Source organism: Knoellia terrae (assembly GCF_048606435.1).
In the GTDB taxonomy this organism is placed as follows: Bacteria; Actinomycetota; Actinomycetes; order Actinomycetales; family Dermatophilaceae; genus Knoellia; species Knoellia terrae.
Genome location: NZ_JBMBWH010000004.1, coordinates 113568 through 169982, shown reverse-complemented (window position 1 = coordinate 169982; position 56415 = coordinate 113568). Strand labels below are relative to the sequence as shown.

Annotated in this window: 50 protein-coding genes and 1 pseudogene (2 of these 51 running past the window's edge); 18 read left to right on the top strand and 33 right to left on the bottom strand. The window is 72.0% G+C overall.

What is annotated here, in order from left to right:
* The 3 genes from ACOJV9_RS07775 to hrcA form a co-directional block, all read right to left on the bottom strand.
* Window positions 1-335 carry the start of a 16S rRNA (uracil(1498)-N(3))-methyltransferase gene (locus ACOJV9_RS07775; protein ID WP_420184623.1) on the bottom strand. It extends 409 nt beyond the left edge of the window, so the window shows 335 of its 744 coding nt (coding positions 1-335); the start codon lies at window positions 333-335; its stop codon lies beyond the left edge, outside the window.
* A gap of 110 nt (window positions 336-445) precedes the next feature.
* Complete coding sequence (gene dnaJ / locus ACOJV9_RS07770; protein ID WP_420184622.1) at window positions 446-1579, bottom strand: molecular chaperone DnaJ; 1134 nt, start codon at window positions 1577-1579, stop codon at window positions 446-448.
* Window positions 1580-1657: 78 nt separating this feature from the next.
* Window positions 1658-2689 carry a heat-inducible transcriptional repressor HrcA gene (gene hrcA, locus ACOJV9_RS07765; RefSeq protein ID WP_420184621.1) on the bottom strand — a complete coding sequence of 344 codons (1032 nt, stop codon included), beginning with the start codon at window positions 2687-2689 and terminating at the stop codon, window positions 1658-1660.
* A 69-nt stretch (window positions 2690-2758) separates the two neighbouring features.
* On the opposite strand from hrcA, the gene ACOJV9_RS07760 reads away from it, so the two are divergent.
* Together ACOJV9_RS07760 and ACOJV9_RS07755 are read left to right on the top strand one after the other, a co-directional pair.
* A complete protein-coding gene (locus tag ACOJV9_RS07760) occupies window positions 2759-3631 on the top strand; it encodes a DUF3097 domain-containing protein (RefSeq protein WP_420184620.1) in 873 nt (290 codons plus the stop codon).
* 162 nt (window positions 3632-3793) lie between these two features.
* Window positions 3794-4306 (top strand): DUF4870 domain-containing protein, encoded by a 513-nt coding sequence (locus tag ACOJV9_RS07755; protein ID WP_420184619.1) that lies wholly within the window; start codon window positions 3794-3796, stop codon window positions 4304-4306.
* A 118-nt stretch (window positions 4307-4424) separates the two neighbouring features.
* On the opposite strand, the gene ACOJV9_RS07750 is transcribed toward ACOJV9_RS07755, so the two are convergent.
* A complete protein-coding gene (locus ACOJV9_RS07750; protein ID WP_420184618.1) occupies window positions 4425-5210 on the bottom strand; it encodes an SDR family oxidoreductase in 786 nt (261 codons plus the stop codon).
* A gap of 79 nt (window positions 5211-5289) precedes the next feature.
* Window positions 5290-6507: a radical SAM family heme chaperone HemW gene (gene hemW / locus ACOJV9_RS07745; protein ID WP_420184617.1), complete on the bottom strand. Its 1218-nt coding sequence runs from the start codon at window positions 6505-6507 to the stop codon at window positions 5290-5292.
* Between the two features lie 284 nt (window positions 6508-6791).
* Here hemW and ACOJV9_RS07740 point away from each other — a divergent pair, with 284 nt between their 5' ends.
* The 3 genes from ACOJV9_RS07740 to ACOJV9_RS07730 are packed head-to-tail and all read left to right on the top strand — an operon-like array spanning window position 6792 to window position 9088.
* Window positions 6792-7727 carry an ornithine cyclodeaminase family protein gene (locus ACOJV9_RS07740; RefSeq protein ID WP_420184616.1) on the top strand — a complete coding sequence of 312 codons (936 nt, stop codon included), beginning with the start codon at window positions 6792-6794 and terminating at the stop codon, window positions 7725-7727.
* 18 nt (window positions 7728-7745) lie between these two features.
* Window positions 7746-8546, top strand: a complete 801-nt coding sequence (locus tag ACOJV9_RS07735) for a tyrosine-protein phosphatase (RefSeq protein WP_420184615.1) — start codon at window positions 7746-7748, stop codon at window positions 8544-8546.
* Window positions 8543-9088 carry an NUDIX hydrolase gene (locus ACOJV9_RS07730; RefSeq protein WP_420184614.1) on the top strand — a complete coding sequence of 182 codons (546 nt, stop codon included), beginning with the start codon at window positions 8543-8545 and terminating at the stop codon, window positions 9086-9088. Before ACOJV9_RS07735 ends, ACOJV9_RS07730 begins: the two co-directional genes overlap by 4 nt.
* Window positions 9089-9110: 22 nt before the next feature.
* Here ACOJV9_RS07730 and ACOJV9_RS07725 read toward each other — a convergent pair whose 3' ends face one another.
* The 3 genes from ACOJV9_RS07725 to lepA are packed head-to-tail and all read right to left on the bottom strand — an operon-like array spanning window position 9111 to window position 11937.
* The gene (locus ACOJV9_RS07725; RefSeq protein WP_420184613.1) at window positions 9111-9560 is read right to left on the bottom strand and encodes a nitroreductase family deazaflavin-dependent oxidoreductase; all 450 of its coding nucleotides are present in this window, start codon (window positions 9558-9560) and stop codon (window positions 9111-9113) included.
* Window positions 9557-10021 (bottom strand): hotdog fold domain-containing protein, encoded by a 465-nt coding sequence (locus ACOJV9_RS07720; protein ID WP_420184612.1) that lies wholly within the window; start codon window positions 10019-10021, stop codon window positions 9557-9559. Before ACOJV9_RS07720 ends, ACOJV9_RS07725 begins: the two co-directional genes overlap by 4 nt.
* Before the next feature lie 47 nt (window positions 10022-10068).
* Complete coding sequence (gene lepA / locus ACOJV9_RS07715; RefSeq protein WP_420184611.1) at window positions 10069-11937, bottom strand: translation elongation factor 4; 1869 nt, start codon at window positions 11935-11937, stop codon at window positions 10069-10071.
* Between the two features lie 130 nt (window positions 11938-12067).
* Here lepA and ACOJV9_RS07710 point away from each other — a divergent pair, with 130 nt between their 5' ends.
* Window positions 12068-12490 (top strand): type II toxin-antitoxin system PemK/MazF family toxin, encoded by a 423-nt coding sequence (locus ACOJV9_RS07710; RefSeq protein WP_420184610.1) that lies wholly within the window; start codon window positions 12068-12070, stop codon window positions 12488-12490.
* A 132-nt stretch (window positions 12491-12622) separates the two neighbouring features.
* Window positions 12623-12814 (top strand): DUF2243 domain-containing protein, encoded by a 192-nt coding sequence (locus ACOJV9_RS07705; protein ID WP_420184738.1) that lies wholly within the window; start codon window positions 12623-12625, stop codon window positions 12812-12814.
* Between the two features lie 62 nt (window positions 12815-12876).
* On the opposite strand, the gene rpsT is transcribed toward ACOJV9_RS07705, so the two are convergent.
* From rpsT to ACOJV9_RS07680, 5 genes are all read right to left on the bottom strand, one after another.
* On the bottom strand, window positions 12877-13137 hold the full coding sequence (gene rpsT / locus ACOJV9_RS07700) for a 30S ribosomal protein S20 (RefSeq protein ID WP_420184609.1): 261 nt from the start codon (window positions 13135-13137) through the stop codon (window positions 12877-12879).
* Window positions 13138-13360: 223 nt separating this feature from the next.
* Window positions 13361-14356, bottom strand: coding sequence for a DNA polymerase III subunit delta (gene holA, locus ACOJV9_RS07695; protein WP_420184608.1), 996 nt, complete (start codon window positions 14354-14356; stop codon window positions 13361-13363).
* Between the two features lie 116 nt (window positions 14357-14472).
* Complete coding sequence (locus ACOJV9_RS07690; protein ID WP_420184607.1) at window positions 14473-16758, bottom strand: ATP-dependent DNA helicase; 2286 nt, start codon at window positions 16756-16758, stop codon at window positions 14473-14475.
* A gap of 157 nt (window positions 16759-16915) precedes the next feature.
* Window positions 16916-17710 (bottom strand): glucose 1-dehydrogenase, encoded by a 795-nt coding sequence (locus ACOJV9_RS07685; RefSeq protein WP_420184606.1) that lies wholly within the window; start codon window positions 17708-17710, stop codon window positions 16916-16918.
* A complete protein-coding gene (locus ACOJV9_RS07680; protein ID WP_420184605.1) occupies window positions 17707-20439 on the bottom strand; it encodes an MGH1-like glycoside hydrolase domain-containing protein in 2733 nt (910 codons plus the stop codon). The genes ACOJV9_RS07685 and ACOJV9_RS07680 overlap by 4 nt, the downstream gene beginning before the upstream one ends.
* Window positions 20440-20489: 50 nt before the next feature.
* On the opposite strand from ACOJV9_RS07680, the gene ACOJV9_RS07675 reads away from it, so the two are divergent.
* The gene (locus ACOJV9_RS07675; protein ID WP_420184604.1) at window positions 20490-23084 is read left to right on the top strand and encodes a DEAD/DEAH box helicase; all 2595 of its coding nucleotides are present in this window, start codon (window positions 20490-20492) and stop codon (window positions 23082-23084) included.
* 136 nt (window positions 23085-23220) lie between these two features.
* Here ACOJV9_RS07675 and ACOJV9_RS07670 read toward each other — a convergent pair whose 3' ends face one another.
* Entirely contained in the window at window positions 23221-24288 is a 1068-nt protein-coding gene (locus ACOJV9_RS07670) for a GNAT family N-acetyltransferase (protein ID WP_420184603.1), read from the bottom strand.
* Window positions 24289-24329: 41 nt separating this feature from the next.
* Complete coding sequence (gene hflX, locus ACOJV9_RS07665) at window positions 24330-25811, bottom strand: GTPase HflX (protein ID WP_420184602.1); 1482 nt, start codon at window positions 25809-25811, stop codon at window positions 24330-24332.
* Window positions 25812-25832: 21 nt separating this feature from the next.
* On the opposite strand from hflX, the gene ACOJV9_RS07660 reads away from it, so the two are divergent.
* Entirely contained in the window at window positions 25833-26462 is a 630-nt protein-coding gene (locus ACOJV9_RS07660; protein WP_420184601.1) for a class I SAM-dependent methyltransferase, read from the top strand.
* 124 nt (window positions 26463-26586) lie between these two features.
* On the opposite strand, the gene dapF is transcribed toward ACOJV9_RS07660, so the two are convergent.
* The 3 genes from dapF to def are packed head-to-tail and all read right to left on the bottom strand — an operon-like array spanning window position 26587 to window position 29030.
* A complete protein-coding gene (gene dapF / locus ACOJV9_RS07655) occupies window positions 26587-27468 on the bottom strand; it encodes a diaminopimelate epimerase (RefSeq protein ID WP_420184600.1) in 882 nt (293 codons plus the stop codon).
* Complete coding sequence (gene miaA, locus ACOJV9_RS07650) at window positions 27461-28390, bottom strand: tRNA (adenosine(37)-N6)-dimethylallyltransferase MiaA (RefSeq protein ID WP_420184599.1); 930 nt, start codon at window positions 28388-28390, stop codon at window positions 27461-27463. The genes dapF and miaA overlap by 8 nt, the downstream gene beginning before the upstream one ends.
* Window positions 28380-29030, bottom strand: coding sequence for a peptide deformylase (gene def, locus ACOJV9_RS07645; RefSeq protein WP_420184598.1), 651 nt, complete (start codon window positions 29028-29030; stop codon window positions 28380-28382). The genes miaA and def overlap by 11 nt, the downstream gene beginning before the upstream one ends.
* Window positions 29031-29156: 126 nt before the next feature.
* On the opposite strand from def, the gene ACOJV9_RS07640 reads away from it, so the two are divergent.
* Window positions 29157-29372 carry an antitoxin gene (locus ACOJV9_RS07640; protein ID WP_420184597.1) on the top strand — a complete coding sequence of 72 codons (216 nt, stop codon included), beginning with the start codon at window positions 29157-29159 and terminating at the stop codon, window positions 29370-29372.
* 136 nt (window positions 29373-29508) lie between these two features.
* Here the strand turns inward: ACOJV9_RS07640 and miaB are convergent, their stop codons facing one another.
* A complete protein-coding gene (miaB, locus tag ACOJV9_RS07635) occupies window positions 29509-31026 on the bottom strand; it encodes a tRNA (N6-isopentenyl adenosine(37)-C2)-methylthiotransferase MiaB (RefSeq protein WP_420184596.1) in 1518 nt (505 codons plus the stop codon).
* Window positions 31027-31050: 24 nt separating this feature from the next.
* Entirely contained in the window at window positions 31051-32049 is a 999-nt protein-coding gene (locus ACOJV9_RS07630) for a homocysteine S-methyltransferase family protein (protein WP_420184595.1), read from the bottom strand.
* Window positions 32050-32258: 209 nt separating this feature from the next.
* On the opposite strand from ACOJV9_RS07630, the gene ACOJV9_RS07625 reads away from it, so the two are divergent.
* Complete coding sequence (locus ACOJV9_RS07625; RefSeq protein ID WP_420184594.1) at window positions 32259-32891, top strand: YceI family protein; 633 nt, start codon at window positions 32259-32261, stop codon at window positions 32889-32891.
* Between the two features lie 121 nt (window positions 32892-33012).
* Here the strand turns inward: ACOJV9_RS07625 and ACOJV9_RS07620 are convergent, their stop codons facing one another.
* The 3 genes and pseudogenes from ACOJV9_RS07620 to ACOJV9_RS07610 form a co-directional block, all read right to left on the bottom strand.
* A complete protein-coding gene (locus tag ACOJV9_RS07620; RefSeq protein WP_420184593.1) occupies window positions 33013-33774 on the bottom strand; it encodes a regulatory protein RecX in 762 nt (253 codons plus the stop codon).
* Window positions 33775-33865: 91 nt separating this feature from the next.
* A pseudogene (recA, locus tag ACOJV9_RS07615) lies at window positions 33866-34864 on the bottom strand (recombinase RecA); the annotation flags it as partial.
* Between the two features lie 227 nt (window positions 34865-35091).
* Window positions 35092-35547: a GNAT family N-acetyltransferase gene (locus tag ACOJV9_RS07610; RefSeq protein WP_420184592.1), complete on the bottom strand. Its 456-nt coding sequence runs from the start codon at window positions 35545-35547 to the stop codon at window positions 35092-35094.
* A 35-nt stretch (window positions 35548-35582) separates the two neighbouring features.
* Here ACOJV9_RS07610 and ACOJV9_RS07605 point away from each other — a divergent pair, with 35 nt between their 5' ends.
* On the top strand, window positions 35583-36488 hold the full coding sequence (locus tag ACOJV9_RS07605; protein WP_420184591.1) for an RNase H family protein: 906 nt from the start codon (window positions 35583-35585) through the stop codon (window positions 36486-36488).
* Between the two features lie 55 nt (window positions 36489-36543).
* Here the strand turns inward: ACOJV9_RS07605 and ACOJV9_RS07600 are convergent, their stop codons facing one another.
* Together ACOJV9_RS07600 and ACOJV9_RS07595 are read right to left on the bottom strand one after the other, a co-directional pair.
* Complete coding sequence (locus ACOJV9_RS07600) at window positions 36544-37551, bottom strand: nitronate monooxygenase (protein ID WP_420184590.1); 1008 nt, start codon at window positions 37549-37551, stop codon at window positions 36544-36546.
* Between the two features lie 3 nt (window positions 37552-37554).
* Window positions 37555-37779 carry a DUF3046 domain-containing protein gene (locus tag ACOJV9_RS07595; protein WP_420184589.1) on the bottom strand — a complete coding sequence of 75 codons (225 nt, stop codon included), beginning with the start codon at window positions 37777-37779 and terminating at the stop codon, window positions 37555-37557.
* Window positions 37780-37875: 96 nt separating this feature from the next.
* Here ACOJV9_RS07595 and ACOJV9_RS07590 point away from each other — a divergent pair, with 96 nt between their 5' ends.
* Genes ACOJV9_RS07590 through ACOJV9_RS07575 form a run of 4 tightly spaced genes read left to right on the top strand, consistent with a single transcriptional unit; the run spans window position 37876 to window position 45389 of the window.
* Window positions 37876-38463 (top strand): helix-turn-helix domain-containing protein, encoded by a 588-nt coding sequence (locus ACOJV9_RS07590; protein ID WP_420184588.1) that lies wholly within the window; start codon window positions 37876-37878, stop codon window positions 38461-38463.
* Between the two features lie 41 nt (window positions 38464-38504).
* The gene (locus ACOJV9_RS07585) at window positions 38505-39722 is read left to right on the top strand and encodes an MFS transporter (protein ID WP_420184587.1); all 1218 of its coding nucleotides are present in this window, start codon (window positions 38505-38507) and stop codon (window positions 39720-39722) included.
* A 15-nt stretch (window positions 39723-39737) separates the two neighbouring features.
* Window positions 39738-44465, top strand: coding sequence for an ATP-dependent helicase (locus ACOJV9_RS07580; RefSeq protein ID WP_420184586.1), 4728 nt, complete (start codon window positions 39738-39740; stop codon window positions 44463-44465).
* 54 nt (window positions 44466-44519) lie between these two features.
* Window positions 44520-45389, top strand: a complete 870-nt coding sequence (locus tag ACOJV9_RS07575) for an Fpg/Nei family DNA glycosylase (protein ID WP_420184585.1) — start codon at window positions 44520-44522, stop codon at window positions 45387-45389.
* On the opposite strand, the gene ACOJV9_RS07570 is transcribed toward ACOJV9_RS07575, so the two are convergent.
* From ACOJV9_RS07570 to rimO, 5 genes are all read right to left on the bottom strand, one after another.
* Entirely contained in the window at window positions 45374-45940 is a 567-nt protein-coding gene (locus ACOJV9_RS07570; protein WP_420184584.1) for a GrpB family protein, read from the bottom strand. The two genes, ACOJV9_RS07575 and ACOJV9_RS07570, sit on opposite strands and share 16 nt — an antisense overlap.
* A 10-nt stretch (window positions 45941-45950) precedes the next feature.
* Entirely contained in the window at window positions 45951-46250 is a 300-nt protein-coding gene (locus ACOJV9_RS07565; RefSeq protein WP_420184583.1) for a helix-turn-helix domain-containing protein, read from the bottom strand.
* Window positions 46251-46342: 92 nt separating this feature from the next.
* Entirely contained in the window at window positions 46343-46900 is a 558-nt protein-coding gene (locus ACOJV9_RS07560) for a CinA family protein (RefSeq protein WP_420184582.1), read from the bottom strand.
* Window positions 46897-47553, bottom strand: a complete 657-nt coding sequence (pgsA, locus tag ACOJV9_RS07555; RefSeq protein ID WP_420184581.1) for a CDP-diacylglycerol--glycerol-3-phosphate 3-phosphatidyltransferase — start codon at window positions 47551-47553, stop codon at window positions 46897-46899. The genes ACOJV9_RS07560 and pgsA overlap by 4 nt, the downstream gene beginning before the upstream one ends.
* Complete coding sequence (gene rimO / locus ACOJV9_RS07550) at window positions 47550-48950, bottom strand: 30S ribosomal protein S12 methylthiotransferase RimO (protein ID WP_420184580.1); 1401 nt, start codon at window positions 48948-48950, stop codon at window positions 47550-47552. The genes pgsA and rimO overlap by 4 nt, the downstream gene beginning before the upstream one ends.
* A gap of 77 nt (window positions 48951-49027) precedes the next feature.
* On the opposite strand from rimO, the gene ACOJV9_RS07545 reads away from it, so the two are divergent.
* Complete coding sequence (locus ACOJV9_RS07545) at window positions 49028-50212, top strand: dipeptidase (protein WP_420184579.1); 1185 nt, start codon at window positions 49028-49030, stop codon at window positions 50210-50212.
* Window positions 50213-50216: 4 nt separating this feature from the next.
* Here ACOJV9_RS07545 and ACOJV9_RS07540 read toward each other — a convergent pair whose 3' ends face one another.
* Window positions 50217-50927, bottom strand: coding sequence for an ion channel (locus ACOJV9_RS07540; protein WP_420184578.1), 711 nt, complete (start codon window positions 50925-50927; stop codon window positions 50217-50219).
* Window positions 50928-50980: 53 nt separating this feature from the next.
* Here ACOJV9_RS07540 and ACOJV9_RS07535 point away from each other — a divergent pair, with 53 nt between their 5' ends.
* Window positions 50981-52066, top strand: coding sequence for a MauE/DoxX family redox-associated membrane protein (locus tag ACOJV9_RS07535; protein WP_420184577.1), 1086 nt, complete (start codon window positions 50981-50983; stop codon window positions 52064-52066).
* Here ACOJV9_RS07535 and ACOJV9_RS07530 read toward each other — a convergent pair.
* Both ACOJV9_RS07530 and ACOJV9_RS07525 read right to left on the bottom strand, forming a co-directional pair.
* Window positions 52050-54767: an FtsK/SpoIIIE family DNA translocase gene (locus ACOJV9_RS07530; RefSeq protein WP_420184576.1), complete on the bottom strand. Its 2718-nt coding sequence runs from the start codon at window positions 54765-54767 to the stop codon at window positions 52050-52052. The genes ACOJV9_RS07535 and ACOJV9_RS07530 overlap by 17 nt on opposite strands.
* A gap of 171 nt (window positions 54768-54938) precedes the next feature.
* Window positions 54939-56415 carry the 3' portion of a ribonuclease J gene (locus ACOJV9_RS07525; protein WP_420184575.1) on the bottom strand. The gene runs 209 nt beyond the window's last position, so only the last 1477 of its 1686 coding nucleotides appear in the window; the start codon falls outside the window, past its right edge; the stop codon is at window positions 54939-54941.

Below are 56415 nucleotides of genomic sequence, written 5' to 3'. Positions count from 1 at the left end.
GGTACGACCTCGTCGACGGCGAGCTCGGTGGCGGCCTCGATCGCCTGGTCGTCGCGGTCCCCCTTGGCGAGGGCCTGGACGAGGACGAACCTCGGGCTGGGCTCGGCGACCGTCTCGACCGAGTCGACGCGCAGGGAGAGCCGGTCCCGCTCGACGGCCTCGACGACCCCCGTCACGACCCGGCCGGCCCCGTCGGCGACGCGCAGCCGCTCTCCCACCTGCGTCCGTTTGACCGTCACCGCATGGCGTCCCTCGGGTCCCTCGAGGACCACGATGTCCCCCGGTGCGGTGGCGACGAGCGACCCGGGCGCGACGAGATAGAGGTGCAGACTCACGCGGCCACCTGCACCACCGACTGATGACAGGTGGCAAGGCGCGCGTTGGGGACGAAGTCCCCACTGAGCGTGGCTTGCCACCTGTCATTCGTCGGCGTCCGCGGCATGGATCAGCGGGCCTTGAAGGCGTCGCGGAGCTTGCCGAAGAGCGAACCCTCCGCGGGGTTGGCGAGGCGCCCGGTGGGCTCCTCCTCGTCCCGCATCCGGGCCAGCGTGCGCAGCAGGTCCTCCTGCTCGGAGCTGAGCTTCGTCGGGGTCGACACCATCGCGTGGATGACGATGTCGCCGCGGCCCGAGCCACGCAGGTGGGTGACGCCGAGGCCACGCAGGAGGATCTGCTCGCCGGACTGGATGCCGCGTCGGACCTCGAGCTCGCTGACGCCGTCGAAGGTCTCGAACGGCACGGTGGCCCCGAGGGCGGCCGCCGTCATCGGCAGCTCGAGCGTGGCGTGGAGGTCGTCACCCTGCCGCTGGAAGCGGGGGTCCCGACGCACGACGACCTCGACGTAGAGGTCACCGGCCGGACCGGCACCGGGACCGACCTCGCCCTCGCCGGCGAGCTGGATCCGGGTGCCGGTGTCGACGCCCGCCGGCACGCGGATCGTCATCGTGCGGCGCGTGCGGACCCGGCCGTCGCCGGAGCACTCGTAGCAGGGAGCCTCGATGACCTGGCCCGTCGCCTGGCAGTTGACGCACGGCCGGGAGGTCATGACCTGGCCCAGGAAGCTGCGCTGGACCTGCTGGACCTGGCCCTGGCCGCGGCAGACGTCGCAGGTGCGCGTCCCGGTGCCGGGCTGGGTTCCGGCACCGTGACAGGTGCCGCATCCCACCGCGGTGTCGATGGTGAGCTCCTGCTCGCCGCCGAAGACGGCGTCGGCGAGGTCGATGTCGAGCCGCACGAGGGCGTCCTGGCCGCGCGACTGGCGCGACCGGGGCCCGCGGCCCTGGGCCTGCCCGGCGGCCTGGCCGAAGAAGGCGTCCATGACGTCGCTGAACGAGAAGCCCTGGCCGAACCCGGCACCGGCGGCACCGGCATACGGGTCGGCGCCCATGTCGTAGCTGCGCCGCTTCTCCTCGTCGGAGAGCACGTCGTAGGCCTGGGAGACCTTCTTGAACTGCTCCTCGGCCTCCGGTCCGCTGTTGACGTCGGGGTGGAGCCGTCGGGCGGCCTTGCGGTAGGCCTTCTTGATCTCGTCGGCGCTCGCTTCACGGGCCACGCCGAGGTCGGCGTAGTAGTCGTTCACTTCGGTGGACGTCCTTCGCTGGGTGGGTGCTGCGGTCAGGGGTCGGTCAGGGGTCAGGCGGGGGCGGTCAGGCCGGGCTCATTCGGAGAGGATGCGGCTGACGTAGGTCGCGACGGCGCGCACGGCGGCCATCGTCGTGGGGTAGTCCATGCGCGTCGGACCGACCACCCCGAGGCCGGCGACGAGGTCGGACCCCAGGCCGTAGCCCGAGGTGACGAGCGAGGTGCTGCGCAGGCCGGCATACGGGTTCTCGGCACCGATGCGGACGGCCACCGGTGACTGCTGCTCGCTCACGCTGCCGAGCAGCTTGAGCAGCACGACGTGCTCCTCGAGGGCTTCGAGGACGGGGCCGATCGAGCTCGGGAAGTCCTCGCCGGCTCGCACGAGGTTGGAGGTGCCGGCCATGACGACCCGCTCCTCGCGCTGCTCGACGAGCACCTCGGTGAGCTCGGCCGCGATGGCCGCGAGGAGCCCGCGTGCCGCCGGGTCGGCCTGGGTCGGCAGCTCGCCGAGGCCCCCGGCGGCGTCGGCGAGCGTCTTGCCCACCGTCGCGCTGTTGACGTCGGACCGAAGCGTGGCCAGCATCCGTTCGGCGGAGGGCTCGGTGAGGTCGAGCCCGGTCTCGAGCACCCGCTGCTCCACGCGGCCCGTCGTCGTGATGAGCACGACGAGCAGCCGGGAGGCGCCGAGCGGGACGAGCTCGATGTGTCGCACCGAGGACCTCGTGAGCGAGGGGTACTGGACGACCGCCACCTGGCGGGTCAGGGAGGCGAGCAGGCGGACGGTGCGGTCGACGACGTCGTCGAGGTCGATGGCTCCGTCGAGCAGGCTGCTGATGGCCCGCCGCTCCGCCGGGCTGAGCGGCTTGAGCGTGCTGAGCCGGTCGACGAAGACCCGGTAGCCGGCGTCCGTGGGGATGCGGCCGGCACTCGTGTGCGGCGCGGCGATGAGGCCCTCCTCCTCGAGGACGGCCATGTCGTTGCGGACCGTGGCGGCGGAGACGCCCAGCTGGTGGCGCTCGAGCAGCGCCTTGGAACCCACCGGCTCCGAGGTCTCCACGTAGTCCTGGACGATCGCCCGCAGCACTGCGAGCCGTCGATCCTCACTCATGCGCGACACCTCCTCGATCGTTGGCACTCATGCTTGGTGAGTGCCAATTCTACGTCTACCCTCGCGCAGGTGACTGATCGCTACGGCCGCGACGTGCTCTCCGGCGACTGGAAGGCCCCGCCCAAGGGCCGGTCCACCCCCCTCGCCGCCGAGCGCGGGGTCGTCGTCGAGGACGTCGAGACGGGCTGGGTCGGGGCCGTCGTGCGGGTCGAGAAGGCCGGCGGCATCCACGTGGTCCACCTCGAGGACCGTCGTGGGCGGACCAAGGCCTTCCCCCTCGGACCCGGCTTCCACGTCGACGGCCGGCCGGTCACGCTCACCAGGCCGCAGGCTGCCGCCCACGCCCGGCTGTCCGCCGCGCGCACCGCCGCCTCACGCACGGCCAGTGGGTCACGGGCCGTGGCCGGCGCCCCGGCCAGGGTCGCGAGCGCGTCGCGCATCTTCGTCGAGGGCCGCCACGACGCCGAGCTCGTCGAGAAGGTCTGGGGTCACGACCTGCGGGTCGAGGGAGTCGTGGTCGAGATGCTCGACGGGGTCGACGACCTCGAGCAGGCGATCCGCGACTTCGCCCCCGGGGCGGGCCGGCGCATGGGCGTCCTCGTCGACCACCTCGTGCCCGGGACCAAGGAGACGCGGGTCGTCGAGGCGGCGTCGCGGCTGAAGCCCTTCGCGCCGCACGTGCTCATCGTCGGACATCCCTACGTCGACGTCTGGCAGTCGGTCCGTCCGCAGCGGCTGGGCATGGAGCAGTGGCCGGTCATCCCGCGCGGGACCTCGTGGAAGCACGGGATCTGCGCCCACCTCGGCTGGGCCCACGACGACCAGGCCGACATCGCCCGCGCGTGGAAGCAGATCCTCGGGACGGTCCGCACGTACGCCGACCTCGAGCCGTCCCTGCTCGGTCGGGTGGAGGAGCTCATCGACTTCGTCACAGCGCCCTGACGCCAATCCGCCCTCGTGCACCAGCCCCGGTATGCCGTTCCAGCCGGCTCCGCGGCAGGGTCAGCCCTGAGCGCACCCTGAACCTGCCCTGAAGGAGGGTCGAAAGGGGGTCCGCATGGGTTTCACTGGAGGCAAGCACCTCGTCCCTCGAAGGAGGACCCCATGACCACTCCGCACCCGGAGAACCCGCAGGGCCACATCCCCCCGCAGCCGCCCGAGGGCCAGCTGCCGCCTCCCTCGGCGCAGCTCCCGTACCCGCAGACCGCGTCGGGCCAGGGCTACCCGGCGCCCACCCAGGGCTACGGCCCGCAGGTCCTCGACCCCGCGCAGCAGCGGCAGTGGGGCATGTTCTCGCACCTGATCGGCGTCGCCGCCATGGTGTTCTCGGCCGGCCTGCTCGGCTTCGTCAGCACCCTGGCGGTGTTCCTGCTGTACCGGGAGCGCGGGGACTTCGTCCGGCGGCATGCGGCGAACTCGGTCAACGTCCAGATCACCATGGGCGTGCTCACCATCGTGGGCATCATCTTCTGCCTGACGGTCATCGGTCTCGTCGTCGGGATCCCGCTCATCATCGCGGCGTGGGGCTGGGCCTTCGTGGTGCACATCCTCGGCGCCATCAAGGCCAACAACGGCGAGATCTGGGATCCGCCGCTGACGCCGCGGTTCGTCAAGTGACGGCTGGAGTCCCGGTACCGAACGACGCGAGCTGAGCCCGTCACGAGGGGTGCGATCGGGACGACGTCCCGACTGAGCGCCTCTCGTGACGGGCTCGCGATGCGTCGGAGTCGTGCTCTCAGACGCCGCCCTTGAGCAGCAGGCCACCGTCCACGACGAGGAGCTGCCCGGTGATCCACGCCGCGTCGTCGGAGAGCAGGAACGCGACGACCCCGGCGATGTCCTCGGGCACACCCAGCCGACCGAGCGGGTAGCCCGCCGCAACCTGCTCCTCACGGCCCTCGTAGAGCGCCTCCGCGAACCGGGTCTTGACGACCGCAGGGGCGACGGCGTTGACCCGGACCGTCGGTCCGAGCTCGACGGCGAGCTCCTCCGTGAGGTGCGTGAGCATGGCCTTGCTGGCGCCGTAGAACCCGATCCCGGGTGCCGGCCGCACGCCCGCGACCGACGAGACGTTGACGATCGCCCCACCTCGTGACTCGAGGCCGTGCGCGACCGCCTTCTGAACCCATGACAGAGCCGCGATGCAGTTGACCTCCACGATCTTGCGGGCGACGTCGAGGTCGAGGTCGACCAGACGCCCGTATGCCGGGTTGATGCCGGTGTTGTTGACGAGCAGGTCGACGTCGCCGAACCGCTCCCCCACCGCGGCAAAGACCGCCTCCTGGTGCGCGGCGTCGTCGGCGCGGCCGGCGACGGCCATCGCCACCTCGGCGCCACCGAGGAACTGGACGGCCGCGTCGAGTGCGTCCTGCTTGCGGGCGGTGAGGCAGACCCGGGCCCCCTCGGCGACGAGGCGTTCGGCGATGCCGAGGCCGATGCCCCGGCTCGAGCCGGTGACGATGGCGGTGCGGCCCTCGAGCCGACGAGCGGGCGATGATGTCGGGGGAGGCGCAGCCGTCATGGCCGCCACCCTAGGACCCTCCCGCCTTGTGTGCCTGAGCGCGAGCCCTGGCTCGCGCTCAGGCACACAAGGCGGGGGTTCAGCCGAGGAGGCGCCGGACGACCGTGTCCGCCAGCAGCCGCCCGCGCAGCGTGAGCACAACGCGTCGGTCGCGGACGGCCGCGAACCCGTCGACGAGGCCGTCGGCGACCAGTCCTGCGACCGCTCGCCGACCGGTGTCGTCGAGGTCGTCGACGCCGAGCCCGTCCCGCACGCGCACCCGGAGGAGCACCTGCTCGTCGCGCAGCTGCTCGTCGGTCAGCGTCTCCCGGCCCGCGGCCGGAGAGGCGCGCTCGGCCAGCCGGCCGGCATACGCCCTGGGGTGCTTGACGTTCCACCAGCGCACACCGCCGACGTGGCTGTGCGCCCCCGGGCCGATGCCCCACCAGTCGCCGCCGGCCCAGTAGCCGTCGTTGTGACGGCAGCGGCCGGCCGCGGTGCGCGTCCAGTTGCTCACCTCGTACCAGTCGAACCCGGCGGAGGCGAGCACCTCGTCGGCGAGCTCGTACTTCGTCGCCTCGTCGTCGTCGTCCGGGCGCGGCACCTCGCCCCGGCGGACCTGGGCTGCCAGCTTGGTCCCCTCCTCGACGACGAGCGCGTAGGCGGACACGTGGTCGGGCTCGAGCGAGATCGCCTGGTCGAGGCTGCGGCGCCAGTCGTCCAGGCTCTCGCCGGGCGTGCCGTAGATGAGGTCGACGCTCGTGACCAGACCAGCGTTCCGGGCAGCGTGCACAGCGCGGCCCACCCCTTCGGGATCGTGGGTCCGGTCGAGGGTGGCCAGGACGTGGGGCACCGCGGACTGCATGCCGAGCGAGACCCGGGTGAAGCCCCCGTCGGCCAGCTCGCGCAACGACTCCGGCGTGACCGAGTCCGGATTGGCCTCCGTGGTCACCTCGACGTCGTCCGCGAGACCGAACCGCTGCCGTATGCCGTCCACGGCCCTGACGAGGTCGCTCGCCGGGAGCATGGTGGGCGTCCCCCCGCCCACGAAGATCGTGTCGACCCTCGGCGCCGAGTCGCCCAGCACGTCACGGGCCAGGGCGAGCTCGACCAGCGCCGTGTCGACGAAGCTCGACGTGCCGGCGCCGGGCCCCAGCTCGGTCAGGGTGTAGGTGTTGAAGTCGCAGTAGCCGCACCGGACCCGGCAGAAGGGGACGTGCAGGTAGATGCCGAAGGGCCGCTCCCCCAGGCCACGGGTCGCCTCGGTCGGCAGGTTCCCCGACGCCGGCGCGGGGTCACCGTCGGGAAGTCGGGGCATGACGACGATTCTCCCACTCCCGGCCCACGACCCCGACCCGGTGCAGCGCGCTCCCCGGTGGCGCCGTCGGCGGCGTGTCCGGCTCGACACGCCGCCCGACGGAGAAATCGTCGCTCGACTTCTCCCGAAGGCCTTGCGGGCCACGGGGCGCTCCACTAGAACTGTGCCTACGCACTCACCTCGGTGAGAGCGTCAGATCAGGAACTTCGGTTCGTGACCTGCGAGGGCCTCGGAAACTCATACTTTCCGAGGCCCTCACCTCTGTGCCCGCTAGGTTGGCGACCGTGCGCATCCTCACCGACGCCGACGTCCGGGCCTGCCTCCCTCCCCTGGTCGAGGTGGTCGACCTCGTCGCCGACGCGCTGAGCGCCCTCGCCGAGGGACGGGCCGACGTCCCGCCCAAACCCACGGTGCGCACCTCCCCCGGCATGTTCGCGAACGCCATGCCTGCCGCCTATCCCGAGCGAAACCTGTTGGGCTGCAAGTGGATCAGCCTCGTGCCGGACAACCCGGTGCGCGGGCTGCCCACGGCGAGCGGTGTCATGGTCGTCAACGACGGCACGACCGGGGCACCCCGCACCCTGCTGCCGGCGGCAGAGCTCACCGCAGTGCGGACGGCGGCGGTGAGCGGCGCCTGCGTCCGCGCGCTCGCCGGGGACGGACCCGTCGCGTTCCTCGGCGCCGGCGTCCAGGCCCGGTCGCACCTGCGGGTGCTGCACGCGCTCGGTCACACCGAGGTGCACGTCTGGGCGCGTCGCCGCCAGGCGGTGGAGGAGCTGGCGCGCGAGAGCGAGGCGACGGCGCCCGGCCTGCGGGTCGTCGCGTCGTCGTCGCGCGAGGCCGCCGTCCGCGACAAGGCCGCCGTCATCACCGCTTTGTCCATCGGGCTGACCGACATGACGATCTCGGCCACCTGGCCGCGAGAGGATGCGCTCCTCCTGCCCATCGACTACGCGAGCTCGGTCGGCGCGGACCTCGCCGACACCCCGGTCCTCGCCGCCGACGACCCGCACCAGTTCGCCGCCGTGCGGGCCGTGCGCGGCAAGCTGGACGGCTACCCCACCCCCACGACGTGGACCGGCCACCTGCTGCACGCAGTCCGCCCCGCAGGTCGGCTGGTGGTGCAGAACCTGGGGACCGGGATCACCGACCTCGTCGTCGCGGCGGCGGTCGCGGACCGCGCCGAGACGTCGGGGACGGGTCAGGTCGTGGACGTCTGAGCCACCTACGATGACACGGTGAGCGACAACCGCGGTCCCGACGAGGCTGTGCCTGACCGGTGGATCGACCTCGACGGCGTCGTCAACATGCGGGACGTCGGCGGTCTGCCCACCCGCGACGGTGCCACGATCCAGCCGCGGCGGCTGCTCCGCTCCGACAACCTCCAGGACCTCAGCGAGTCGGACGTGCGCCACGTCGTCGACGTCCTCGGCGTGAGCGACATCGTCGACCTGCGCAGCGACACCGAGGTGAGCACCGAGGGGCCCGGACCGCTCTGGCACGTCGAGTCGCTCACGCACCACCACCACTCCCTCTTCGGCGAGGGTCGGGGGGTGACGGGCGAGCAGGCGCTCGCGATGCCCGAGCACTCGAGCCGCCCGGTGCGCGACGCCCAGTTCTGGTCGGAGCACTACCTCGGCTACCTCGCCACGCGACCCGACTCCATCTCCGCGGCACTCGACATCGTGTCCCGCAGCACGGGCGCGACGGTGGTGCACTGCGCCGCGGGGAAGGACCGCACCGGCACGGTCGTCGCCCTGGCGCTCGACGCCGCGGGTGTTCCGCACGACGCGATCGTCGAGGACTACGCGCTCACGGCGGAGCGCATCGAGCGGATCATCGCTCGGCTCATGCCTCGCGAGCTCTACGGCAACGCCCTGAAGAAGCAGAGCGTCGCGGACCAGAGCCCACGGCCCGAGACGATGCAGACCATCCTCGACGCGGTGCAGAGTGAGTTCGGGGGTGCTGCCGGGTGGCTGCGCCGGCAGGGGTGGCGCGACTCCGACGTCGACCGGCTCCGGACGCGGCTCACCTCATGAGCCGTGTCGTCACGCTGTCCGCTCCCCTGCCGGATCGGCGGCCCCGCAACCGCCGCCGCGCCATGCGCGTCCTGCTCGTCGACGAGCAGGACCGGCTCCTGCTCTTCCGGGACAGCGACCCGGGCCTCACCCCGGTGCCGATCTTCTGGATCACCCCCGGCGGCGGGGTCGACCCGGGCGAGAGCGACCTCAGTGCCGCCATCCGCGAGGTCGCGGAGGAGACGGGGCTGGCCATCGACAGGGACGACCTCGTGGGACCCCTCGCCGAGCGCGTGGTCGTCCACGGCTACAGCGACGTCGTCACCACCCAGGACGAGCTGTTCTGGTTCGTCCGCTGCGACGCCTTCGAGGTGTCGACGGCCGGCCACACCGAGGTCGAGCTGGCCACCATGACCGCCCACCACTGGTGGACCAGGGCGGAGCTCGAGCAGACCGACGAGGAGATCTGGCCCCGTGACCTGCTCAGGATCTGGGACCACGTCGGACACGGCGACACGCTGCAGCTGGGCGACGTGGACGAGTCGACGGTGGCGCCGGGCTGACGGGAGCCGGTGGTCGGTCGCGTCAGGGAGCGTTGCCCGGTTCGACCGGCTCGAGGGCGAAGACGGGGATGAGCCGGTCGGTGTTGCGCTGGTACTCCGCGTAGTTGGGGAAGGCCTCGACGCACCGCACCCACCAGGCGTCGCGCTCGGCGCCCTCGAGCTCGCGCGCCCGGGCCACCCAGGTGCGGGTGCCGTCCTGGACCTCGAGCACGGGGTTCTTGCGCAGGTTGGCGTACCACTTCGGGTGCTCCGGTGCGCCGCCCTTGCTGGCCACGGCGGCATACACGCCGTCGTGCTCGACACGCATGAGCGGCACCTTGCGCACGGTGCCGGTGACGCCGTTCATCGTGAGCAGGACCACGGGCCTGCCCTGGATGTCGACGGACTCGGTGGTGCCGGTCGCCTCGATCGTCTCGACCTGCTGGCGCACCCAGGCACTGGGGCTCGGGACGTAGGTTCCGGGAATCGTCATGAGGTCTTCTTCTCGCTCACGTAGATGGTGATGACGCCCTCGACGACGGTCGTCCCGTCCTCGCGGACCGCACGCACGCGGACCGGCACGTCACCGGGCCGCTCCCAGTCTGCGGGATCCGTGTCGGCCGTGCAGAGCAGGTCGGTCGTCGACTTCGCCGTGTAGGCGACCTCCATGCCCTTGGGGATCCAGCGCCTCCCGGGCGGCGTCGTGGCCTCCGCGAGCAGCCCCATCGCGGCCTCCAGCCCGTTGCACACCGCGATGGCGTGGACGGTGCCGATGTGGTTCTGCACGGCCCGCCGCTTGCGGATCGTCAGCTCGGCGTGGTGCGGCCGGACCTCGCGCACCTGCGGCCGCACGGTCCAGAAGTACGGCGCCTTCTGGGCGAAGAGGAACGAGAACGCAGCCTTCCCGAGCGGCAGGGAGGTGAGCGAGCGGTACAGGCTGAAGGTGTCCGGCATACGGCGATGTTACTGCTCGGTATGCCGTCCGCCCCCGCCGACCGGACCTACTTCTTCTTGGTCTCGCCGCCGTCGTCGGACGAGAGCGCCGCGATGAAGGCTTCCGGCGGCACCTCGACGGTGCCGATGTTCTTCATCCGCTTCTTGCCGGCCTTCTGCTTCTCGAGCAGCTTGCGCTTGCGGCTGATGTCACCGCCGTAGCACTTGGCGAGGACGTCCTTGCGGATGGCGCGGATGTTCTCGCGGGCGATGACCCGGGCGCCGATGGCGGCCTGGATCGGCACCTCGAACTGCTGGCGAGGGATGAGGTCCTTGAGCTTGCCGGCCATCATGTTGCCGTAGGCGTAGGCCTTGTCCTTGTGGACCACGGAGCTGAACGCGTCGACGTTCTCGCCCTGGAGCAGGATGTCGACCTTGACGAGGTCCGCGACCTGGTCACCGGCCTCCTGGTAGTCGAGCGACGCGTAGCCGCGGGTGCGCGACTTGAGCTGATCGAAGAAGTCGAAGACGACCTCGGCGAGCGGCAGCGTGTAGCGCAGCTCCACGCGGTCCTCGGAGAGGTAGTCCATGCCGAGGAGCTGCCCACGCTTGCCCTGGCAGAGCTCCATGATCGCGCCGATGAACTCGCTCGGCGCGAGGATCGTGGCCTTGACGACCGGCTCACGGACCTCGGCGACCTTGCCGTAGGGGAACTCGCTCGGGTTCGTGACGACGATGACCGATCCGTCGTCCATCGTCACGTCGTAGACGACGTTGGGCTGGGTCGAGATGAGGTCGAGGTCGAACTCGCGCTCGAGGCGCTCCCGGACGATCTCGAGGTGGAGCAGCCCGAGGAAGCCGCACCGGAAGCCGAACCCCAGGGCGACCGACGTCTCGGGCTCGTAGACCAGCGCCGCGTCGTTGAGCTTGAGCTTGTCGAGCGCGTCGCGCAGCAGGGGGTAGTCGGAGCCGTCGATCGGGAAGAGGCCCGAGAAGACCATCGGCTTCGGGTCGCGGTAGCCCCCGAGGTCGGAGGCCGCGGGCTTGCGCTCGTTGGTCACGGTGTCACCGACGCGCGACTGCCGCACGTCCTTCACGCCGGTGATGAGGTAGCCGACCTCGCCGACCCCGAGGCCCTTGCCGGGCACGGGCTCCGGGCTGATGACGCCGATCTCGAGCAGCTCGTGCGTGGCCCGCGTGGACATCATGATGATCTTCTCGCGCGGGTTGAGGTTACCGTCGACCACGCGCACATAGGTGACGACACCACGGTAGGTGTCGTAGACCGAGTCGAAGATCATCGCGCGCGCCGGGGCGTCCGGGTCGCCGACCGGGTGCGGGATCTGGCGGACGATCGCGTCGAGCAGCGGCTCCACACCGACCCCGGTCTTGCCGGAGACCTGGAGGCAGTCCTCGGGCTCGCAGCCGATGAGCTTGGCGAGCTCCTCGGCGTACTTCTCGGGCTGGGCCGCGGGCAGGTCGATCTTGTTGAGGACCGGCACGATGGTGAGGTCGTTCTCCATCGCCAGGTAGAGGTTGGCCAGGGTCTGCGCCTCGATGCCCTGGGCGGCGTCGACGAGGAGGACGGCTCCCTCGGACGCGGCGAGCGAGCGCGAGACCTCGTAGGTGAAGTCGACGTGCCCGGGGGTGTCGATCATGTTGAGGATGTAGTCGCCGCTCGTGCCGTCCTCGCCCACGCTCTCCCACGGCATCCGGACGGCCTGGCTCTTGATGGTGATGCCGCGCTCGCGCTCGATGTCCATGCGGTCGAGGTACTGCGCACGCATGGCGCGGTCGTCGACGACGCCGGTGATGCCGAGCATGCGGTCGGCCAGGGTCGACTTGCCGTGGTCGATGTGGGCGATGATGCAGAAGTTGCGGATCGCCTCCGGCGGCGTGGCGTGCGGCTGCAGCACGGTGCGGGCGCGGGGAGACACAGTCGCTCAAGTCCTCGGGAAGGCGGAAACGGATCGCCGACAGTCTCCCACGCCACGGCCACGCGTCCGAACCGGCACACGGGCTCGCACCATCGTCTCCCGGTGCGGGTCGGGACGTAGCGTGACAGCCATGGACAGCCCACCCGGAGACTTCCACGGACCCCTCGACCCGGCATACGCCCCTGATCCCGATGGCGAGCCCGATGTGGGCGAGGTGGTCTGGGCCGAGGTGGCCTACGAGGACGACCCGGCCCGGGGCAAGGACCGCCCCGTGCTCGTCGTCGGCGCAGACCGCGGGTGGCTGCTCGGGATGTACCTCACGAGCAAGGACCACGACCGCGACCACGCCCAGGAGCGGCGTGCGGGACGGCTGTGGGTGGACGTGGGTCCGGGCGGCTGGGACAGCAAGGGCCGGCCGTCGGAGGTCAGGGTCAACCGCATCGTGCGGGTCGACCCGGCCACCGTGCGGCGAGAGGGCGCCGTGCTCGACCGGGCGCGTTGGGACGAGGTCATGGCGGCATGGGCGCCGTTGTCCGAGCAGCGCCGGGGCTGAGCGGGTGCTGTTGGTGACAGCCGGCGAGACGTGGGTCCTCGTCCTCGCGGGGTCACACCTCATGCTCCGTGAGTGGCGGCGGGGACGGGTGGCGCCGAGCTGGTCCTTCCACGTCGGGCTCCTGCTCGCCGGATGGGGTGCCTTCAACCTCGTCGAGGGGTGGTGGACCACCTGCTCCTCGGCGTGCACCACGTGCGCGACGACCTCGGCGGGCCGCTGGCGTGGGACCTCGGGTTCCTCGCCCTGGGTGCGGTGCAGCTCGCCGGCGGGTGGCTCCTCCACGAGCGGGGACGCCGGGCGATGGGCCGCTCGGTCCGCTCATGACGAAGCGCGCCCCGGTCGAGGACCGGTGGCGCGCTTCGGAGGTGGTGCGTGTCGCGGACGACTCAGAGGGCGGATGCCTTCTTGGCCATCGCGGACTTCTTGTTCGCCGCGCTGTTCTGGTGCAGCACACCCTTGCTGACGGCCTTGTCGAGCTTGGTGGAGGCCACCTTGAGAGCGTCCTTCGCCTCGTCGACCTTGCCGGCCTCGGCGAGCTCACGGAACTTGCGCACGGCGGTGCGGACGTCGGACTTGACGGCCTTGTTGCGCTCGGTCGCGACCTTGTTGGTCTTGATGCGCTTGAGCTGGGACTTGATGTTTGCCACGAAGAGATACTTTCTGAGAGGTCGGTGGTTGCCGTAGAGGGCGGCAGTCGCAGCTCGGGACCGGGAGTGGGGACGCCCTTGCGTGAACCGCGACTGGGTGGAGCAACGTGCGCGCACGACCTGAGCGCGCACGCAAGGACCAAAGTTACCAGCGGGCCGGTCCGACACGCAAAACGCCCGTATGCCGGCCCGCGCAGGGCGTGGACCCGCGATCCCGCGCGGTTCAGCCGTCTCCGGCCGCCTTCTCGCGGGTGATGGTGAGGACAGCCCGCTCCACGGCGTAGACCGGGTCGCGTCCGCCACCCTTGACCTCGAAGTCGGCGGCGGCGACCGCACGCAGCGAGCGGGCGAGCGCCTCGGCCGTCCAGCCGTTGAGCGCGCGACGGGCCTTGTCGACCTGCCAGGGCGCCATGCCGAGATCCCGGGCGAGGTCCGCCGAACGGCCGCGTCCAGCCGAGCCCACCTTGATGAGCTGGCGGAGCTGCTGGGCGAGGACCGCGACGATCGGCACCGGGTCGACGCCGACGGCGATGGCGTGCCGCAACAGGCGCAGGGCCTCGCCCGCGTCTCCCGCGACGGCGGCATCGGCGACCCTGAACCCCGTGGCCTCGACCTTGCCCCCGTGGTAGGTCAGCACGACCTGCTCGTCGATCGTCCCCGTGGTGTCGGCGACGAGCTGGTGGCAGGCGGAGGCGAGCTCTCGCACGTCCTTGCCGATCGCGTCCACGAGTGCCTGGACGGCCTCGCCAGTGGCGCGCCGCTTGGCCCGGCGGAACTCGTTCATCGCGAAGTCGGCCTTGTCGCGGTCGGACTTGATCGCCGGGGCGTCGATGACCCGGGCCCGAGCCTTCTTGAGGGTGTCGAGGACCTTCTTGCCGCGGTTGCCGCCCTTGTGGACGACGACGAGGGTGACGTCGTCGGGAGGGGCGGCGAGGTAGTCGAGCAGGTCCTGCTGGAGCTCGTCGGTCGCCTCGTCGAGGTCGTGCACGACGACGGCCTTGTCGCCACCGAACAGCGAGGGGCTGGCGTGGACCGTGAGCTCCCCGGGCTGGTAGGCGGCAGCATAGAGGCGGATGACCTCGATATCGGGGGTGCGCTCGCGGACGGCCTCGAGCACCTCGGACAGGCCGCGCTCGGCAAGCACCTGCTCGGGGCCGCTGATGAGCACCAGCGGCGGAACCCGGCGCTGCACCTCGACGAGATCACTCACGGCGGCCACTCTGCCACGCGCCTCAGACGGGCCGCGGTCGGCGTCGGCGGACGGCTCCCGCCGTCCGAACTGCCTCGATGCGTCCTCGTGCGGGCGCTGCGAGGCACCGTCGGCGAAGCGAGCGGTCAGGCGAGGTCGAGCGTCGAGCCGCTGCCGGGCTTCAGGCCGAGGCCCTCGAGGCGTGCGCCGATGACGTCGGCGGACAGCTCGAGCGACTCGCTCAGCTCGTCAAGGTCGAGGCCGAGCTCGACGCCGTCGCGCAGCTCCTCGTCCTCCTCCGGCGTCCAGGCGTGGCCCTGGGTGACGGCGGTGCGGGCCGCCGGCGCCGGTCGTGGGGCCGTGGCGACCGGGCGCGTGTCGGTCGCGTCGACCGCACCGGTCGCCTCGGCGTCGCCCATCGCCGTGCCCCTGACCGCGCCCGTGAGCCCGCGCAGGGCCGGCTCCTCCACGTCCTCCGGCGGCGGCGCGGTCTCGTCGAGCCGCTTGAGGGCGTTGAGCACCAGGTCGCGGTCGGAGGTCGGCCAGAAGGGCGGGAGCGAGCGCTGGAGGAACCCGGCATACCGGGCACTCATCATGCGGGAGTCGAGGAAGGCGACCACTCCACGGTCGTCGCCACGGCGGATGAGGCGACCGGCGCCCTGGGCGAGCCTCAGCGCCGCATGGGTGGCGGAGACCGCCATGAAGCCGTTGCCGCCCATGCGGGCGATGGCCTGCGAGCGCGCCGAGGCGAGCGGGTCGTCGGGTCGGGGGAAAGGAATCCGGTCGATGATGACGAGCTGGCACGAGGAGCCGGGCACGTCGACCCCCTGCCACAGGCTGAGGGTGCCGAAGAGGCAGGTCCGCGAGTCACGGGCGAACTGGCGCACGAGCGTGGAGATCTGGTCCTCGCCCTGGCACAGCACCGCGACCTCGCCGTCCGTGGAGTGATCGTCTGAGAGGCGTTGACGAAGTTCGTCGGTGGCGGCGCGGGCGGCGCGCATCGACGAGAAGAGCCCGAGCGTGCGCCCCCCGGCCGCGCGGACCAGCGCCTCGATCTCGTCGAACATCTCCGGTGACGCCCCGTCACGCCCCGGCGGGGGCAGGTGCTTGGCGACGTAGGCGATGCCCTGCTGGGGGTAGTCGAAGGGGCTGCCGACGTCGAGGCCGGTCCACTGGGGGGAGCCCTCACCGCGCAGGCCGATCGTGCCGGCGACGGCGTCGAACGTGCCGCCGAGCTCGAGCGTGGCGGAGGTGAGGACGACGGTGCGGTCCTCGAACACCTTGTCGCGCACGAGCATCGCGACGCTCATGGGCGCCACCCGCAGGACGCTCCCCCGGCGTGGGTCCTTGCTCACCCAGACGACGTCGAGCTCGCGCTCCTCGAGCACCCTGGAGGCGTTCTCGTGCAGCTCCTCGATCGCGGCGCGGGCGACCTGCCGGGCCCCGTCGACCTCCTGGCCGGGTGGCGGCTTGAGCTCCGTGGTCACCTGCCGGGTGGTGTCGCGGATGCGGGCGAGCGCCAGGCCGAGGTTGTCGGGGATGCCGGTCAGTCGACCCTCGGGCAGCTCGTCCAGGACGGACTCGAGGAACGTCCCCGCGTCGTCGACCGTCTCGCTGGAGTCGGCCTGCCGACCTGCGCGCTTGGCGGCGGCGCGGCACATGCCGGGGGTGACCTCGTCGGTGATCGTCGCGGTGACCCGGTCGACGAGCTCGTGCGCCTCGTCGACGACGAGCACGTCGTGCTCGGGCAGCATCTGGCGACCCTCGAAGGCGTCGATCGCCATGAAGGAGTGGTTGGTGACGATGACGTCGACGGCCTTGGCAGCCTCGCGGGAGCGCTCGACGAAGCACTCGGCCACGAGGGGGCACTTGCTGCCCAGGCACTCGTGGGCGCTGACCGACACCTGCCGCCAGGCGCGCTCGGAGACACCCGGGACGAGCTCGTCACGGTCGCCCGACTCGGTCTCGCCGGCCCACTCGCGCAGGCGCACGACCTCCTTGCCGAGGCGGCCGGCCTGCTGGTCGACGTCGCCGACCCCGAACAGGCCCTCCTCGTCGTCGGGGAAGCCGCCCTCGAGCTTGTGGGCGCAGAGGTAGTTGCGGCGGCCCTTGACGAGGGCATAGGTGGGGCGGCGTCCGAGCAGCGGCGCAAGGGCGTCGGCCACCCGGGGCATGTCCCGGTCGACGATCTGCGCCTGCAGGGCCAACGTCGCCGTGGCGACGACGGCGGGCTTGCCGACCTCCATGGCGTGCTGGACGGCGGGCACGAGGTAGGCGAGCGACTTGCCGGTGCCCGTGCCGGCCTGGACGAGCAGGTGCTCACCGGTGTCGACGGCATGGGCGACGGCCTTGGCCATGCTCACCTGACCGGGGCGCTCGCTCCCCCTGACACCGCTGACCGCGGCCGCGAGGAGGTCGTCTAGGGTCGGCACCGAGACAGCCTATGCCGCTGTCCCGACAGCTCCGACGCCCCATCCACAAGCGGGTGAGTGAGCCAGGGGGCGCAACCGGAGGAAACCTGTGGGGAGCGGAGGGAAGGAAACCCTCCGGACCCACAACGTTCCCGCATGGGGAGCAAAAGCAGGGGCGTCAGACGGCGCCGGGTTTCTGCATGAGTCCCCCGTCGGCCATGAGCGTGGTCGCCGTCACGTAGGCCGCCGCGTCGCTGGCGACGAAGCACACGAGCTCGCCCATCTCCTCCGGCGAGCCGATCCGGCCGAGCGGGATGGCGGCCTCCAGCGCCCGGGTCTCGGCCGGCGTGTCCTCGGCGTTGATCGCGGTCCGGATGGCGCCGGGCCCCACGCCGACCACCCGGATGCCGTCGGGTCCGAGCTCGACACCGGCGGTCCGGGTGAGCATCCGCATGCCGCCCTTGGAGATGCAGTAGGCGAGGTCGCTCGGCATCGGCCAGTCCTCGTGCGTCGACGTGATGTTGACGATGACGCCGCCACCGCCCTGACGGCGCATCTGCTCCGCGGCGAGCTTGGAGCCGAAGACCGCGCCCTTGAGGTTGATGCCCATGAGGAGGTCGTACTTCTCCTCCGTGAGCGTCGCCAGCGTCTCCTCGAACTCGACCCCGGCGTTGTTGACCATGACGTCGAGCCGGCCGAAGGACTCGACGGCGGTGTCGACGAGCCGCTGGAGGTCGGCCACGTTCGACACGTCGGCCTCGCACCCGACGGCCTCGCCGCCCGCAGCCTCGATGTCGGCGATGATCGCCTCGGTGTCCTCGGGGCGCGAGACGTAGTCGATGACGACCCTGGCGCCCTGCGCCGCGGCCGCCCGCACGATCCCCTCGCCGATGCCGCTGTTGCCGCCGGTGACGAGGACGACCTTGCCCTCCAGCGGCCTCGCCGACGCGCCTGTCTGCGTGGACGTGCTCATGAGTCGATCTCCTTGCGTAGGTCCGAGGGACTGGTGCAGATGAGGTGCGCGACGAGCGCCGTCCAGCCGCACTGGTGCGAGGCGCCGAGACCGGTGCCGTCGTCACCGTTGAAGTGCTCGCTGAAGGTCGGGTGCACGTCCCACAGCGGGCCCGCCGGGTGCTCCCGCGGGGTGCCGGGTCGGCGTCCGCCCTGGGTCGGGAGAAAGAGAGAGATGAGCCGGTCGCGCACGCCGATCGCCGCCTCCTCCAACGGGATCCGACGACCTGAGCCGGTGGGGAACTCCACGGTGAGGTCACCGTCGGCCCCCTCGGCGATGACGAGCAGCGCGTCGAGGATGAGCACGTTGGTGGGGAACCAGACGGGTCCGCGCCAGTTGGAGTTGCCGCCGAACATCCCGCTCGAGGACTCTCCCGGGTCGTACTGGATGCGGACCGACGTGTCGCCGACGGCGATCTCGGCGCCACCGCGGTAGGACGCGGACAGCGAGCGGATGCCGTGCGGCGCGAGGAACTCGTCCTCGTCGAAGAGCCGGCGCAGGATCGCCTCCAGCCGCGGCCGGACGACGGGCGTGAGGCTGTTGTGGACGACCTCGCCGTCCTGGCTGTGCAGCAGCGAGTCGGTGAGGTCGGGCCGGCGGTCCTGCAGCCACCGCAGCCGCGACGTGAAGTCGGTCAGCTCCTCGAAGGCCCACGCGGGCACGTTGCCCACGGCGATGAGCGGCAGCAGGCCGACGAGCGAGCGCACCCGCACCGGTGCGCCGTGCCCCTGCTCGTCGACGAGGACGTCGTAGAAGAACTCGTCGGCGTCGTCCCACAGCGACACCCCTTCGGTGCCGAACGTCTCCATGGCCTCGGCGATCGAGAAGAAGTGCTCGAGGAAGGTCGTGGCCAGTCCGTCCCAGTCCCGGTCGACCCGGCTCAGCTCCAGCGCGATGCGCAGCATCTGCAGGCAGGTGAACGCCATCCAGCTCGTCGCGTCCGACTGCTCCAGGCGCCATCCCTCCGGGACCTCGCGCGACCGGTCGAAGACGCTGATGTTGTCCATCCCGAGGAAGCCGCCCTCGAAGAGGTTCGAGCCGTCGGAGTCCTTGCGGTTGAGCCACCACGAGAAGTTGAAGAGCAGCTTGGTGAAGACGCGGATGAGGAAGCCCCGGTCATGTGCACCGTCGAGGACGTAGACGTGCCACGCGGCCCAGGCGTGGACGGGCGGGTTCACGTCGCCGAACGACCACTCGTATGCCGGGAGCTGCCCGTTGGGGTGCTGGCTCCACTCCCGGCACATGAGGAGCAGCTGGTTCTTGGCGAACTCGGGATCCATGTGCGCGATGGCCACGGTGTGAAAGGCGAGGTCCCACGCGGCGAACCAGGGGTACTCCCACTCGTCGGGCATGGAGATGACGTCCGCCAGGGCAAGGTGGGACCAGGAGGTGTTGCGCCCCAAGGGTTCCCGCGCCCGTCGCGAGTCCGGAGGAGGTGGTCCCGCCGGGTCGCCCTCGAGCCACTCGCGGACGTCGTAGCGGTAGAGCTGCTTGCACCAGTTGAGCCCGGCGAACGCGCGCCGGGCGACGTGCCGCTCCTCATCGCCGACGTGCTCGGGGATGGCGGCGGCATAGAAGCGGTCCGCCTCGGCACGCCGCAGGGTGAGCACCTCGTCGAAGCCTGCCCCGAAGGGGTCGGCCAGCGGGTCGGCCATCGGGCCGTCCTGCTGCACCCCCTCGGCCCAGGCGTCGTCGTGCAGCCGCAGCCGGACCCGCACCGTCTCGCCGGGCGCGACCGCGTCGAAGTGGTGGCGCAGCCCCACCTTGGTGCCGCGGCCGTCGGACGTCAGGAGGCTGGGGTCCCCGTGCACGACGGCGCGGTCGACCGCGTCCTTGGGGTGGGCGCTGCGGCTCTCGCCGTTGCCGAACACCGCCTCCACGTGGGTCTCGTTGTCGCAGACGAGCACCTCGGGTGCACCCTCCGCCAGCAGGTGGACGACGCCGATGTGGCCGTGCGTGGCGCGCAGGGTGACGCAGCCGGCCGCGCCCTCGTCGAGGACCTCGATGACCGGCTTGCGGTCGTCACGGCCCCACGCCCACGTGTTGCGGAACCAGAGCTGTGGCACGAGGTCGAGCGGCGCCGCCTCGGGTCCGTGGTTCGTCGCCTCGATGACGACGCAGAGGTCGCCGGGTGCGGCCTTGGCGTGGGTCGTCACGACGTCGAAGAACCGGTCCTCGTCGAGCACCCCCGTGTCGGCGAGCTGGAACTCGGGCACATCGTGACCGCGCGCGGCACCCTCGGCGCGCAGCACGGCATACGGGAAGGCGGCCTGGGGGTAGCGGTAGAGGTACTGCGCCCAGCTGTGCGTCGGGGTGGCGTCGAGGTGCCACCAGTACTCCTTGGCGTCCTCGCCGTGGTTGCCCTCCTCGTTGGTGAGCCCGAAGAGGCGCTCCTTGAGGCGGTCGTCCTGCCCGTTCCACATCCCTACCGCGAGGTTGAGGAAGCCGTAGCGGTCGCAGACGCCGGCGATGCCGTCCTCCCCCCACCGGTAGGCACGGGCGTGCGCGTGGTCGAACGGGAAGAAGTCCCAGGCGTTGCCGTCGGCGGAGTAGTCCTCGCGGACGGTGCCCCACTGCCGGCCCGCGACGTAGGGACCCCAGGCGCGCCACGGGCCGCCGTCGCCGGGCGAGTCGCGCAGCCGCTGGTGCTCCTCGGTCAGGGGGCGCCCCTCGGGCTCGACCGACGTCATGACCCCACCTTCGCACGGCGCCGCCCCGTCGCAGTGCAAGGATGCGGGCGATGACCTCTCACCCGTTGGCCGACCGCGCACTGGGTTCCGTGACCACCGATGCCGACGAGCTGTATGCCGTCTTCTCCGGTTGGGCGCAGGAGTCCGGCATCGCGCTGTACCCCCACCAGGACGAGGCCGTGATCGAGGTCGTCACCGGACGCCACGTCGTGCTCGCCACCCCCACCGGCTCGGGCAAGTCGCTCGTCGGCGTCGCGGCGCACTTCGCGGCCCTCGCGGGTGACCGGGTGAGCTTCTACACCGCGCCGATCAAGGCGCTCGTCAACGAGAAGTTCTTCTCCCTGTGCGAGGTCTTCGGCGCCGAGAACGTCGGCCTCTTGACGGGCGACGCCGCGGTCAACGCGGACGCTCCGATCATCTGCTGCACGGCTGAGGTCCTCGCCAACATCGCTCTGCGAGAGGGCTCCTCGGCCGATGTGGGAATGGTCGTCATGGACGAGTTCCACTACTACGCCGACGGCCAGCGCGGCTGGGCGTGGCAGGTACCGCTGCTCGAGCTGCCACAGGCGCAGTTCCTGCTCATGTCGGCGACGCTCGGCGACATGTCGCGGATCACCGAGGACCTGCAACGGCGGACCGGTCGTGACGTGGCGACGGTGACCACGGCCGAGCGTCCGGTGCCGCTCTCGTTCGCGTGGTCGCTGACCCCGCTTGCCGAGACGGTCGAGGAGATCGTCACCACGCATCAGGCACCGGTCTATGTCGTCCACCCCACGCAGCAGCTGGCTGCCGAGCACGCCGCGTCGCTGACCAATCTCCGGGTGCTCACGTCGGACGAGAAGGCCCAGATCGCCGAGCGGCTCGCGACCGTGCGGTTCGCAGCGGGCTTCGGCCGCACCCTCTCGGGCCTGCTGCGGCGCGGGATCGGGGTACACCACGCGGGGCTGCTGCCCCGCTACCGGCGCATCGTCGAGCAGCTCGCCCAGGCAGGGCTGCTCAAGGTCATCGCGGGCACCGACACCCTCGGAGTGGGCATCAACGTGCCGATCCGCACCGTCCTGTTCACCGGGCTCGCCAAGTTCGACGGGCAGCGCGACCGGATCTTCCGCTCGCGCGAGTTCCACCAGATCGCCGGGCGCGCCGGCCGGGCCGGGTTCGACACGAGCGGCTCGGTCGTGGTCCAGGCCCCTCCCCACGTCATCGAGAACGAGCGCAACATCGCCAAGGCCGGGGACGACCCCAAGAAGCTGCGCAAGGTCCAGCGGCGCAAGGCTCCCGAGGGGTCGATCGTGTGGACCGAGCAGACCTTCGACAAGCTCGTCGCCAGCGAGCCCGAGGCGCTCACGTCGCGCATGCGCATGGACAACTCCATGCTGCTCGCCCTCATGGCCCGGCCGGGCGATCCCGTGGCGGCGGTCAGCCGCCTCACCCGTGACAACCACGAGAGCCTCGCCGGCCAGGCGCGGCTGGCGCGACGGGCGATCCGCCTCGGCCGCTCCCTGCTCGACTCGGGTGTCATCGTCCGGCTGCCCGAGCCCGGCCCGGACGGGCGCACGGTGGACCTCACCGTCGACCTGCCCGCCGACTTCGCGCTCAACCAGCCCTTGGCGCACTTCGCGCTCGCGGCGTTCGACCTGCTCGACCCCGAGTCGCCCAGCCGAGCGCTCGACACCGTCTCCATCGTCGAGGCCGTGCTCGACTCCCCCCGTCCCGTGCTGCGCGCCCAGCAGTGGGCCGCCCGCGGCGAGCGCATCGCCGAGCTCAAGGCCGAGGGCGTCGAGTACGACGAGCGCACGGCGATCGTCGAGGAGATCACCTGGCCGCGCCCGCTCCTGGAGCTCCTGGAACCGGCCTACGAGACGTACCGGCAGACCCACCCGTGGCTGCCCGAGGACGCGCTCGACCCCAAGAGCATCGTCCGCGAGATGTGGGAGCAGGCGATGAGCTTCGGCGACCTCATCCGCCGCTACGGGCTCACCCGATCCGAGGGCGTGGTGCTGCGCTACCTCTCCGACGCCTACCGGACGCTGCGGCAGACCGTGCCCGACTCGCACCGCGGCGAGGAGCTCGACACCCTCATCGAGTGGCTCGGCGAGACGATCCGCCAGACCGACTCGTCCCTCATCGACGAGTGGGCGGCCCTCACGGACCCGGAGTCGGTGCGCAACGCTGTCGCCGCGCACGGCGAGGCGCCACCGCCGCCGCGGCCGGTCACCGCCAACGAGAGGGCGTTCCGCGCGATGGTGCGCCAGGCGATGTGGCGCCGCGTCGAGCTGGCGGAGCAGGACGACGTGAACGGTCTGGCGCTGCTGGAGGTCGCGGCTGCAGCGGTCCCGGAGGACGGTCGGACCGCCGTCATGAGCTACGGGGCGTGGGACGAGGCACTCGGGGCGTACTGGGACGAGCACGGCTCCATCGGCAAGGACGCGGACGCCCGTGGGCCCCAGCTCCTCCAGGTCGAACCCGACCGGGACCAGGTGCCCGGCCTCGACGACGACACCGAGCACCGGATCTGGCGGGTGCGTCAGGTGCTGGCCGACCCGGCGGACGACCGCGACTGGGTCCTCGAGGCCGTGGTCGACCTGGACGCCAGCGACCGCATGGGAGAGCTCGTCATCGGGGCCACGGCCCTCCGCCGCCTCTGACTGGCGCAGTCCTTGACCAATAGGTCACGAAGTGTCGCCTGCCGCCGCGCAGTTCTTGACCAATAGGTCACGAAGTGTCGCCTGCCGCCGCGCAGTTCGTGACCTATTGGTCAAAAAGTGTGGCGAGTAGGGCGGGTCAGCCGCGGGGGTCGGGGGTGAGGGTGCGGGTGTCGAGGCGGCGGGTCATCGTGATGTCGTCGCGCTCATCACCGTCGGTGACGCGGATGGCGCCGAGGACGCGGCCGGACTCGTGGTAGCCGCAGGTCTCGTAGAAGCGGGAGATGCCGGTGCCGCTGCGGACCGAGAGGGTGAGGATCTGCACGCCGGACTCTCGGGCGACGCGGTGGGTGGCGGCCATGAGGAGGCGACCGAGGTTCTGGCCGCGGCGGTCCGGGTCGGTCATGACGCGGTAGACGCTGCGGGTGTGGTCAAGCAGCGGGTTGCTGCCCTGCACGAGGAACGACACCCCGACGACGCGGGAGTCGGCCGCCGAGCGCAGGAGCACCGCCACGGCGTGACCGGACGCCATCGAGGCCTCGTGCGCGCGCAGCGCCTCGTCCACCCGGGAGCGCGCCGCCCCGGGCAGGAAACCCACCGCGCCGCCGGCGTCATTGGTGCGGACCCAGAGGTCGAGGACCTGGTCGCGGGTCGCCGTGTCGAACGCGGCCATCGACTCGGCCCGGGGCGCGGCGAAGACGGTGGACGGAGCCTCGTCCGGGAGGTCGTCACGCAGCACCCGCGTGCCCACGCGGTCGAACCCGCTCGCCAGCGCGGTCCTCACCGACGGGGTGTTGACCTCCTTGACGAGCGCCCAGACGGGAAGCGAGGGCAGGTGCTCCACCGCGACCGCCGAGCTGACCCGCGACATCTCCCTGCCGAGGCCGCGGCCTAGGTGGTCGAACCCCAGCCGGTAGTAGAGGTTGAGGAAGTGCGCGTCGCCGTGCAGCTCCTTGAGCCCGCACACGCCGACCACCTCCCCGGAGGTTCTGTCCTGCGCCACCCAGACCCCGAAACCGCGGTCGTCCCAGTGCTGCCGGGAGGCCTCGAAGACCTCCTCGGCGGCCGCGTCGCTCGTCGCCATCGCGTGCGGGGCGTGGGCGTAGGTGCGGGCGTCCCGGTGCAGCGCGACCCACGCATCCCGGTCACCCCCGGAGGGTGGCCGCAGGGTCAGGCGCGGTGTCTCGACGACGGGAGCAAACGGCATACGGCAATCTTATTGCAAGGAATTTGCAACAAGCCCACGCGTCAGGCGCGGAAGTCCGACAGCTCGGCCGCGAGGTCGGCGTTGACGCGGGCGGTCACGCGGGTGCCCTCCCCGACGTGCTCGCTGGCGAGGATCTCGCCCTCCTCGTGCAGGCGGCTGACGAGGTCACCCCGGTCGTACGGGACGAGGACGTCGACGTCGATGTCCGGCTGCGGCAGCTCGTCGCCGATGAGCTCGCGCAGCGCGTCGAAGCCCTGACCGGTGCGGGCCGAGACGGCGATGGCGTGCTTCTCGTTGCGCAGGATCCGGTCGACGACCTCGGGGTCGGCGATGTCGGCCTTGTTGACGACGATGACCTCCTTGACGTCGGTCGCCTCGACGTCGGCGAGCACCGCGCGCACGGCCGAGATCTGGCCCTCGGGGTCGGGGTGCGAGCCGTCGACGACGTGCAGCAGCAGGTCGGACTCGGCGACCTCCTCGAGCGTGGACCGGAACGCCTCGACGAGCTGGTGCGGCAGCTGACGGACGAACCCGACCGTGTCGGTGAAGGTGAACTCGCGACCGTCCGGCGTCTCGCCGCGCCGCACGGTCGGGTCGAGCGTGGCGAACAGCTGGTTCTGGACGAGGACGCCGGCACCGGTGAGCCGGTTGAGGATCGAGGACTTGCCGGCGTTGGTGTAGCCGGCGATCGCGACGCTGGGGATGCCGTTGGCGTGCCGGCTCCCCCGCTTGGTGTCGCGGTGCGTCTTCATGCCCGCGATGTCGCGCTTGAGCTTGGCGACGCGGGTGTTGATCCGTCGCCGGTCGAGCTCGATCTTGGTCTCACCCGGTCCGCGCGAGCCCATGCCCTGACCCCCGGCGGCCTGTCCGCCGGCCTGGCGCGACATGGACTCGCCCCAGCCGCGCAGTCGCGGCAGGAGGTACTGGAGCTGGGCGAGCTCGACCTGGGCCTTGCCCTCACGGCTCTTGGCGTGCTGGGCGAAGATGTCGAGGATCAGCGCGGTCCGGTCGATGACCTTGACCTTGACGACGTCCTCGAGCGCGCGGCGCTGGCTGGGGGCGAGCTCGGTGTCGCAGATGACGGTGTCCGCGCCCTCTGCGACGACGACGTCGCGCAGCTCCTCGGCCTTGCCCTTGCCGAGGTAGGTCGCGGTGTCCGGCTTCTGGCGGCGCTGCATGACGCCCTCGAGGACCTCGGCGCCCGCCGTCTCGGCGAGCGCGGCGAGCTCGCGCATCGAGTTCTCGGCGTCGGTGAGGGTGCCCTCGGACCAGACGCTGGCGAGGACGACGCGCTCGAGCCGCAGCTGGCGGTACTCGACCTCGGTGACGTCCTCGAGCTCGGTGGAGAGGCCGGCGACGCGGCGCAGGGCCGCGCGTTCCTCGCGCTCGAGCTGGTCCCCGTCATAGAGGGCGGGACGGTCGGAGTCGTCGCCGTCGCCGTCCACGAGGAACCCGTCGGCGTCGAAGTCGGGGTCGGAGAGGGCGTCGGCCTGGCCGGAGAGGATGTGGTGTCGCTCAGTCATGTTCCAACTAGGGTCTCATCTATGACCGACTCGGTGCGAACGGATTCGGGGGACCACTACTTCACCGCGAGTCCGGCGAGCCGGGACGAGCGCCGCCCGCTCGACGTCACCCTGGCGGGGCGGGCCGTCACGGTCGAGGTGGCCCCCGGCATCTTCAGTCCCGGTGGGGTGGACAAGGGCACCGCCGTCCTCTTCGACGAGGTCCCCGACCCACCGCAGTCCGGCCGGTTCCTCGACCTCGGCTGCGGCTGGGGTCCCATCGCCCTGACGATGGGGCTGCTCTCGGAGCACGCCGACGTGCTGGGTGTCGACGTCAACGAGCGCAGCGTCGACCTTCTCGCCCGCAACGCGCAGGCCCTGGGCCTCGACCACGTGCGCGCGGCGACGCCCGACACGGTCCCGGACGACGCGGCATACGACCTCATCTGGTCGAACCCGCCGATCCGCATCGGCAAGTCAGCGCTCCACGACCTCCTGCGCAGGTGGCTCCCCCGTCTCGCCGGGGGCGGCCGTGCCTACCTCGTCGTGCAGCGCAACCTGGGCTCCGACAGCCTGCAGCGCTGGATCGAGGCGGACCTGGGTATGCCGTGTGCGCGCCATGCGTCCGCCAAGGGCTTCCGCGTCCTGCGGGTCGACGCGGAGCCGCTGTAGCCACGGGCCACCACCCCGACTTCTTGCCAGTTCGGGTCGGGCGAGCGCCAGCGAGCCTGACCCGAACTGGCAAGAAGTCGGCCTCGTTGCCGGGCGGACGTGCGGGACGCGGGTGGGCCGGACCTCAGAGGGCGGAGAGGTCGATCGTGCCGTCGGCGACGAGGGCTGCGGGGCCGGCGAGCTCCACCTCGTGGTCGGGCAGGGCGCGCACGCGCAGGCGCCCCCCGGGCACGTCGACGGTCCAGTCGTCCGTCGGCTCGGCGTCCCCGGCCCAGAAGCTCGTCGCGAGGGCGGCGGCGCAGACGCCGGTGCCGCACGAGCGGGTCTCGCCGACGCCACGCTCGTGCACGCGCATGGCGATGTGCCGTTCGCCGACCACGCGGACGAGCTCGACGTTGGTGCCGTTCGGCGGGGTCGGGCGGACCTCTGGCGCGTGCAGGAGGTCGAGCGAGTCGAGCTCCACGCCCTCGGGCAGGGCGACGACGGTGTGGGGGTTGCCCATGTCGACGGACAGGGCCGACCACGGCTCGGCCCAGCCCTGCAGGTGCACGAGGGAGTCGAAGCCGTCCGCCTCGGCACGGGCCGGGTCGTCGAGGCGCCACGGGCCCATGTTGGTCGCGATCACCTCGCCCTCGATGCGGATCCCCTTGATGCCGGCGCGTGTGGCGATCTCGAACTCGTCCGTCGCCTCGAGACCCTCCCGACGGAGGTAGGCCGCGAAGACCCGGGTGCCGTTGCCGCACATCTCGGCGACCGAGCCGTCCGCGTTGCGGTAGTCCATGAACCACGGTGCCCGGCCGGCCATCGCGCGGACGGCGTCGTCGGCCGCGGCTGCGGTGGGCACGACGCGGATGACGCCGTCGCCGCCGACCCCCGCGTGCCGGTCCGCGAGGCGACGAGCGAGGTCCGCGTCGAGGTCGAGGCGTGCGTCGACGTCGGGCAGGAGGACGAAGTCGTTCTCGGTGCCGTGCCCCTTGGTGAAGCGCCAGGTCGTCATGTCAGCCATTCTCGGCGACGGCCCGCCGGAGCTCGTGCACCGCGTCGTCGAGGGCGCCGTCGACCGTCGGGTCGACCCAGGAGATCCGGGGGTCGGGCCGGAACCACGACTCCTGTCGCCGGGCATAGCGACGGGTGGCCTGCGCCGTGTCGGCGACCGCCCGCTCCCTGGTCATGGTGCCGTCGACCTGGGCCAGCGCCTGCGCGTAGCCGAGGGCGCGCGAGGCCGTGCGCCCTCGCCGGATGCCGTGAGGCACGAGCGAGCGCACCTCGTCGACGAGGCCGTCGCGCCACATCTGCTCCACCCGGCTGTCGATGCGCACGTCGAGCAGGTCGCGAGGTGGCCGCAGGCCGACCATCACGGTCGGTAGGAGGTTCCGGCGCTCCGGCATGGACGCGCTGAACGGTCGGCCGGTGATCTCGACGACCTCGAGCGCACGGATGACGCGTCGCACGTTGTGGCGCCCGATCGACTGCGCTGCAACGGGATCGCGCTCGGACAGGGCGGCGAACAACGGCTCGGGACCGCGCTCCTCCGCCTCGGCCTCGAGCCGTCCGCGGACCTCGGGGTCGGTCGGCGGAATCTCGAGGTGGTCGAGGGCGGCCCGGACGTAGAGCCCGGACCCACCGGCCACGACCGGGTGCAGCCCGCGGCTGCGGATGTCGTCGATCGAGCGACGGGCGTCGACCTGGTACGCGGCGATCGTCGCCTCGTCGGTGACGTCGAGGACGTCGATCTGGTGGTGCGGGATGCCCCGGCGCTCGGCGAAGGGCAGCTTCGCGGTGCCGATGTCCATGCCGCGGTAGAGCTGCATCGCGTCGGCGCTGACGACCTCTCCCCCGACGGTCTCGGCGACGCGCAGCGCGAGCTCCGACTTGCCGCTGGCCGTCGGACCGACCACCGCGATGACGAGCGGGCCCTCAGCGGGCAAGTTCGTCCTCGGAGTGGGCGTGCCCGCCCTCGGCGATCACGTCGTCCTCGTCGTACTCGTCCTCGTCGTCGTGGCCGAAGGGGTCCCGGTCGACCCCGGGCATCCAGGTCAGACCGGGCTTGCCCCAGGAGTTCGCCTTGACGGCCTTCTTGGCCTTGCGCGCCCACTTGCCCTGCAGACGGTCGACGTAGAGGAAGCCGTTGAGGTGGTCGTACTCGTGCTGGAACATGCGCGCGAACCAGCCCGTCGCGGCATACGCGATCTCGTTGCCGTCGAGGTCGATACCGGTGAGCGTGGCCGTCTCGCCGCGGCGCAGCGGGAATGACTCGCCGGGGACCGACAGGCAGCCCTCGGACTCGTCCTGCGGGCTGGCGTCGCCGACGACGGGCTTGCTGGCCGACACGAAGGGGTTGATGACGACGCCGCGCGGCGGGATCCCGTCGTGGTTGTCCATCTGCCAGGTGAAGATGCGCAGCCCCACCCCGACCTGCGGCGCGGCCAGCCCGACACCACGGGCGGCGTCCATCGTCTCGAACATGTCGGCGACGAGCTCGCGGATGCCGTCGTCGATGACCTCGACCGGCTCGGCACGGCGGTGCAGCACCGGTTCGCCGGTGATGGTGATGGGGCGGATCGTCATGGGTCCAGTGTCGCAAACCGGCGGGCCCCGCCACGACTCCCCTCTTGCGCCGATCGGTGGCGGGGTCCATGGTGGGGAGACCGCTCCCCCGGGTGCGGCCCCTGTTTCCCAGAGAGAGGAGCCACCTTGAGTTTCTTTGACAGTGCCAAGGAGAAGGCGGAAGGTCTCGCCGCGGACAACCCTGACAAGCTCGAGGAATTCAGTGACCAAGGCCTGGAGCGTGGCGGCGACGCCGCCGACAGCGCCTCAGGCGGTCGTTTCGGCGAGCACATCGACCAGGGACAGGTCGCGGCCGACGAGCGCATCGGCTCCGGTGACGGTGAGAACCCCCCGACCGAGTAGCTCCGCCTGATCTTCTCGACACGCGCGAGGCCCCGAACCCACCGGTTCGGGGCCTCGTGACGTCACCCCGCCGTATGCCGTCCGCCCACCTCTCGACCCTCGTCCTGGGTGACGCGAAGCAGCGAGAAGCAGCCGGTCAGATACCGCAGGCGGGGGCGGTGGTCGGCGCCGTCGACGGCCGACCGACGGAGGGCATCCCCAGGCTGACGGCGGGCTTGCCGGGCACCGGCGCGTCCTGGAGCGCCGCCCAGGCGTCTCCGCCCGGGGTCCGGCGCACGGCGTACGTGCCGCCCTGCAGACCGCTGTCCGCGACGAGGTGGTGGGGCGCTCCGTAGGTGACGTCGACGCTGACCGCGTCGCCCGGGCGAGCCACCTCGGCGCCGTCGGGCACCGCGAAGTGGACGAGCCGGTTGTCACGGGCCCGCCCGCTCATCCGCCGGGTCTCGAGATCCTTGCGGCCCTCGGACGGCGCGACGAGCACCTCGACGGTGCGGCCCTCGATGGCGCGGTTCTCGGCCCAGGACACCTCGTCCTGGAGGGCGACGAGGCGCTCGAAGCGCTCCTGCACCACGGCCTTGGGGACCTGGTCGGCCATCGTGGCGGCGGGGGTCCCGGCGCGGATGGAGTACTGGAAGGTGAAGGCGCTCGAGAAGCGGGACTGCTCGACGACCCGCAGCGTCTGCGCGAAGTCCTCCTCGGTCTCCCCCGGGAACCCGACGATGATGTCGGTCGTGATCGCCGCGTCGGGGATCTGGTCGCGGACGCGGTCGATGATGCCGAGGAACCTGTCGCTGCGGTAGGAGCGGCGCATCGCCCGGAGCACCCGGTCGGACCCGGACTGCAGTGGCATGTGCAGGCTCGGGGCGACGTTGTGCGTCTCGGCCATGGCGGTGATGACGTCGTCGGTGAACGCCGCCGGGTGCGGGCTGGTGAAGCGCACGCGCTCGAGCCCCTCGATCTCGCCGCAGGCGCGCAGGAGCTTCCCGAACGCCAGCCGGTCGCCGAACTCGACGCCGTAGGTGTTGACGTTCTGGCCGAGGAGGGTCACCTCGACCACGCCCTGGGCCACGAGGGCCTGGATCTCGGCGAGGACGTCGCCCGGGCGGCGGTCGGTCTCCTTGCCGCGCAGGCTGGGCACGATGCAGAACGTGCAGGTGTTGTTGCAGCCCACCGAGATGGAGACCCACGCGGCATACGCGGAGTCACGGCGGGTGGGCAGGGTCGAGGGGAAGGTCTCGAGCGACTCGAGGATCTCGACCTCGGCGCGCTTGTTGTGGCGGGCCCGGTCGAGCAGGGCCGGCAGGCTGCCGATGTTGTGGGTGCCGAAGACGACGTCGACCCAGGGCGCCTTCTGGACGATGGTGGCGCGGTCCTTCTGGGCCAGGCACCCACCGACGGCGATCTGCATGTCGGGGTTGCTCGTCTTGGCCGGCCGCAGCTGACCGAGGTTGCCGTAGAGCTTGTTGTCGGCGTTCTCACGCACCGCGCAGGTGTTGAAGACGACGACGTCGGCCGTCGCGGGGCGCTCTGTCACGGGAACGCTGGCCAGGTCGACGTAGCCCGCCGTCTCGAGCAGGCCGGCGAGGCGCTCGGAGTCGTGGACGTTCATCTGGCAGCCGTGCGTGCGCACGTCGTAGGTCAGCAGGTCAGTCATGGCACCCACAAGGGTACGTGCTGGTCAGGATGCGTCGGACGGGTCGTCGACGCCCCACAGGGCGGCGACGTGGCGCACGTCGGTCCCGCAGCACCCACCCACGACCTCGAGACGTGGCAGCCGGGCCTCGAGCCGGCGGTGCTCGGCCACCAGGTCGGCGAGGTTGCCCTCGTCGAGCACCTCGGCCCCGTCGAGCTCAGCGTGCGACTGGCGGGACGCGTTGACGCGCAGGCCGGTGACCCGCTCCGTCCACGAGTCCCCGTCGTCGAGAGCGGCGGCCACGTGGCTCGGATGTGCACAGTTGACGACGAGACCGTCGGGACGGGCCTGCCGCCACAGCTGTTCGACCGCGGCGTCGAGCGACGTGCCGTCGGGGAGCCGGCCGTCGGTCTCGACCGTGAACGAGACGGTGACCTCCACTGCGTGGTCGCGCGCCGTCTGCACGATCCCCACGGCCTCGGCGACCGTCGTCAGCGTGTACGCCGTGACGCGTTCGGCCCCGGCCTCGGCGAACGCGCCGACCTGGACCGCGTGGTAGGCGCCGAGCTCGTCGGCGGACGCGCTCGCCCCTGGCACGTAGCCATCGCCCCGGGGACCGATCACGCCGACCACCCTGGTCCGGGACAGGTCGGCCCGTCCGGACGCTCCCAGGTTCTCCGCGAGCCCCGCGAGGAAGACGATGCTCTCGAAGTTGACCTGGAGCACGTCGGCGAGGGAGCCGCCCAGTGCCGCCACCCACTCGGGGCTCGCCCGCCACGTCGGCGTCTCGAGAAGGAGGCCGGCGTCGGCCGCCCGCGCGACGTCGGCGAAGCCCGAGTAGTAGGCCGTGAGCAGGCTGCGGCCGTGCGGGTCGGACAGCAGGGGGTAGGCGGCGAACATCGGCAGGTCCACCCCGTGGTGGTGGATCAGGTCCGTCTCGAGCCCGGCGTCGGTGACCCACTGCGCTCGCGGGCGTGCCGGCTCGGACGGCGCCGTCGCCGCCCCGAGGGCAAGGTCGGGACCGGAAGCCGTGCCACCACGCATCGCGACCCTGCCTTCCGTCCCGTCGGCTGCTCGTCGCCCAGCGTCCCGCGGGACGCAGAGCAGCACCAGTGCCTGTCCGGATGGCAGTCGACGTGACGCCTGGGCTGGCCCTTTCGATCCGTCATCGAGCAATAGTTGACATGACAACCAAAATAAGGCAGAGTACTCATTGAAGGATCAACCACTTACCTCTCTCCGAAGGACTGATCATGGGACTGTTCAACCGCTCCAAGACCACCAGCACCCCCGTCGCGACCGCCGCACCGGTGGCCACCGAGCCGACGTCGAGCTTCGTCTCCGACATCGCCGGCGACTACGTGCTGGACCCGAGCCACTCGCGTCTCGGCTTCTCCGCCCGCCACGCGATGGTCACCAAGGTCCGCGGCAACTTCGAGGAGTTCGAGGGAACCGCCCACGTCGACACCGTCACCCCGGCGAACTCCAAGGTCGAGGTCACCATCCAGGCCGCGTCCGTCACCACGGGCAGCGAGCAGCGTGACGGTCACCTCAAGACCCCCGACTTCTTCGACATCGAGAACCACCCGACGATCACCTTCGCCTCCACCGAGGTGGTTCGCGACGGCTCCGAGTGGGCGATCACCGGGAACCTGACCATCAACGGTGTCACCAAGCCCGTCACCATCGACTTCGAGGAGACCGGCTCCGCGAAGGACCCGTACGGCAACACGCGCCTCGGCTTCGAGGGCGCGACGACCATCGACCGCACCGAGTGGGACCTCAACTTCAACGCGGCCCTCGAGACCGGCGGCGTCCTGGTCAGCGAGAAGGTCAAGCTCGAGTTCGACATCTCGGCCATCGCTCAGGTCCCGTCCCAGGTCTGACCGACCCGAGAACGCCCGGAGGGGCCAGGACCACAGGGTCCTGGCCCCTTCGTGGCGTCCCCTGGCCACTTCGTGGCGCCCCGGGCGAGCAGACACGCCGTGCCGGAGGAACCGAGGCGGCTCAGTCGCGCTGGTGCTCCGAGGCGCTGACGATCGCCTCACGGATGAGCCGCAAGGACAGGTCCGAGGGATACCCCTTGCGGGCGAGCATGCCGGCGAGGCGTCGGGTCTGCACGGTGGCCTCGAGCCCGTGCAGGCGGCGCAGACGCTTCTCGACGAGGGCGCGGGCGCGTTCCTCCTCGTCGGCCGGGTCCACCTCGTCGAGGGCAGCCTCGGCGACCTCGTCGGACACCCCCTTCTGACGCAGCGTCTGGGCCAACGCCCGACGCGCGAGTCCCCGACCGGCCTGTTGGGAGCGCACGAGCATGCCGGCGTAGGCCTCGTCGTCGACGAGACCGACGTCCTCCATGCGGTCGAGCACCGCCTGCGCGACGTCGGGGTCGCAGTCGCGCCGGGCGAGGGCCTGCGCCAGCTGGGCGCGGGACTTGGGTGAGTTCGTCAGCTGCCGCAGGACGATCTGTCGCGCCACATCGTGCGCGTCCGGCTCGCTGCCGGCCGTCGCGGGGTCCTCGGGCGGGGGCGTCGAGCCCCTGCCTCGCCGGGACCCACCGTCGCGCGACGCACGCCTGGCGTCCCGGCTCCGTCCGCGCCGCTGCTCCTCGGCGGCAGGCGACGAGGACGACGGCGGCCACTGCGGCCGCGCTGCCGCGCCGTCGGACCCGGGCTCGACCGCGCCCACCGCCGCTGGCGACGCGCCGGCACGAGGTCCGGCGGACGCCGCCGCCCACGGGGGCGGCGGCGTCTGCGCGTCGGCGAAGGTCATCGCGTCGGCACCGAGGAGAGGTCGGAGGTCACCGTCAGAAGTCGACCGGGACCTCGGGGACGGCCTCCAGCGGCTTGTCGACCTGCGGGCCGATGCCGAGCTTCTCCTTGATCTTCTTCTCGATCTCGTCGGAGAGGTCGGGGTTGTCCTTGAGGAAGTTCCGGGCGTTCTCCTTGCCCTGCCCCAGCTGGTCGCCCTCGTACGTGTACCAGGCGCCCGCCTTGCGGACGAAGCCCTGCTCGACCCCCATGTCGATGAGGCCGCCCTCACGGGAGATGCCCTGGCCGTAGAGGATGTCGAACTCGGCCTGCTTGAACGGCGGCGAGACCTTGTTCTTGACGACCTTGACGCGGGTGCGGTTGCCGACCGGGTCGGTACCGTCCTTGAGCGTCTCGATGCGGCGGACGTCGAGGCGCACGGAGGCGTAGAACTTCAGCGCCTTGCCACCGGTCGTCGTCTCGGGCGAGCCGAACATCACGCCGATCTTCTCGCGAAGCTGGTTGATGAAGATGGCCGTCGTGCCGGTGTTGTTGAGCGCGCCGGTGATCTTGCGCAGGGCCTGGCTCATGAGGCGGGCCTGGAGGCCGACGTGGCTGTCCCCCATCTCGCCCTCGATCTCGGCGCGCGGCACGAGGGCGGCGACGGAGTCGATGACGATGATGTCGAGGGCACCGGAGCGGATGAGCATGTCGGCGATCTCGAGGGCCTGCTCACCGGTGTCCGGCTGCGACACGAGCAGGTTGTCGGTGTCGACACCGAGCTTCGCGGCGTACTCCGGGTCGAGGGCGTGCTCGGCGTCGATGAACGCGGCGATGCCGCCCGCGCGCTGGGCGCTGGCGACGGCGTGCAGGGCGACGGTCGTCTTGCCCGAGCTCTCCGGACCGTAGATCTCGACCACACGACCGCGGGGCAGCCCACCGATGCCGAGCGCGATGTCGAGCGCGATCGAACCGGTGGGGATGACCTCGATGGGGGGACGCACGTCGTCGCCGAGGCGCATGATGGCGCCCTTGCCGTGCTGCTTCTCGATCTGCCCGAGGACCAGCCCCAGGGACTTCGTGCGGTCGTTGGTGACGGCTGCTGCAGCCATGTCGCACCTGCTCTTCCTGTGTCGTTCGATGTGCGCGTCCGCCGGCGACCCTGGTCCGCGGTCGGTCTCGTCGCGATCTCGGGTCAGACGCTAGGTCGTCGCACCGACAGCCGTCTGCAGCTGCCGTGGAGGCTGTGGACAGGTGCTGCGGGTCCGGCGACCTGTGGACAAGACTAGACGAACACGTGTTCGACGGACCGCAGCGACGCGGCGACACGCCGCAGCCGTCACCGGACTGCCGGCCGCCGCATCGGCACGTGCAGGATCCCGTCCTCGTCCGCGTACGGGTCCCCCGTCACGGTGAAGCCGAACCCGGCATACCAGTGCTCCAGATGGGACTGCGCGTCGAGGACGATCTCGCGGTCGCCGTGCCGCTCGAGCACCTCACGCACCATCGCGGTGGCGACCCCCCTGCCCCGGTGCTGCTCCGCCGTCGCGACCCGGCCGACGCGCCAGGAGGCGCCGTCGTCGAGCACGCGCAGGGTCGCGACCGGGAGTCCCGCCCCGTCGGCGCACCACACGTGCCACGTGCCCGCCTCGGTGTCGCGCCCGTCGAGGTCGAGGTAGGCCGCCGCCTGCTCGACGACGAACACCTGTGAGCGCAGTGCCCACAGGGCGTACGCCACGTCGGGCGCGAGGTCGGCGAACTGCTGGACGCGGAGGTCGGTCGTCGGCTGGTCCACGGGGCCAGCGTAGGCAACTGGCAGACTCCTGCGCCGTGACGATCCTTGCGGCAGCAGACGGCTCGGCCCTCGGCAACCCCGGCCCCGCGGGGTGGGCCTGGTACGTCGACGGCGCCCACTGGGCGGCGGGCGGCTGGCCGCACGGCACCAACAACCAGGGCGAGCTCACCGCGGTGCTCGACCTCCTCGAGCAGACCGCGGGCGTCGACGACGAGCTCGTCGTCTACTGCGACAGCACCTACGTCATCAAGTCCATCACCCAGTGGATGCCCGGCTGGAAGCGCAAGGGGTGGAGGAAGGGCGACGGCAAGCCGGTCATGAACGTCGAGATCATGCAGGCCCTCGACCGCGCGATGGCCGGCCGCCGCGTCCGCTTCGAGTGGGTCAAGGGCCACTCGGGCCACGAGCTCAACGAGCAGGCCGACCGCCTAGCCAACGGAGCGGCGACGTCCTGGCAGCGCGGCGCGGCACCGGACCCGGGCCCCGGCTGGCCCGGCGCCGAGACTCCCGAGCGCCCTGCCCCGGCCGTCGCCCCCGCCCCACCGGATACCCCCGCGTCGGAGCCGGACCTCTTCTCCGCCCTCGTCGACGACACCACGGACCCCACCGACGAGGAGCAGGTCGTCGCGCTCGAGCGCTCCCTCCTCGAGCACTCGACCCGTGCGGACGGTGCGGCGGTCGCGGCGCTGCTCCACCCCGAGTGGTCCGAGGTCGGCCGCTCCGGCCGGCTGTGGACGAGAGCCGAGGTCCTCGACGAGATCGGTCCGCTCGAGACCCCCGTGACGCTCGACGTCGTCACCTGCCAGCGGGTCTCCGACGACGTGGTGCTGCTCGTCTGGCGGGCGGTGGACGACGAGGGGTCGACCCTGCGCTCGTCGCTCTGGGTGCGCTCCTCCGGCCACTGGCAGCAGCTCTTCCACCAGGGCACCCGCGAGAGCTGACCCGGGAGGGCGAGCACCCGGCATACGCGGAGCAGGTCGCGACGGGCGAGCGGGCTCAGGTGCGGGACAGCAGCTCGGAGACGATCTCGGCGGCGGGCGCCTGACGGGCGCTGCGGTGCCCGGTGCCCGCCCACAGGTGGACGAGGTCGGGCTGGCCGGTGGCCCTGCCGTGCCGGCGCAGGGGTGCCGTGAGGTGGTGCACCTGCGGGTATGCCGCCGGAGCCGCCTCGCCGAAGACCTCGGTCCACGAGGTGGACAGGGCGCGCGCGCTGCGCCCGGTGAAGGCGCGGGTCACGACCGTGTCGGAGCGGTGGGTGAGCTCGTGACGGTGCACCTCCGCCGTGCCGGCCTCGTCGGCGCGCAGGAAGGCCGTCCCGCACGCGACCGCGTGGGCCCCGGCGTCGAGCAGGGACGCGAGGTGGGCCGGGTCGGACACCCCTCCCGCGGCGACGACCGGGAGCGAGGTGAGCTGCCGGACGCTCTGCAGCAGCATGCGGGTCGGTGCCTGGTGGTGCCCGGTGTCGACCGGGCCACCACGGTGTCCCCCGGCCTCCCAGCCCTGGGCCACGATGGCGTCGACACCCAGCTCGTCGGCCCACGCGGTCTCGCTCGCCTCGTTGAGGGTGACCCACACCTCCATGCCTGCGGAGCGGAGGCGGTCGACGACGTCCGACGGCGGCCAGGCGAAGGCGAACGACACGACGGCGGGGCGCTCGGCGAGCAGCACCTCGATCTTGGCGTCGAAGGAGTCGTCGTCGTGGATGGGCTCGCCCAGCGGCACGCCGGCCTTCTCGGCCAGCGGACGCAGCCTGGCGGCGTAGTCGTCGACCCGCGCGGCGCTGCCCGGCTCGTAGGGAGAGGGGGCGAAGAGGTTCACCCCGAACGCCGCGCCCCCGACGGCCGAGCGCAGCAGGACGATGTCGTCCCGGAGCCGGTCCGGGGGCAGGTAGGCGCCGGCGAGGAAGGCGAAGGCGCCGGCGCGGGTGGTCGCGGCGGCGAGCTCGACGGTTCCGGGTCCGCCCGCCATCGGCGCGAGGACGAGGCGGCGGTCGAGGAGGGTCACGGGTCAGGCGCGCCGCGGCGCGTCCTCGCGCCCCAGCCGCCGCTCCTGCGGCACGTCCATGTCGTCGCACAGGGCGAGCCAGACGAGGCGAGGGTGCATGCCGGCCTCGAGGGCCTGCGTGACGCTGCGGCCGCCGAGCACCCCGAGGACGTGGTCCCGCGCCAGGGTGGGTGCGTAGGTCTCACCGAACTCGTCGTACATCAGCGTCCAGAACTGACTGATGCGCATGTCGGCGAGTCTGTCACACCCATCTCGTCGCCCGAGATCGCCGCAGAACTCCGCCACCGCCTGCGATGCCCCCCATTCCTTTGTAGGGTCATCGCCATGGCGACCCCACTGGAGCCCGACCCGCGGCGGGACGTCGTCCTGGACGCGACCACGCTCAAGGCGTTGACCCACCCCCTGCGCCCGCGGATCCTCAGTGCGCTGCGCCTCCACGGGCCGGCCACCGCGTCCCGGCTCGCCGCCCACCTGGGCGTCAACACCGGGGCCACCAGCTACCACGTCCGCCAGCTCGCCGAGGCCGGCTTCGTCGTCGAGGCGAGCGAGATGGGCAACGCCCGTGACCGGTGGTGGCGGGCCGCCCACGCCCGCACCTACTTCGACACCCACGACGCCGACCAGGAGACCTCGGCCGCCTACCTGTCCGCGGTCGCCGCCGGGTACGCCGACAACGCCCAGCGCGCCATCGCCGAGATCGCGACGCTGCCGCCCGAGTGGGAGGACGCCGGCACCTTCAGCAACTTCACGTTGCGGCTGACGCCCGACGAGACGGTGGCCCTCATGGCCGACCTCACCAAGGTCATCCGCAGCTACCGCCCGCACCAGGGCACCGTCGACGCCCCCGCCGACGCCCGTCCGGTGTCCGTCAACCTCGAGGTCTTCCTCGCCCCCGGGATGTCGCCCGAGTGAGCACAGCCACCGGGCGCCTGAGTCGGCGCAGCCTCTACGGCATGCTCATCGCCTCGAGCGTGTCCATCGCGGGGACGCGCGTGTCGACGATCGCGCTCCCGGTGTTCGTCTACACCCAGACGAGGTCGCCGGGCCTCACCGGTGTCGTGCTCGCCGCCGAGATGGCGCCCTACGTGGTCTCCAAGGCCCTCGGCGGTCCGCTCGTCGACCGTCGCGGACCTCGGACCATCAGCATCGTCGGTGACGTGCTGAGCGGCGGCTTCCTCGCGCTCATCCCGATCCTGTATGCCGTGGGGCAGCTCGCGCTGCCCGACCGGATCCCGCTGCTGCTGCTGCTCGTCGCCCTGGCCGGTGCCTTCCGCGGACCCGGCGACGGCGCCCGCAACACGATGATCCCCGCCGTGGCGGACGCGTCCGGGCTCTCGATCGAGAAGATCACCGGCCTCGACAGCACCTTCGACCGCGCGAGCGGCCTGCTCGGAGCCGGCATCGGCGGCCTGCTCGTCGCCGGCTTCGGCGCGCCCGAGACCGTGGCGGTCACCGCGGGCGCCTCCTTCGTCAGCGCCCTCGTGGTCGCCCTGTTCATCCCGGCCGTCGCGGCCGTCGAGTCGACCGAGACCGGCTCCTACCGCTCCCGCCTGGCGGCCGGGGCCTCCTTCCTCCGCCGCGACCGCCTGCTGCGCTCGGTGCTGGCGATGATCGCCGTCACCAACCTCCTCGAGGCTGCCTACATCTCGGTCATGCTCCCTGTCTGGGTTCTCGACCAGGGTCGTGGCCCGGAGCTCATCGGCCTGCTCGGGCTCGTCTTCGGGGGCGCCGCCGTGGCGTCGAGCCTCATCGCGACGACGATGTCGGGTCGCTTCAGCCGGCGCACGGCCTACCTCGTCGGGTTCACCCTGGCCGGTGCGCCGCGCTACCTCGCGCTCGCCGTGGACGCGCCTCTGTGGCTCATCGTCGCGACGAACGTCGTCGCAGGGCTCGGAGCGGGATTCATCAACCCGACGATCGGCGCGATCTTCTTCGAGCGCGTCCCGCGCCCCATCGTCGGACGTGTCGGCTCGCTCGCCGACGCGCTCGCCTGGGCGGGCATCCCCCTCGGGGGCGTCGTCGGCGGCGCGGCCGTGGCCGTCATGGGTGTGGCGCCCGCGCTGGGAGCGGCAGGCGCGGCATACCTCGTCTCGACGACCGTGCCGGGGTTGCGCCCGGAGTGGCGCGAGATGGACCCGGCAGGAGCACGGCCGGGTGTCGGTCTCGAGTGAGAGGGTGGCCCTCTCATGACGACTGACGTGCTCGAGCGCTTCTCCCCACCCACCGCCACGTGGTTCCGGGACTCGTTCAGCGCGCCCACCGCCGCCCAGGCCGGGGCGTGGGAGGCGATCAGCTCGGGCCACCACGCGCTCGTCGTGGCACCCACGGGCTCGGGCAAGACCCTGTCGGCCTTCCTCTGGGCCCTCGACCGCCTGGGGTCGGAGCCGCTGCCCGCCGAGAAGCTCCGTCGCTGCCGGGTGCTCTACGTCTCCCCGATGAAGGCGCTGGCCGTCGACGTCGAGCGCAACCTGCGCAGCCCGCTCGTGGGCATCGGCCACGCCGCGACCCGGCTGGGGTCGACGCCGCCCGACATCACGGTCTCGGTCCGCAGCGGCGACACCCCGGCCTCGGAGCGGCGCACCTTCGCCCGGGCCCCCAGCGACATCCTCATCACCACGCCGGAGTCGCTCTTCCTCCTGCTCACGTCGCAGGCCCGCGAGGCGCTGCGCGGCGTCGAGACCGTCATCCTCGACGAGGTGCACGCCGTCGCGGGCACCAAGCGAGGCGCGCACCTGGCCCTGTCGCTCGAGCGCCTCGACGCGCTCCTCGACCGGCCTGCGCAGCGCATCGGGCTCTCCGCCACGGTCGAGCCGGTCGACGAGGTGGCCCGCTACCTCGCGGGCGGCCGTCCGGTCGAGGTCGTGCGCCCTCCCTCGACCAAGGAGTGGGACCTCGACGTCGTCGTCCCCATCGCCGACATGTCCTCGCTCGGCCAGGTCGTCGAGGACGACCTCAGCGGTCCGGCGGCCGGGGCCGAGCGCCGCGCGTCGATCTGGCCGCACGTCGAGGAGCGCATCGTCGACCTCATCGCGTCGCACCGGTCCACCCTCGTCTTCGCCAACTCCCGACGGCTCGCCGAGCGGCTCACGGCACGGCTCAACGAGATCTGGGAGGAGCGCCTCGAGGTCGAGGCGCAGGCCCGGGCCGAGGCGGACGGGACGGCCGCCGAGCCCGACCCCCGGCGGGCTCCCTCGAGGACGCCGGCGCAGATGATGGCGCAGGCGGGCGGGTCCGCAGGGGCACCGCCGGTCCTCGCCCGTGCCCACCACGGGTCGGTGAGCAAGGACCACCGCCAGCTCATCGAGGAGGACCTCAAGGCGGGTCGGCTCCCCGCGGTCGTCGCCACCTCGAGCCTCGAGCTGGGCATCGACATGGGCGCGATCGACCTCGTCGTCCAGGTCGAGTCGCCGCCGTCGGTCGCGAGCGGTCTGCAACGCGTCGGTCGCGCCGGCCACCAGGTCGGCGCCGTGTCGCACGGCATCCTCTTCCCCAAGTTCCGCGGCGACCTCGTGCAGACGGCCGTCGTCGTCGAGCGCATGCGGGCCGGCGCGATCGAGTCGCTGCGCGTCCCCGCCAACCCCGTCGACGTGCTCGCCCAGCAGATCGTCGCGATGACCGCCCTCGACGAGTGGGCCGTCGACGACCTCGAGCAGGTGGTCCGGCGGGCCGCGCCCTTCGCCTCCCTGCCCCGCTCGATCCTCGAGTCGGTGCTCGACATGCTCTCCGGCCGCTATCCCAGCGACGAGTTCGCCGAGCTGCGGCCCCGCATCGTCTGGGACCGCGTCACCGGGGTGCTCACCGGCCGCCCGGGCGCCCAACGCCTCGCCGTCACCTCCGGCGGCACGATCCCCGACCGAGGCCTGTATGCCGTGTTCCTCGCCACCGGCGAGGGCACCGGTCGCCGGGTCGGCGAGCTCGACGAGGAGATGGTCTACGAGTCACGCGTCGGAGACGTCTTCACCCTCGGCACGTCGACGTGGCGCATCGAGGACATCACCCACGACCGCGTCCTCGTCACCCCGGCGCCGGGCCAGCCGGGCAAGCTCCCGTTCTGGAAGGGCGACCAGCTCGGCCGGCCCGCCGAGCTGGGCCGGGCCGTCGGCGCGTTCGTGCGCGAGGTCGCGGCCTCGACGCCGGCGCAGGCGCGCACGCGCGTGTCCGCCGCCGGCCTGGACGAGTGGGCCACCGACAACCTCGTCGCCTACCTCGACGAGCAGCGCGCGGCCACCGGGCACGTCCCCGACGACCGCACGATCGTCGTCGAGCGCTTCCGCGACGAGATCGGCGACTGGCGCGTGGCGGTGCACTCGCCCTTCGGGGGCCAGGTGCACGCGCCGTGGGCGCTCTGCGTCTCCGCACGGATGCGCGAGCGCTTCGGCGTCGACGTGCAGGCCATGCACGGTGACGACGGCATCGTGTTCCGGCTCCCCGACCTCGAGTTCGACGGCGAGGGCTCGTCGGGGCGCGGCGCGGCGGCCGAGCTGCTCGACCTGGTGCGGCTCGATCCCGACGACGTGCACGACCTCGTCACCGGCGAGATCGGCGGCTCCGCACTGTTCGCCGCCCGGTTCCGTGAGTGCGCCTCTCGCGCCCTCCTGCTCCCCCGCCGCCGACCCGACCGCCGCCAGCCGCTCTGGCAGCAGCGCCAGCGCGCGGCGCAGCTGCTCGAGGTGGCCAGCCAGTACGCCTCGTTCCCGATCGTCCTCGAGACCGTGCGCGAGTGCGTGCAGGACGTGTTCGACGTGCCCGGCCTGACGGCCCTCATGGCGGCGATCGCCTCGCGTGAGGTGACGCTCGTCGACGTCGAGTCGGCCCAACCCTCGCCGTTCGCCCGCTCGCTGATGTTCGGCTACGTCGCGCAGTTCCTCTACGAGGGCGACTCCCCGCTGGCCGAGAAGCGCGCGGCCGCACTGTCCCTGGACCCGACCCTGCTGGCGGAGCTGCTCGGTCGCGGCGAGGGCCTGTCGCTGCGCGACCTCCTCGACCCCGAGGCGGTGGCGCGCACGGAGTCCGAGCTGCAACGCCTCGCCGAGGATCGTCGCTGCCGCGACGGCGAGGACGTCGCCGACCTGCTGCGCACCCTCGGTCCGCTGACCCTCGCCCAGATCGAGGCCCGCACCCGTGACGGAGCGAGCACCCGCGACATCGGCGGCTGGCTGGTCGACCTCGAGGGGTCCCGTCGCGTCATCCGCGTGCGGGTCGGTGGAGAGGAGCGGTGGGCCGCCATCGAGGACGCGTCCCGGCTGCGCGACGCCCTCGGCGTCTCCCTGCCCGTCGGGGTGCCGCAGGCCTTCCTCGACCCGGTCCCCGACCCGCTCGGTGACCTCGTCGCCCGCTACGCGCGCACCCATGCCCCCTTCCCCGCCATCGCCGTCGCCCAGTGGTGGGGCGTCGGTCCGGCCGTCGCGATGGACGCCCTGCGCCGGCTGGTGTCCTCCGGACGCGTGGTCGAGGGTGAGCTGCTGCCCACGGAGAGCGGCGGCGGCCAGCACGGCCTCGACTACTGCGACGCCGAGGTGCTGCGCACCCTGCGCCGTCGCTCGCTCGCCGCGCTGCGCGCCGAGGTGGAGCCGGTCGCGGCCGTCGAGCTCGCCCGCTTCCTGCCGCAGTGGCAGTCGGTCGGTGGTGGACTGCGCGGCCGTGAGGGTCTCATCCGGGCGGTGGAGCAGCTCGCCGGTGCCGTCCTGCCCGCGAGCTCGCTCGAGACGCTCGTCCTCCCCGCCCGGGTCGCCGGCTACTCCCGCGCCATGCTCGACGAGCTCATGAGCGTGGGCGAGGTCGTGTGGCGCGGCCACGGCTCGCTTCCCGGTGACGACGGCTGGGTCTCCCTGCATCTCGCGGACACCGCACACCTGACGATGACCGGACCGGACGACGTCGACCTCGGCGACCGGGCCCAGAGCGTCCTCGAGGTGCTCTCGCGCGGTGGCGCCTACTTCTTCCGCGCCCTGGCCGACGCGGTCGAGGCGAGCGACACCGAGGTCGTCGACGCGCTGTGGTCGCTCGTGTGGGCCGGGCACGTCTCCGGCGACACCTTCACCCCGGTGCGCGCGCTGCTCGCCGGTGGCCGGACGGCCCACAAGCGCGCCACCGCCGGACCACGGTCGACCCGGTATGCCGGCCGCACCGGTTCACTGGGCACGCTCGGCGGGCGCCGCGGCGGTTCCCGTCCCCTCAACGTCGCCCGGTCCGCGCCCGCCACGGTCGCCGGCCGGTGGTCGCTGCTGCCCGAGGTCGAGACCGACACCACCGTCCGCACGCTCGCCACCGCAGAGATCCTCCAGGACCGCTACGGCGTGCTCACCCGGGGCAGCGTCGTGGCCGAGGACGTCCCCGGTGGGTTCGCTGCCGTCTACCGCGTCCTCGCCGCCGCCGAGGAGTCCGGCCGGGTGCGCCGCGGCTACTTCGTCGAGTCCCTCGGAGCCGCGCAGTTCGCCACGACCGGCGCGATCGACCGGCTCCGCGCCGGGGCCCGGGCGCTCGGAGCCGCTCCCGACGCGAGCAGCCAGCGCGCCCTGGTGCTGGCCGCGACCGACCCCGCCAACGCCTACGGCGCGGCGCTCCCCTGGCCCGACCGGCCGGTCGCCGAGGACACCGACGAGTCCGCCGTCCCCGGCCGCAAGGGTCACCAGCCCGGCCGCAAGGCGGGGGCGCTCGTCGTGCTCGTGGACGGCGACCTCGTCCTCTACGTCGAGCGGGGCGGCAAGACGCTGCTGTCCTGGACCGACGACCCGGCCAGCCTCCAGGCGTCCGCCGACGCGCTCGCGTTGGCGGTGCGCGAGGGCGCACTCGGCCGGCTCACCGTCGAGAAGGCCGACGGCGGAGCTCTTCTCGGCTCGGGTCATCCGCTCGTCGACGCGCTCGCCCAGGCCGGCTTCCACGCCACGCCGCGCGGACTGCGCCTGCGGCGATGACCGCAGCCGCGGGCCCCGCCCCCTCCCGCCCCACCCAGCTCAGGACGCACCGCCGTGCCTGAGGGCGACACCGTCTGGCGCACCGCGGACCGGCTGCACCGGGCCCTCGGTGGGGAGACGATCACCCTCAGCGACTTCCGGTTCCCGCAGATCGCCACGGCCGACCTCCGCGGAGCCGTCACCACCGAGGTTGTGAGCCGGGGCAAGCACCTCCTCCACCGGGTCGACTCGGGCCTCACCATCCACTCCCACCTCAAGATGGAGGGCCAGTGGCGGGTCGAGCGGGTCGCCGACACGGCCTCGTGGCTGCGCCGGGCAGACCTCCGCGCTGCCGTCGGCACCGACACCTGGTCGGCCCTCGGGCTGCGGCTGGGCCTGCTCGAGATCGTGCCCACCTCCCGGGAGGACGAGGTCGTGGGCCACCTGGGGCCCGACGTCCTCGGTCCTGACTGGGACCCGGGCGAGGCGGTCCGACGCCTCCTCGCCTCGGGGACGACCATCGGTGCTGCCCTCCTCGACCAGCGGGTGCTCGCCGGGGTCGGGACGCTCTGGGCGTCGGAGTCCCTGTTCCTCGAGCGGATCGGACCGTGGTCGGCGCCAGCGGAGCTGGACCAGGGCCGCGTCGAGGCACTCGTGGCACGGATCTCCCGGCTGATGGACGCCTCGCGACACCACGCCGTCCAGTCGAGCACCGGGGTGCGACGGCGCGGGGAGGAGCACTTCGTGCACGCCCGCTCGGGGCGGCCCTGCCGGCGCTGCGGCAACGCCATCCGGGTGTCGATGATCGGTCCGCCGGGGCGTGAGCGGACGATGTTCTACTGCCCGACGTGCCAGGGCGGCATCGCCCCCGGTGACGACGGCCGTCCGCAGCGACCGCTCGGCTCCTCGGGTGGCGGCCGCTCGACGACCTACCGGCGCTCCTGAGCCGCGCGGTCCAGGATGTCCTCGACGACCTCGGACTTCGCGTCGGCGTAGTCCTGCACGTAGCGCCACGGACGGGCGGCCAGCTCTCGCTTCACGGCGGCATACCGGTCGCGGTCCTGCGGGTGCGAGCGAAGCCAGTCGCGGAAGGTGAGCATCCGGGCGATCTCGGAGGACCCGAGGCCGGGCGAGAGGACGTGGAGATTGACGGCCCAGGGGCTGCCCCTCGCCGTCCTGCGGTAGAGCACGCGGTGCTCGAGCCAGTCCGGTTCCCGCACCTGCAGCCAGTACCCCAGCGCGACCAGGGGCGGCACGTAGGCCGCCTCGTCCGCCGAGTCGGGCACCTGCAGCAGGAGGTCGAGAACCGGTTTGGCCGCCAGGCCCGGCACCGACGTGGACCCCACGTGGTCGGCCGCCAGGGACAGCGGCCCGAGCGCGTGCCTGATGGTCCGGACCTCCTGCTCGGCCGAGGCGGGCCAGGTGGGGTCCGGCTCATGCAGCACCACCGGGACGGACCAGGGTTCCGGCCGTCCCCCGACGACCGGGTCGGTCACGGGGGTGCGGTTAGGCCGCGGAGGCGGAGACGACCGCGCGGTCGCCGACGGGCAGCGAGACCGGGGCGCTGAGGGACTCGACGTCGGCGACGCGACGGCTCACGTCGTCGAGCACGACGGACATCGGCACGTCGAGCGCGTCGCACACGGCAGCGAGGAGCTCCGAGGAGGCCTCCTTGACGCCCCGCTCGATCTCGCTGAGGTAGCCCAGGGAGACCGATGCCGAGGCGGCCACGTCACGCAGGGTGCGGCTCTGGTCCTGGCGCCGCTCACGCAGGACCTCACCGAGCTCGTGTCGGAGCAGGATCATCAGTGGGCCTCCCATCGCTGTCGGCTGGTGCGTCGTGAGCTCCACGCTACATCGCGCGGGGGACATCACGTCGAAGGGTTCGGCCGATCGGGCTATTCCCGCAGGTCGCGCTCGAGAGGGCCGGCGAGCCGCGCCGCGGCCTCGTCGGGTGCCGCGCGCAGCAGCTCTCCCAGCAGGCCCAGCACGCCGGCGACCGTGGCCGCGCGCACGGCAGCCCTGTCGCCGTCGAGCCAGAGCTCACGAGACGTGGGGCGCGAGTCCCAGGGCCCGCACACGGCAACGTGGACCGTCCCCGCCGGAACGCCCGCCGACGGGCCCGGACCGGCCACCCCGGTCGTGGCCAGGCCGACGTCGGTGCCGAGCAGCCGGCGGACACCGGACGCCATCTGGGCCGCCACCACCGCGTCGACGGCCCCGACCTCGGACAGGCGCCCCCGGTCCACCCCCAGGAGCTCGGCCTTGACGTCGGTGGCATACGAGACCACGCCTCCTCGCACCGTGTCGGAAGATCCGGGGACGGAGGTCAGCGCGGCGCAGACGAGTCCTCCGGTGAGGGACTCGGCGGTGGCTACGGTCCATCCGCGCTCGAGCAGCAGGGACACGACGTCCGCCGGGTCGCCGGCCGACGGGTTCGTGACCGGTGCGGTCACTCGTCCCTGCCCTGCGTGCGGCTCGCGGCTCGCGCGGCTCGCTTCGCGAGGGCGCGGGGGCTGGTGCGGCGCAACCGGAGGGCGTCGACGGCGTAGTCGACTCCGGTGACGACGGTGACGACGAGCGCGGCGACCAGCGTCACCCAGGCCACCGCGTCGAGGGCGCCCTCCAGTGGGAGCGAGAAGCGCGGGATGACGAAGAAGCCGAGCGCGAGGGCCTGCAGCAGCGTCTTGACCTTGCCACCGCGTCCGGCCGCCATGACACCGTGGCGGATCACCCAGAAGCGCATCGCGGTGATGCCCCACTCGCGCACGACGATGACGACCGTGATCCACCACGGGATCTCCCCGATGGCCGACAGCCCGACGAGCGCCATCGTCACGAGCGCCTTGTCGGCGATCGGGTCGGCGACCTTGCCGAAGTCGGTGATGAGGCCGCGGCTGCGCGCGATGTCGCCGTCGATGCGGTCGGTGATCATCGCGACCGTGAAGACGCCGAAGGCCCACCACCGGGTCGCGGCATCCAGCCCGTCACCCCAGAGGAGCAGCCACCCGAACACCGGCACGAGCAGCAGCCGCAGCACGGTCAGCCCGTTGGCGACGTTCCACGCGCTGGGGGCCATCCGGGAGACCGGGGTGGAGCGCTCGGTCATGTCGGCTCCGCGACGAGGTCGATGCCTTCGGTACCCACGACCGTGGCCGTCACCGTCGTGCCGGGCGGGGCCGTGACCCCGACGACCCGGGTGGTGCCGTCGACGTCCGGGCCCTGGTGCTCCGCCCGGCCGACCGAGTCCCCGGTCTCGTCGTCGGCCTCCTCGACGAGCACCCGGACGCTCTCGCCGATGCGGTCCTCGGCCCGCTGGGCGGTGAGCTCCTCGATGAGGTCGGTGAGGCGTTCGACCCGTTCGGCGATGGCCTCGGCCGCCACCTTGTCGGGAAGCAGCTCCCCCTCGGTGCCATCCTCGTCGGAGTAGCCGAAGACGCCGACGACGTCGAGGCGGGCGGCGGTGAGGAACTCCGCGAGCTCGTCCACCTCGGCCTCGGTCTCACCCGGGAAACCCACGATGACGTTGCTCCGGATGCCGGCGAGCGGCGAGCGGCGGCGCACGTCGTCGATAAGCCCGAGGAAGGCCTCCGTGCCGCCGAAGCGCCGCATCCGGCGCAGCAGCGGCGCCGACGCGTGCTGGAAGGACAGGTCGAACCACGGCATGACCTCGGGGATGGCCACCATCGCGTCGAGCAGGCCGGGCCGGACCTCGGCCGGCTGCAGGTAGGACACGCGCACCCGCTCGATCCCGTCGAGGCCGGCGAGCTCGGGCAGCAGCGCGTCCATGAGGGCGAGGTCGCCGAGGTCCTTGCCGTAGGACGTCGAGTTCTCGCTGACGAGGAACAGCTCGCGCACGCCCTGGGTGGCGAGCCAGCGGGCCTCGTCGAGCACGTCCGTCGGGCGGCGCGAGACGAAAGACCCGCGGAACATCGGGATGGCGCAGAAGGCGCACCGCCGGTCGCAGCCGCTGGCGATCTTGAGCGGGGCCCAGGGTCCGGTGCCGAGGCGAGCCCGTGGAGCGGCGTGGCCCGGGAGGGCGACGTCCGCCGACGCGCTCTGGCGCGTGGCCGGTGACAGGGGCAGCAGCTTGCGGCGGTCGCTGGGCACGTGGCTGGGCACGGTCCCGCCGTCGAGGATGGTGCGCAGGTGGGTCGACATGTCGGCGTAGGTGTCGAAGCCAAGCACGGCGTCGGCCTCGGGCAGCTCGTCGGCCAGCGTCTGGCCGTAGCGCTCGGCGAGGCAGCCCACGGCGACGACCTTCTGGGTGCGACCCGACTCCTTGAGGGAGGACGCCTCGATGAGGCTGTCGATCGAGTCCTTCTTGGCCTGCTCGACGAAACCGCAGGTGTTGACCACCGCGACGTCCGCCTCGGCGGCGTCGTCGACGAGCGTCCAGCCACCGGCGGCGAGCCGGCCCGCCAGCTCCTCGGAGTCCACGTCGTTGCGGGTGCAGCCCAGGGTGACGACGGCCACCGAGCGGGAGGTCGTCTCGGGTGCGGGCATGCGCCCACTCTAGTTGCGCCGAGCCGGTGCCCCCGCAGGCCCGGATCCCGGTGCGGCCCCGTGGGTAGGTTGGGGCGATGACCTCGACGTCCGCACGCATCGACGCGCTGCTCGCGACCCATCCCGTGTGGGACGGCCACAACGACCTCCCGTGGGCGGTGCGCGAGCAGTTCGCCTACGACCCGGACCGCTTCGACCTGGCTGCCGGCGTCCCCACGACGCACACCGACCTGCCGCGACTGCGTCGCGGTGGCGTGGGTGCGCAGTTCTGGTCCGTCTACGTCGACGCCACCTGGGCCGGTGAGCGCGCCGTGACCGCCACCCTCGAGCAGGTGGACTTCGTCCGCGCGATGACGGACCGGTATGCCGGCAAGCTCGCTCTTGCGGTCAGTGCGGCGGACGTGCGGGCGGCCCAGGAGTCGGGGCGGGTGGCCTCCCTCCTGGGGGCGGAGGGCGGCCACAGCATCGACTCGTCCATGGGCGCCCTCCGGTCCCTCCACGCGCTCGGGGTGCGCTACCTCACCCTGACCCACAACGACAACGTCCCCTGGGCCGACTCCGCCACGGACGAGCCGGTCCTCGGCGGGCTGTCCGCCTTCGGCCACGAGGTCGTGCGGGAGATGAACCGGATCGGCATGGCCGTCGACCTGTCGCACGTCTCGGCCGACACCATGCGGCACGCGCTCTCCACGTCGCAGGCGCCGGTGATGTTCTCGCACTCGTCTGCACGGGCCATGTGCGACCACCCGCGCAACGTCCCCGACGACGTGCTGGAGTCGCTGGCCGCCAACGGCGGACTCTGCATGGTGACGTTCGTGCCCAAGTTCGTCTCACCCGCCGTGCGCGAGTGGGACCTGGAGGCGTCCGACGCGGCAGCCGAGGTCGGCGTGCGCGCCGCCGACTTCGCGGCATACCGGACCTTCGTCGACACCTACCAGGAGACCCACCCGCAGCCGGTCGCCACGCTCGAGGACGTCGTGGCGCACGTCGAGCACGTGCGTGAGGTCGCCGGGGTCGACCACGTCGGGCTGGGCGGTGACTACGACGGTGTGGGCCTGCTCCCGGTCGGGCTGGAGGACGTCGCGAGCTACCCGCGGCTCCTGGCGGCCCTCGCCGAGCGCGGCTGGTCCGACGCCGACCTCGGGAGGCTGACGTGGGGCAACGCCCTGCGGGTCCTCGAGGGGGTCGAAGACGTCGCGCGCGACCTCGGCGCCACTCGTGGCCCGAGCGTCGCCCGGATCGCGGACCTCGACGGCCGGTGAGGCCTCAGCGCTGCTGGTTGCGCATGACGGTGAGGGCGACGAGCCGCGAGATGACCATCGCGACGTACATGACCCCGGCCAGCTGCTCGAGGATCGAGACCGCCCGCGCCTGCGGTCCCACGGCCACGACGTCCGAGAGCCCGACGCTCGTGAGGTTGGCCGCCGAGTAGAAGAGCAGCTCGAGGAAGCTGCGGTAGTCCCCCTCACGGTGCCCGATGTAGGACCCCGGCCAGATCTCCTGGATCGCGAGGAAGAGGTAGGCGAACGCGAACAGCAGCACGGTGAACGCCGCGCCGACGGCGAACAGCTCGTCCTTGGTCACCCAGGCGTCCTCGAACATGTAGGCGACGAGGCCGTACGCCGTGTAGAAGTAGAAGAGCGACAGCGTGGTGTGAGCCAGCGCCACGATGAGCGAGTTGTCGTCCTGGACGGTGGACCAGATCTCGAGGATGCCGGCCGGCAGGCCGAGCGTCACGGAGAGCCACGTGAGGGCCGGCGTGCTCCTCACGGTGAAGACGGCCACGGTGAGCGCGCAGAGGCTGAGGACGCTGAGCGCGACCCGGCCGTAGGTGAGGTCCTGCAGCCACGGCAGCAGGATGATGACGAGCAGCTGGACGGCCAGCAGGAATGCGGACGGCTGCTTGCGCAGGACGGCCGACCAGCGCTGCATCCGCGTGGGCGGCTCGCGCAGGTCGTCCCAGAGCGTCGTCTCCATGGGCGTCACTCTAGGCGCGTCCGCGGTGAGCCGCGCCGACCTAGGATGACGACATGCGCCACGCCGCCTGGGTGATCCCCCCACTCGTGCTGGCTGCGGTGCTCGGCCTCAGTGCGTGGGCCAAGTGGGGTCAGGGCGAGTCCCTGCACGCCATCATCCGCAACCTCAAACTCCCGGCCTGGATGCTGCCTGCGTGGCTGGCCCCGTCGATGCCGGGAGTCGAGGTGGCGCTGGCGGTCGGGCTCCTCGCCCCGTGGCGACCCCTCTTCCTCGTCTCGGCCGCAGGCTCGGCCGCGCTCATGACCGTCTACTGGGGCCTCATCGTCCGTGGGCTCACCCTCTCTCCGCGTCCGAGGTGTGGGTGCTTCGGGCGGGTGGGCGACCACCGGATCTCGTTGCGGACCTTGGCCCGCAACACCCTCCTCGTCGGCGCCGCTGCCTCCTCCGTGGGGCTCGCCGCATCAGGCGGCACGGCGTGGTCCGGCCTGAGCGCGGGCACCACGAGCGACTGGTTGTGGCTCGTCCTGAGCGTCCTGGCGTGCGTACTCACCGGGCTGGTCCTGGCGGGCCCGGGCACCGCGGTCGCCAGGGCCGGCCGATCCGTTGCGGCCAGGGGACGGTCGAGGACCGCCCCCGCCACAGAGCCCGAGGAGGACGACTACGTGCGCGTCCCGATCCCCGCCACGCTGCTCCACGACCCCGACACCGGCCCAGCCACCCTGCTCGAGCTGACCCGGAGCCGCGCCCAGCTCCTCGTCTTCGTCAACTGCCACTGTGTGTCCACCAAGGAGGTCACCCGTGCCATTCCGGCCTGGCAGGACCGGCTCGGAATGGTCGACGTCCGCCTGGTGTTCTCCGTACCCCTTCCCCGCGGAGGTCACGACGACCCGCTGCCAAGCGGCTCCCTCGTCGACCACGCCGGGCTGACGTGGAAGGCACTCGGGCTCGTCGAGCCCTCGCCGAGCGCCGTCCTGCTGGGGACTGACGGCCTCGTCGCCGGCGGTCCGGTCAGCGGCATGGACGAGCTGCGCGAGTTCGTCGACGACATCGAGGAGACCCTGCGCGACGCACGCGTCGCTGCCGTGGAGACCAGCGTGCCCACTCCGGTGGAGGAGCCGCGGATCACCTCCGACCGGTGAGGTCCCAGGCGTCCTCGCTGTCGTCCTCGTCCTCGTCCCAGGCCTCGACCCGCGGGCGGCTCTCGAGGTCCGCCGCCACCGCGTCGGTGCCGTAGCGGTCGTGGGACGCCTGTCGCGGCTGCGGTGCGGCTGACGCCTCGGGCGCCTCCTCGACCGTCTCGTTGTCGAAGGCCGGGTCGGCGTCGTGGACGTCCTCGCCGCGCATGAGGGCCAGGGTCGTCGGGAGGTCGTCGGGGCGCACGAGCACGTCGCGCGCCTTCGAGCCCTCCGACGGGCCCACGACGCCACGCGACTCGAGCAGGTCCATGAGACGGCCGGCCTTGGCGAAGCCCACCCGCAGCTTGCGCTGGAGCATCGACGTGGAGCCGAACTGCGTCGTGACGACGAGCTCGGTGGCCTGCAGCAGCAGGTCGAGGTCGTCGCCGATGTCGTCGTCGATCTGCTTCTTGGACGCGACGACGGTGACGTCCTCGCGGTAGGTCGGCTTGAGCTGCCCGGTGACGTGGTCGACGATCTCCTGGATCTCGGACTCGGTGACCCAGGCGCCCTGAACGCGCATCGGCTTGCTCGCACCCATGGGGAGGAAGAGGCCGTCACCCTGGCCGAGGAGCTTCTCGGCGCCGGGCTGGTCGAGCACGACCCGGCTGTCGGCCAGCGACGAGGTCGCGAAGGCCATCCGGCTGGGGACGTTGGCCTTGATGAGCCCGGTGACGACGTCGACCGACGGGCGCTGCGTCGCGAGCACGAGGTGGATGCCGGCGGCCCGCGCGAGCTGCGTGATGCGGACGATCGACTCCTCGACGTCACGCGGCGCCACCATCATGAGGTCGGCGAGCTCGTCGACGACGACGAGGAGGTAGGGGTACGGGTGGATGACCCGCTGGGACCCGGGCAGCGGCTGGACCTTGCCCGACTTGACCGCCTTGTTGAAGTCGTCGACGTGCTTGTAGCCGTAGGCGGCGAGGTCGTCGTAGCGGGTGTCCATCTCGCGCACGACCCACTGGAGCGCCTCGGCGGCCTTCTTGGGGTTGGTGATGATCGGCGTGATGAGGTGCGGGATGCCTTCGTATGCCGTGAGCTCGACCCGCTTGGGGTCGACGAGGACCATGCGCACCTCGTCCGGCGTCGACCGCATGAGCACCGAGGTGATCATCGAGTTGATGAAGCTCGACTTGCCCGAGCCCGTGGCGCCGGCGACGAGCAGGTGCGGCATCTTCGCGAGGTTGGCGATGACGTAGCCGCCCTCGACGTCCTTGCCGACACCCATGACCATCGGGTGGTGGTTGTCCCGGGCGACCCGGCTGCGCAGGACGTCGCCGAGGCAGACCATCTCCTTGTCCGGGTTCGGGATCTCGATCCCGATCGCGGACTTGCCCGGGATCGGGCTGAGGATGCGCACGTCGGCCGACGCGACGGCATACGCGATGTTCTTGGACAGCGCGGTGACGCGTTCGACCTTGATGCCCGGGCCGAGCTCGACGACGTAGCGGGTGACCGTCGGGCCACGGGTGAAGCCGGTGACCTGCGCGTCGATCCCGAACTCGTCGAGGACCGTCGTGAGGGACTCCACGACGCGGTCGTTGGCCTCGGAGCGCTCCTTGTGGGGCGCTCCCTGCTTGAGGGCCGCGTTGTCAGGGAGCGTGTAGGTGATGTCGCCGGCGAGCGAGAGCTGCTCGACGCGCTGCGGCAGCGGGGTGGTCGGGGGCGCCTCGAGACGGACCTGCTCGACCGGGGCGGCGGACGGGGCGAGGACACCCGGAGCGGTGGGGCGCTTCTGGCCGGGGCGCAAGCCGGTGTCGTCGGGTGCGGGGGCGGGAGTGGTCGGCGCCTTGCCCTTGCCGCCCTTGCGCTTCTCCTCGTAGTCGACGATCGCCGCCTGCTCGTAGGCCTCGTCACCGACCATCGGCTCGTCGGTGAAGTCGCGACGACGCCGCGGCTTCTTGACCGGGACCTCGTCGGTGGCATCGGCGTCGCGCTCGGGCAGCGGCCGGCCGAGCAGGGTCGCACGCAGGTGCTCGAGCCGCTCGGGGATCTCGTGGACCGGGGTGGCCGTAAGGACGAGCAGGCCGAAGACGCCCAGGAGCAGGAGCAGCGGGATGGTGCCGTAGACCGACACCGCCGCCTCGAGCGGGCTGGAGGCGAGGAAGCCGATGATGCCGCCCGCCGCACGCATGGCGTCGGCGCCGGCCGGCGGCTCGGGGATCCCGGCCGACACGTGCACCACGCCGCACGCGGCGAAGGCGATGAGCGCGGTGCCGACGGCCATGCGGTTCGTGGCGGGGTGCTCCCGCGGGGTGCGCCAGAGGTGCAGGCCGAAGAGCAGGAGCACGATGGGGAGGGCGTAGCCGACCCGGCCGAACGTTCCGGCGACGACGGCGTGGACGACCTCGCCGACGGCCCCGGTGAGTCCCCACCACTCCCGCGCGGCGACGACGACGGCCAGCGCGATGAGGGCGAGTCCGGCGCCGTCGCGGCGGTGCTCCGGCTCGAAATCCTGGCCGGCGTGCGAGACCTTGCGCACGGTGCCGCCGGTGACGTGGGCCAGGCCCATCCACGCGCCCTTGACGACCGCGACCGGCATGGGGGTGGTGCTCTTGGCGGGAGTCTTCTTGCGGCTCGTCGTGCGAGCGGGCGCGCGCCGGTTCGCCGGACGGCTCGAGGCCGTGCGGGAGCGCGCTGGTGTCGTCGAACGAGAGGCCATGGTCCGCACCCTAGGCGAAAGTCACCCTGGACACACGCGTCACACGCGCCCCAGCGGCATACCTCCCCTTTCCCGCCTCATCACGGAAGGTGACCCTTCCCCCGGGAACTGTTCCGGGGGGAAGGGTCATGATCCGTGATCAGGCGGAAAACGTGCGACGAGGAGGTGCGCTCACGCCTCGATGACGACGGGAATGATCATCGGGCGACGGCGGATCTTGCGCCCGACCCACCCGCCGACGGCGCGCCGCATGACCTGCTCGAGCTGGTACGTGTCCACGACCCCCTGGGCGGTCGCCTCGTCGAGGGCCTTGACGAGGCCCGGCATGACGTCGTCGAAGACCACGTCGCCCTCGACGAAGCCTCGGGCGGTGATCTCGGGGCCGGCGACGATCTTGCCGCTGGAGGAGTCCATGACGACGATGACCGAGATGAAGCCCTCGTCGCGCAGGATGCGCCGGTCCTTGAGCAGGCCCTCGTCGGCCTCCCCCACCGAGGAGCCGTCGACGTAGACGTAGCCGGAGGGCACGGCACCGGCCACCCGAACGCGGCCGTCGAGGAGGTCGACGACGACGCCGTCCTCGACGACGACGACCCCCCGGGGGTGCACGCCCGTCGCGAGCGCGAGGTCGGCGTTGGCGCGCAGGTGGCGCCACTCGCCGTGGACCGGCATGACGTTGCGGGGCTTGACGATGTTGTAGCAGTAGAGGAGCTCGCCGGCGCTGGCGTGACCGGAGACGTGCACCCGTGCGTTGCCCTTGTGGACGACGTCGGCGCCGAGGCGCATGAGCCCGTTGATGACCCGGTGGACCGCGTTCTCGTTGCCGGGGATGAGCGAGGACGCGAGCAGGACGGTGTCGCCCTCCCCCACCTCGATCTGGTGGTCCTTGTTGGCCATCCGCGACAGGGCCGCCATGGGCTCGCCCTGCGACCCGGTGCAGATGAGGGTGACCTTGTCGTCGGGCAGGTCGCCGAGCTTCTTGAAGTCGACGAGGATGCCGTCCGGCACCCTGAGGTAGCCGAGGTCGGCGGCGATCCCCATGTTGCGCACCATGGAGCGGCCGACCATGGCGACCTTGCGACCGGACTTCTCGGCCGCGTCGAGGACCTGCTGGACGCGGTGCACGTGCGAGGAGAAGCACGCGACGATGATCCGGCGACGAGCGTGGCGGAAGACCCGGTCGATCGCGGGCGCGATGTCCTTCTCGGGGGTCGTGAAGCCGGGGACCTCGGCATTGGTGGAGTCGGTCATGAACAGGTCCACGCCCTCCTCGCCGAGCCGGGCGAAGGCGCGCAGGTCGGTGAGCCGGCCGTCGAGGGGCAGCTGGTCCATCTTGAAGTCGCCCGTGTGCAGGATCGTCCCGCCCGAGGTCCGCACGAAGACCGCGAGGGCGTCGGGGATGGAGTGGTTGACCGCGACGAACTCGCAGTCGAAGACGCCGAACGTCTCCCGGTCGCCCTCCCTCACGGTGAGGGTGTAGGGCGAAATCCGGTGCTCCTTGAGCCTGGCCTCGAGAAGCGCCAGGGTCAGCTGCGAGCCGACGAGGGGGATGTCCGGCTTGAGGCGCAGCAGGAACGGCACGGCCCCGATGTGGTCCTCGTGCCCATGGGTGAGGACGATCGCCTGGACGTCGTCGAGCCGGTCGGCG

Excerpts from the sequence above, each read along its gene's own strand:
- hrcA (WP_420184621.1), bottom strand. The coding sequence starts at position 2,689 with ATGAGTGAGGATCGACGGCTCGCAGTGCTGCGGGCGATCGTCCAGGAC.
- ACOJV9_RS07755 (WP_420184619.1), top strand. The coding sequence starts at position 3,794 with ATGACCACTCCGCACCCGGAGAACCCGCAGGGCCACATCCCCCCGCAG.
- ACOJV9_RS07750 (WP_420184618.1), bottom strand. The coding sequence starts at position 5,210 with ATGACGGCTGCGCCTCCCCCGACATCATCGCCCGCTCGTCGGCTCGAG.
- hemW (WP_420184617.1), bottom strand. The coding sequence starts at position 6,507 with ATGCCCCGACTTCCCGACGGTGACCCCGCGCCGGCGTCGGGGAACCTG.
- ACOJV9_RS07730 (WP_420184614.1), top strand. The coding sequence starts at position 8,543 with ATGAGCCGTGTCGTCACGCTGTCCGCTCCCCTGCCGGATCGGCGGCCC.
- ACOJV9_RS07725 (WP_420184613.1), bottom strand. The coding sequence starts at position 9,560 with ATGACGATTCCCGGAACCTACGTCCCGAGCCCCAGTGCCTGGGTGCGC.
- ACOJV9_RS07720 (WP_420184612.1), bottom strand. The coding sequence starts at position 10,021 with ATGCCGGACACCTTCAGCCTGTACCGCTCGCTCACCTCCCTGCCGCTC.
- ACOJV9_RS07710 (WP_420184610.1), top strand. The coding sequence starts at position 12,068 with ATGGACAGCCCACCCGGAGACTTCCACGGACCCCTCGACCCGGCATAC.
- ACOJV9_RS07705 (WP_420184738.1), top strand. The coding sequence starts at position 12,623 with ATGGGGTGCCTTCAACCTCGTCGAGGGGTGGTGGACCACCTGCTCCTC.
- ACOJV9_RS07685 (WP_420184606.1), bottom strand. The coding sequence starts at position 17,710 with ATGAGCACGTCCACGCAGACAGGCGCGTCGGCGAGGCCGCTGGAGGGC.
- ACOJV9_RS07680 (WP_420184605.1), bottom strand. The coding sequence starts at position 20,439 with ATGACGTCGGTCGAGCCCGAGGGGCGCCCCCTGACCGAGGAGCACCAG.
- ACOJV9_RS07675 (WP_420184604.1), top strand. The coding sequence starts at position 20,490 with ATGACCTCTCACCCGTTGGCCGACCGCGCACTGGGTTCCGTGACCACC.
- ACOJV9_RS07670 (WP_420184603.1), bottom strand. The coding sequence starts at position 24,288 with ATGCCGTTTGCTCCCGTCGTCGAGACACCGCGCCTGACCCTGCGGCCA.
- hflX (WP_420184602.1), bottom strand. The coding sequence starts at position 25,811 with ATGACTGAGCGACACCACATCCTCTCCGGCCAGGCCGACGCCCTCTCC.
- ACOJV9_RS07660 (WP_420184601.1), top strand. The coding sequence starts at position 25,833 with ATGACCGACTCGGTGCGAACGGATTCGGGGGACCACTACTTCACCGCG.
- dapF (WP_420184600.1), bottom strand. The coding sequence starts at position 27,468 with ATGGCTGACATGACGACCTGGCGCTTCACCAAGGGGCACGGCACCGAG.
- def (WP_420184598.1), bottom strand. The coding sequence starts at position 29,030 with ATGACGATCCGCCCCATCACCATCACCGGCGAACCGGTGCTGCACCGC.
- miaB (WP_420184596.1), bottom strand. The coding sequence starts at position 31,026 with ATGACTGACCTGCTGACCTACGACGTGCGCACGCACGGCTGCCAGATG.
- ACOJV9_RS07630 (WP_420184595.1), bottom strand. The coding sequence starts at position 32,049 with ATGCGTGGTGGCACGGCTTCCGGTCCCGACCTTGCCCTCGGGGCGGCG.
- ACOJV9_RS07625 (WP_420184594.1), top strand. The coding sequence starts at position 32,259 with ATGGGACTGTTCAACCGCTCCAAGACCACCAGCACCCCCGTCGCGACC.
- ACOJV9_RS07620 (WP_420184593.1), bottom strand. The coding sequence starts at position 33,774 with ATGACCTTCGCCGACGCGCAGACGCCGCCGCCCCCGTGGGCGGCGGCG.
- ACOJV9_RS07595 (WP_420184589.1), bottom strand. The coding sequence starts at position 37,779 with ATGCGCATCAGTCAGTTCTGGACGCTGATGTACGACGAGTTCGGTGAG.
- ACOJV9_RS07590 (WP_420184588.1), top strand. The coding sequence starts at position 37,876 with ATGGCGACCCCACTGGAGCCCGACCCGCGGCGGGACGTCGTCCTGGAC.
- ACOJV9_RS07585 (WP_420184587.1), top strand. The coding sequence starts at position 38,505 with ATGCTCATCGCCTCGAGCGTGTCCATCGCGGGGACGCGCGTGTCGACG.
- ACOJV9_RS07580 (WP_420184586.1), top strand. The coding sequence starts at position 39,738 with ATGACGACTGACGTGCTCGAGCGCTTCTCCCCACCCACCGCCACGTGG.
- ACOJV9_RS07565 (WP_420184583.1), bottom strand. The coding sequence starts at position 46,250 with ATGATCCTGCTCCGACACGAGCTCGGTGAGGTCCTGCGTGAGCGGCGC.
- pgsA (WP_420184581.1), bottom strand. The coding sequence starts at position 47,553 with ATGACCGAGCGCTCCACCCCGGTCTCCCGGATGGCCCCCAGCGCGTGG.
- rimO (WP_420184580.1), bottom strand. The coding sequence starts at position 48,950 with ATGCCCGCACCCGAGACGACCTCCCGCTCGGTGGCCGTCGTCACCCTG.
- ACOJV9_RS07545 (WP_420184579.1), top strand. The coding sequence starts at position 49,028 with ATGACCTCGACGTCCGCACGCATCGACGCGCTGCTCGCGACCCATCCC.
- ACOJV9_RS07540 (WP_420184578.1), bottom strand. The coding sequence starts at position 50,927 with ATGGAGACGACGCTCTGGGACGACCTGCGCGAGCCGCCCACGCGGATG.
- ACOJV9_RS07535 (WP_420184577.1), top strand. The coding sequence starts at position 50,981 with ATGCGCCACGCCGCCTGGGTGATCCCCCCACTCGTGCTGGCTGCGGTG.
- ACOJV9_RS07530 (WP_420184576.1), bottom strand. The coding sequence starts at position 54,767 with ATGGCCTCTCGTTCGACGACACCAGCGCGCTCCCGCACGGCCTCGAGC.